Source organism: Thalassobacillus devorans (genome assembly GCF_011761345.1).
Lineage (GTDB): Bacteria > Bacillota > Bacilli > Bacillales > Halobacillaceae > Thalassobacillus > Thalassobacillus devorans.
Genome location: NZ_JAASRY010000003.1, coordinates 346,028 through 403,698, shown reverse-complemented (window position 1 = coordinate 403,698; position 57,671 = coordinate 346,028). Strand labels below are relative to the sequence as shown.

The following is a 57,671-nucleotide window of genomic DNA, read 5'->3' as shown; positions in this document are numbered from 1 at the left end:
AAAGATTCTCGTTTCTCAAGAGATGGTTTTCTGTCCATTCGCGCAAAACCAGTTTCTGCGAATTCTTCTAATGTGCCCCAGTTATGGGAAATATGTAAAACATCTAAAAATGGGATGATCGGTTCGTAACGCTCATAGGGCAGAGTTAAATTTGAATTGATTTGAGTTTTCACCCCACGGCTATGAGCATATTTTAATAACGGCAAAACATAATTCCTAATCGACTTCCTGGACATCATCGGTTCCCCGCCTGTAATACTAAGGGTACGCAGGTTAGGTATTTCATCCAGACGTTTCAAAATCAGATCCATAGAAAGAGATTCCGGGTCTTTGTATGATAATGTTTCACCTACAGCGCAATGAGCACAGCGCATATTACAAAGTGTAGTTGTGGTAAATTCTATATTTGATAATGTCATTTCTCCGAATTCTTCAACATCCATGTAAGCTTCCCACGGGTCATTTGAAGGAGATATCTCTTTATTATTCAGTTGCGTTTTCACTTCGGCTTGCTCCCTTCCTTCAATTAAGTTGCTAAATCTATCAAAATGGTACTCTCACTATTCTATCACCTCCACACCCTATTATTACAGGGGCTGACCGGTTAGTTATTGGAAGGCTCAACAATAACAAGCTATAATGATGACAGGAGGCGATTTGATGAAAAATTCCAAACTTTCCCGTCAACACGCAATCGACAAAGACCAAAAAGATCAGCTAAAGCGATTCAAACAAGAATTTCACATAAAAGAAGGAACGTTATACATGGATGGAAACTCGCTCGGCCTGTTATCAAAACGAGCGGAAAAAACATTGCTCACTTCTCTGGAGGATTGGAAGGAACATGGGATAGAAGGCTGGACGGAAGGCGAACAGCCTTGGTATTACATGTCTGAAAAACTTGGTGAAATGACAGCTCCTCTTATCGGTGCCAAAAAAGAGGAAGTGATCAATACCGGTTCGATTACAACTAACCTTCATCAGCTGCTGGCAACCTTCTTTAACCCTGACGATAAGAGAAACAAAATACTGGCCGACACCTTGAATTTCCCTTCCGACATATATGCCTTGAAAAGCCAACTGCGCTTACACGGACTGGATCCTGAAATCCATTTAATCCAGGTAACCAGCGAAGACGGCCGCACATTGAATGAGGAGGAAATCATTGAGCAAATGAATGAAGAGACAGCTTTACTCCTCCTCCCATCCGTTTTATATCGAAGCGGTCAGCTGCTTGATATGAAGAAGATCACAGAAGCCGCACATGCACAGGGAATTATCGTCGGGTTCGATCTGGCCCATTCCATTGGCGCTCTGCCACATGAGCTTCACGATTGGGGTGTCGATTTCGCTGTCTGGTGCACCTATAAATATTTGAACAGCGGCCCTGGAGGCGTTGGCGGCTTGTATGTCCATGAAAAGCATTTAGGACAGGCCCCCGGGCTTGCCGGCTGGTTCAGTTCCAGAAAAGATAAGCAGTTCGACATGGATCACACCCTGACTCCGTCAGAAACAGCAGGAGCTTATCAAATCGGGACACCTCACATACTAAGCTCAGCACCCTTGCTGGGATCATTGGAGATTTTCCAAGAAGCAGGCATCGATAACATCCGGAAAAAATCACTCGACCAGACCGCTTTTATGATGCAACTGATCGAGCAGGAGCTTGACGGCTACGACTTCGAAATTGCCAATCCGCGTCAAGCAGAGCGCCGGGGTGGCCATGTCAGCCTCGAACACAAAGAAGCTGCCAGAATCTGCAAAGCACTAAAAGAAAAACAAGTCATCCCGGATTTCCGTGCGCCTAACGTCATCCGCCTTGCACCTATCGCCCTTTATGTCTCCTATGAAGATATTTACGAGATGGTCATGCGGCTAAAAGAGATTATGGATAAGGAAACCTATAAAAAATTTGAAAACATACGAGGAATTATTGCATAAAGGAGGCCTCCACATGAAAATCATTGATATTTCGATGACCCTTGATAAGACTACTCCCCCATGGCCGGGAGATGAGCGTTATAACTACAGCCTGACCTGGTCCATGCAAGAAACGGGGGCCGTCAATGTCGGCAGCATTAAAATGAGCAACCACACCGGCACCCATGTCGATGCCCCTTTTCATTATGCTTCCGCCGGACTGAAAATTGCAGACTTACCTTTGGAGAGGTTTCACGGCATTGCCCTCGTCGTTGATGTATCTGGCAAAAAAACAGTTGAGGCGAAAGATTTGCAGGACACGGATTTAACAGGAATCTCTAAGCTGATTTTGCAAACGAAGAGCTGGCAGGATCGGTCAGAGTTTCCACCGTCTTATACCGTACTCGGCGAAGATTTAGGTTCATTTTTAAAAGCAAATGGCATTGATCTGGTAGGAGTCGATACGCCATCGGTCGACCCGGAAACAAGCAAAGAATTGAAAGCACATCATAGCTTGCATAAAAATGATGTACTGATTCTTGAGGGGCTCGTGCTCGATCACGTAAAGGCAGGGATTTACGAGCTCAACGCTTTTCCTTTAAAAATGACAGAAGCTGACGGCAGTCCAGTACGTGCGGTGTTGAAACAGATTTAATGTTAAAACAACCCCAGCATCATTGGATGCTGGGGTTTCTAAGTCATAACTTTTGATAGCGTGCCATCTCATTCGCAACCTTAGGTGCCAGCCAGACTACTGGAAGTAATAGTAACGAAACAGGTACAGCGGTCACGACAATGAAAGATTGTAATGCACCAACGCCGCCTTCCCCAATGAATAACAAGATAGCTGCTACTGTTCCCATGACTACAGACCAGAAAATCCGAAGCCATCTTTGCGGGTTCCCCTCTCCTGTAACTGCCATAGAAATGGTATAGGACATCGAATCATTTGTAGTAACTACAAATAATATAGTCAGCAGCAAGAAAAGTGGAGAAATAATTTCACTTAGTGGAAACTGCTCCGTAATTGCGAACATGGCAGCTCGTTTCCCCGCTTCATTCAATGCTTGAGATACAGAGCCTGCTGTTTCCATTTCGAAGAAAATACCCGAACCGCCAAGCACTGTAAACCAAAAGGCTGAAATCACTGGTGCCATAATTGAAATTGCAAGGATAATCTCCCTTATCGTCCGGCCTCGAGAAATACGACTGACTAGAATCGCCATCATCGGACCATAACCGATAAACCATCCCCAAAAGAACACCGTCCACAACGATAGCCATTCTTCATCGGCACGGAAAGTACTCATCGGAATGAATTCTTGCACGTAAAATCCGAAAGAAGAGATAAAGTAATCAATAATAAAACCACCGGGACCAAATAACAGTACAAATAACATTAAAGCAACTGCCATCCGGACATTGAAGCTGCTTAACCATTGAATACCCCTGTATAAACCAGTGACTGCTGATATTGTGGATATAGTTACCACAGCAATAATAATGGAAAGCTGTGTCCCGAAAGTATCCGGGATACCAAAAATCGTGTTTAGTCCATAACTTGCCTGCGCTCCCAGGAAGCCGATTGGTCCAATCGTTCCTGCGGCAACAGAAATAACTGAAAAGGCATCAATAACCGTACCAAACCAACTGTCCCTGAGTTTTTCACCGAAAATAGGGTACAACAGTGTTCGCGGCTTCAACGGCATCCCCTTGTGATAGTGGCCATACATCATTACGACAGCACTGATGGTACCTAATATCGCCCAGGCAAGAAATCCCCAGTGCATAAAACTTTGTGCTAATGCTGCGTTAATTGCTTCTGTAGTTCCGGCTTCTATTCCTTCATGAACGGGAGGAACAGTAAGAAAATGATACATCGGTTCTGCAGCTGCCCAAAATACGCCACCGCCTGCAAGCAAGGTGGCCATTATGATCGATAACCATTTCCACAAACCAATTTCCGGCTTATCCAAGCCTCCCATCTTAACCTTTCCCCTTTTAGAAAAGGCAAGCCAAAGGCCGACGAAGAAGGTAGCCAACATCAACACCTGCCAAAAGGCTCCAAAATAATTCGAAGAAAGAACAAGCCCTTCTGTTACCAGTTCAGAAACCATAGGTAAATCTATAAATGCGAGTAAAATAAATAGAAGCAGAGCCCCTCCACTTATAAGTAAAACCGGCCAGTCTATCCGACCGTATTTCTTTTTTTCCATAATAATCTCCTTTGTATTTGAAATAAAGCACAATGACGAACTATACCACTTGTAATCTATGTTGTAAAACGAAAAAAACCTCATCCGTAATAGGATGAGGCATTCTAAGATATTTTAAACTCAGTCACCATCAATACCCTGGTCTTCTCCAGGGTTTAAACGTTTCTGACATTCTGTGCAAAGTTTCACTTTTTCTTCCCGTTTACTGGTCAGCAGCTTTCCGCAGTTGCTGCATTTACCAAATTCATTCGGATTAGCCTGAAAACCCATTAAATGCTTATCCGGACCAGTCATATTCAAACAACTCCTTATACAACGGATTATATCTTTGCTTTACCCGCCTCAAATAAATCGAAACTTTCTGGTAATAGAAGATGATCATCTCTTAAAAATAAGGGAAGATTATATTAAAATGAAATCAGTTCGCACCAGGAGGACGTTTTATGTTCAAGCAATTGATTAAACGACATAAGTTATTATCACTTCTCACTGTTTCTATAGCGTTAGGAGTTTCTATATTTTTTATAAAATCCCCTTATACGAGTTCCCAGGACAATTCTTCTATCACTCCTACTTTGTTTATCCATGGGTATAAAGGTGGTCCTGGATCGTTTAACACGATGATTGACCGTCTGGAAGATAACCAGCTGGGAGAGAAAGAAATGACCGTGCGTGTCTCTTCTAAGGGAAAAATTATGATGCGAGGGCGATTCTCAGCTGAACAGCATCCATTTATTCAAGTGATCTTTCATGACAATCGTGCATCACTTACTAATCAGACACTTTGGCTGCAGGAAATCATGCATAAACTTAAAGTGGATTACGGGATACAGCAAGTAAATCTTGTCGGCCATTCTATGGGTGGCTTGGCTGCTGCGAATTTCATGGCTCAAAAAGACAGTTCCCTTCCCACTGTTGAAAAACTAATTGTGATGGGAAGCCCGTTTAAAGGAATAGATAAGGAAGAGTATTTTGACATCAATACCGGAGAAGCTCTTACAGATTTACGACCAGACGCACAATTACTGTCAAGGCTGTCGGGGAATAAAGACTCATTTCCTAGCCACCTCAAAGTGCTGGCAATCGCTGGCGCTATCGATGCAAAATATACGAATGAGAATGCAGATACTATAGTAAAACAAAAAAATTACGATGGAGGAGACGGGCTCGTCAGCATATCCAGTGCCCTTGGCATCAAAGAGGTTGTACCAGCGAACAACTACCATGAGGTAATCGTACGAGATGTCGAAGCTACCCATTCCGGTTTACATGAACATCCATCTGTCGACAAGGAAGTTGCTACATTTCTCTGGAAAAAATAAATCCTCCCGCCAGGGGGGTTTTATTTTTAAGAGGGTTAAATTTTAAAAAACATTAAGGCTTTCGCCATACTTGGCGACAAGCCAGGATTTTCACTTCGCCTCTATGATAAAGCTTGCGAATTCCTCCCCATCAACGGTTACTTCCATCAGCCATAGCCCGGCTTTATCTAAACCGAATTTCGCACCGCTTGAAGCATCGGCACTAACTTCTGAGAAATTATTACCGCTGATCCTCCGTTCATAAAGCGTAACCGATTCATCTGCTTCCTCATGAGTAGCTGTCAAGGTATAGTTTTTTCCTATCAATTCATCTGATTCGCCCCAGAAATAGACGGAATAATGACGTCCTTGAGGACCAGCAGGAAATGCAGGTTCATTTTCATTTCCGTTCTCTTTGACGATGGCAAATTTCCCTTCTTTTCCATAAAAAGTCCGGTCATCGACTTGGAATGTCTCATCCTGGCTCCATACTTCCTGCGGTTCTTCTGCTTCACTTGTACATGCAATTAATAATAGAAGTATTAGTATTGCGCTGACTGCTGCTCTTTTCATGGCGATTCCACCCCTTCACTTTCATCATCCATTACTAAGAATATTCGAGACATGCTAGAAATAACCTTCTACTTTTTCCATTAAAGCTCCCAATAACTGAAGACTCAGTTTCAAGATATATTTGTTTCGGTTATGGAAGTAACGGTATGGAGGTCCGGGAATTCACTCGCATTCCATGGGCATGCGCTGAGACATATTCTTAATGGAAAAGGAGGGAATGATTAAATCATCATCAAAAATGTAAGCATCAGAACCTTCTCTCATCGCGAGGGGAGGGTCTTTCAGTCGATAAAGACTGTTAGAAGAGTGGAAATGTATCGGAGCGGTCTTTAGAACATGAAAAGAGACCACTAAACAGTATGGAGAAGTGGCTAACGGTCATTAGAAAGGGTATAAAGACCGCTGCGCAGTGGATGTGCAGCCGGGACGGTCTTTATCAGGCAGCTTAAGACCATGGGACAACGAATGAACTAAGCGGACGGTCTTAATAAAGCGGAGTTGAAAGTCCTCAACGAACTCCCGTGGAAAGCTACTCGTTCCCCCACGCCCCGTTATTCCAACTAATATCTCGAAACTGAGTCTTCCACAATTCGGCCCTTTTATTGAATAAGCCTCTTTTGGCAAACAACAACGTTTTGTAGAAAAAAAGCAAATGCCGGATGTCTGATGCATCCGGCATTTGCTCTTTCGAAACTAATCGAATTTTATAGCCCAGCTGCCATTTCGCATGACCGCTTCTGTTGTTCCGTCTTCTAACACACCATCGATATCCAATTCCCCAGACCCCATCATGAAGTCGACATGGGAGAGGCTGTCATTGACACCGTGCTTGTCCAGTTCTTCTTCGTTCATATCGGAACCACCCTTCAGGCTATTTGGATATGCTTTGCCTAACGCCAAATGACAGGAAGCATTTTCATCATAAAGGGTATTATAAAAAATCAGCCCGGATTGAGAAATCGGTGATTCATTCGGTACAAGTGCCAGCTCGCCAAGACGGGTCGAACCTTCGTCCGTCTCCAAAAGATGCTTCAGCGTAGCTTCTCCTTGACCTGCTTTATAATCGACAACTTTTCCATCCTTAAAGATCAATGTAAAATCATCAATCAGGTTTCCTCCATAGTTCAATGGCTTCGTACTGGAAACCTGGCCGTTGACACCATATTTATGCGGTACAGTAAACACTTCTTCTGTTGGCATATTCGCATTGAACGGGATACCTTCTTTTTCAGTCTTAGAAGCTCCGCCCTTCCATATATGTCCTTCTGGAAGTTCCACTTCCAAGTCTGTTCCTGGTGCGTTATAAACGAGCTTTCTATATTTTTTACGATTCAAAAATTCGCGCGCCTGCGCCAGTATCCTGTTATGTTCCTCCCATGCAGTCACGGGATCATCTTGATCGACCCTTACAATAGTAAAGATTTGTTCCCACAAGCTGGCCACTGCTTCTTCTTCATTGGCATCCGGGAAGATTTTCTGTGCCCAGGTGGTGATCGGGATCGAAACGATGGACCACTGAATACGGTCATTCATTGTATAATTGCGGAAGTTCTTCATTGCTTGTGCCCCTGCTTTATTCGCTGCGGAAATCTTATCTCCATCTATCCCCTGCAGCAAGTCAGGATCCGTGGACCGGATGGATAAAATAGCGGCTCCACCTTCAGCAAAGTAGTCATACATGTCCACTTTCCATTGGGGAACCTCTGAAAGTGTTTCTTTGGACTCGTGTTCGTATTTGGTACGAGTGATGGCATCATCTGACCAATTAATATGAACCGTTTTTGCGCCCATTTCATAAGCTTTCTTCACGACGATACGGGTAAAGTCCGCACCTTCAATGGTCGAGTTGATCATCAGCAATTGGTTTTCCTGCAGGTTAACACCTGTTTTCAATGCTAATTCGGCATATTTTTCTAACATTTTTTGTTCTGGCATATGTAACTCCCTCTCTCAATTTTCGTAACCTCACTAATTTCTATTATTCCATAATTTGTCTTAATAAACAAAAATATCCCACAGCATTAACTGTGGGAATTTTTTACATTCAGCCGTTTTCTAATTCTTCGACAAGCAGTGACAACTCCTCCCATCGTTCCATCGCCTGTTCTAATTCCGTTTCCAGGCTTTCCTGTTCACTGTACATCTCCTGCACTTTGCCAAGATCGCTGCCTGCTTCAGCAATGGATGTCTGCAAACCTTCAATTCTCCCCTCCAGGTCGGCGATTTTATCTTCGATGCCTTCCCATTCTTTTTGTTCATGGTAAGAAAGTTTCCTTTTCTTGCGTGCTGGTTTCTGTGCAGCCTTTTCTTTTTCAGTCTGCTCTTTTCTTTCCATACTCCGTAGACGGTCGGCTTCTCTTTTTTCTTCAAGGAACTCGCTATAGTTCCCATGAAACTTTTTAATCTGTCCCCTGCCTTCAAAAGCGATCAGTCGATCCGCTATCCGATCAAGAAAGTAGCGATCGTGGGAAACCGTTACTACAGCCCCAGGAAAGTGATCCAGGTAATCTTCTAAAATACTTAATGTCTTTGTATCCAAGTCATTGGTAGGCTCATCCAAAAACAATACGTTCGGTTCCTGCATCAGTACACGCAGCAGGTATAATCGGCGGCGCTCTCCCCCCGATAGCTTTCTGATATAGGTCCACTGCTGAGATCTTGGAAATAAAAACCGTTCCAGCATTTGTTCTGCCGTTATTTCCTGTCCATCCGCAGTAGTAATCACTTCGGCTACCTGTTTGATATATTCGACTACTTTCAAGTTCCCATCGATTTCCTCGTGATCCTGGGTGTAGTAGCCGATTTTCACTGTTTCCCCTACATCTATTTCACCTGTATCCGGTTCAATCCGCTGCGACATGATGTTGAGTAATGTCGTCTTACCGCTTCCATTCGGACCGATAATACCCAACCGTTCTTCAGGTACAACCAAATAACTGAAATCCTCAATCAACGTTTCCCCTGCCAAACGTTTACTGACATTTTCCAGCTCGATGACTTTCTTGCCAAGGCGGTTCGAGCCGATAGCTATATCCATTTGCTCTTCTGTCTGGAGACCAGACTGGTTCTGCAAGGTTTCTACCCGTTGCTTGCGGGCCTTTTGCTTAGTTGTACGTGCTTTCGCTCCACGCTTCAACCACGCCAATTCCCGCCTAAGCGTATTTTGTCTCTTTTCCTCGGAAATCCGTTCCTGCTCGTCACGCTCGGCTTTCTTTTCTAAATAGGTTTCATAGTTTCCCTCATAAATATAGAGTCTGCCCCTATCCAATTCATAAATCAGATTGGTTACTCTGTTTAAGAAATAACGGTCATGTGTGACGACTATCAAAGATCCCCGGTACTGGGAAAGATGCTCTTCCAGCCACTCGATTGTTTCATTATCTAAATGGTTGGTAGGCTCATCCAAAATCAACAGGTCGGCAGGCTGAATCAATGCCCTTGCGATAGCGACCCGTTTTTTTTGGCCGCCTGACAGCGCGCTGATCTTTTTGTCAAACGTATCAATGCCCAGTTTCGTCAGGATTGTTTTAGCAGTGGTGTTCGCTTCCCAGGCATCATTTTCATCCATTTGCTGCTGATTCTTCAGTAACTGTGCCTGGTACCTGGTATTTTCGGGATCCCTTTCAAGATGCTGCAGGGATTGTTCGTATGCCCGCATCGTTTTCATGATTTCGGAATCACCGTAATAAATTTGCTCTAATACAGTCAAATCCGGATCCAGTTTTGGTTCCTGATGCAGATATTCAATCCGAAAATCCTTCGCATGCTTCATATCACCTGCTTCTTTTGAATCCAGTCCGGCAAGCACTTTCAACAATGTCGACTTCCCTGTCCCATTGACACCAATCAAGCCAATCCGCTGGTTTTGAGAAATTGTAAATGAAATATGGTCAAACAGGGTTTTATCCCCATAGGTTTTTGTCAAATTCTCTACTTGCAAAAGACTCATGTCTATCACCCTACCTTTTAAACTTCCCCTATTATAACATTCTCGCTCTTTTCATTAACACTTGTGACTAAACTGAAAAATATTATCAATTAGACTTGACTTGAGAATCGTTTTCAGTAATATTAAAGATGAGATTGAAAATCATTATCACCTAATCAATACAAAAAATTACATACGAGGTGAAAGGAATGAAGAAAAGCAAGTTGTTTTTATTAGGTTTTGTATTTATTTTTTCCATCTTGGCATTAGCTGCCTGCGGCGGCAGTTCCGAGGAAGAAGGGTCAGATAATTCTTCAGAGAGCGAAGAAAATACTTCTGAAGGAACGGAAGAGAATGCTGAAGCCGGTGGCGAACTAAACCTTTATACAGGTCGTCACTATGAAACAGATCAACAGCTGTATGATAAGTTCACAGAAGAAACAGGCATCAAAGTAAACGTCATTGAAGGTAAAGATGATGAGTTGATCGCACGCCTGGAGCGGGAAGGCAAAGCATCAGAAGCTGATCTTTTCATCACAGCTGATGCCGGTCGTCTGCACCGTGCTAAAGATAAAGACCTCCTTCAAGAGGTGGAAAGCGATGCACTTAATGAGAATATTCCAGAAAAGTTCCGTGATGAAGACAGCCAATGGTTTGGCCTGACCAAACGTGCTCGTGTTATTGTGTATAACAAAGAAACAGTCAACGAGGACGATATCAAGAATTATGAAGACCTTACAAAAGAAGAGTGGAATGACAAAGTCCTGATTCGCTCTTCTGACAACATTTACAACCAGTCATTATTAGCATCTATGATCGCTACAGAAGGAGAAGAAGCTGCCAAAGAATGGGCACAGGGAATTGTTGATAATATGGCACGTGACCCTAAAGGCGGCGATCGCGATCAGGCAAAAGCTATTGCTGCCGGCGAAGGTGATGTCGCTGTCATGAATACGTATTACCTGGGTCAGATGTTGAACTCTGAAGATGAAGAAGAAGTAAAAGTAGCAGAGGATTTAGGAGTCATTTTCCCTAATCAGGATACTACCGGCACTCATGTCAACATTAGTGGTGTTGCTATGACTGCAAGCAGCAAGAATAAAGAGAATGCCGTGAAGTTCATGGAATTCCTTTCCCAGGAAAAAGCTCAGAAAGATTTTGCTGAAGCGAACTATGAGTATCCAGTAAACCCTGATGTAGAACCTGCTGAACTACTTCAGTCATGGGGCGAATTTGAAGAGCAAGACATCAATTTGACAGAACTTGGTGAAAACAATGGAAAAGCTATCAAAATTATGAATGAAGTTGGTTGGAAATAATTTGACCATTTTATGACGCATGGGCCGTACCAAACAAGGTACGGCCTTACGTATATGTACATTTTCATTGAGAACTGTTATCATTAAAAGTGAAAATGATACATAAACCAATGTATAAAAGTTAATTATGGGTGTTGGTTTATGTTCCAAAGTCTTAATGTCGTCGCTTAGAAGGAAGTGTCCCAGTTGAAGTTTTACCGAAAGCTCCCAGGTTATATGAATATATGGACAGTATTGAGCATGGTCATCGTCCTTCTAATTTTGATGCCCAACCTTAAGATTCTGATCAACTTTTTCACACAAACAACTGATAATTGGGAGCATATCAAAGAACACATCTTACCATTACTTTTAAAAAATACTTCTATCATCATCGTGGCTACTGGAGTTTTAACGATTCTGATCGGAACCAGCCTGGCATGGCTGATTTCTGCATATGATTTTCCGTTGAAGGTTTTTTTCAAATGGGGACTAATCCTGCCTTTGGCGATCCCTCCCTATATTGCAGCTTATACGTATAATGGAATTTTAAATTATACTGGTGTCATTCAGACGACATTACGCAATGACTATGGTATCCGAGTGGATCAAAAATACTTCGACATCATGAATATTCCTGGTTCCATTTTCATTTTCACTTTATTTTTATTTCCCTATGTCTACACGATTACCCGGGCCTTTTTAGCAAATCAATCTTCTTCCCTGATTGAAAACGCAAGGCTACTTGGCAGGAATGCTTTTGAGATTTTCTTTCGGGTGGTCCTCCCGATTTCCCGCGGGGCCATCATTGGTGGAGCAAGCTTGGTGCTCCTCGAAGTGTTGAATGACTATGGGGTCGTCAAATACTTCGGCGTCCCGACTTTCAGCACAGCGATTTTTCAAACATGGTTCAGCATGGGGGACTTGAATGCAGCTATTAAACTCTCAGCTACCCTGATGTTTATTGTTTTTACTATATTAATCTTTGAAAAAGTGTTACGAGGCCGGAAAAAATACAGTTATACGACAGCGAAAGTGAAGCCGCTTACACCTATGAAACTCACCGGGTGGAAAGCCTGGACAGTGTTTGGCTATAGTCTTCTTATATTCAGCCTGGGCTTTTTTATTCCTTTCATCCAGCTCCTGGATTGGATGTTCCTGACTTTTGAGAAAATAGCCAGTCCTGTGTTCACTCAATTAATCATGAATTCATTATTAGTCGCCTTTACCGGTGCTTTCATGATTGTCATCTTTGCTGTCATCATTGCTAACTTTACCAGGATGCATAAAAGCTGGCTTTCTAAGTCGGCATCACGAATCACCATCCTCGGTTACTCGATTCCCGGTGCTGTCATAGCCGTCGGTATCAGTTCTGTATTCATTGATATCGACAACCTTTTGTTCACGTTTTACGAATCTTTCGGGATGGAAGCCAGCCTATTTTTAAGCACGAGCCTGTTTATGCTAATATCAGCTTATATTATCCGTTTTTTGGCAGTAGGCTATAACTCTATTGAATCGGGTTTTGACAAAGTAGGCAATAAATTCACAGAAGCTTCCCGAATGCTGGGAATGGGCATGACGAAAACGTTTTTCAAAGTGGATGTCCGCCTCATCAAAGGGGCGATATTCAGCGGATTCATCCTGGCATTCATCGATATTCTTAAAGAGCTGCCGCTCACCTTAATTTTAAGGCCGTTCAATTTTGACACGTTATCAACAAAAGCATTCCAATATGCCAGCGATGAGCAAATCCATGAAGCATCCTTGGCATCGATCATTATTATTGTCATCAGTGGTATTGCGATTTATCTTTTCCATCAAGTACTCGAAAAGGAGCCGAAGTGATATGTACATTCAAATCAAAGACTTATGCTTCTCTTATACAAACCAAGGGGATAAAACTATTGATAACTTCTGCCTTGAGATTGAACAAGGAGAAATCATCTCTATTCTTGGGGAAAGTGGAAGCGGGAAGAGTACCGTATTACGTCTTCTGAGCGGGTTGGAGACACCCACAAAAGGTACCATTTCCATCGGCGGAAAAATCGTAACCGATGACCGTACCTTTATTCTTCCGGAAAAGCGCGGAATTGGAATGGTATTCCAGGACTATGCGCTATTTCCACATATGACGGTTGCAGAAAATATCCAGTTCGGTCTCAAAGGGTATTCCCGCAGTGAAAAGAAAAAGCGTATCGATGAAGTACTTGAGCTTGTCAATATGGAAAATTTTAAGAAGCGCTATCCACATGAATTGAGCGGCGGCCAGCAGCAGCGGATTGCTCTTGCGCGGGCACTCGCTCCAGAGCCTTCCCTATTATTATTGGATGAACCTTTCAGTAACCTGGATGCTGACTTGCAAATCAAGATCCGGGAAGAATTGAAGCAAATCATCAAAAAAACAGGCATTACTTCTATTTTTGTGACACATGACCGGGAGGACTCCCGTGCAATTGCTGACCGGATTATTACGATGCGCGATGGTTCGGCACACGAATGGGAATCATTATGCACCGTAAGAAATACTTCCAATACGTACGATTACGAAATGGAAATCATGTCGTAAAGCCTAGCCCGTTAATAAACGAAAAAAGCCAGATGCAGCTAACGCGGCATCTGGCTTTTTCACTATATCCCTATTTCCAAGGAAAATCTGTTCCGAATTCTTTTGCCAGTTGTTTTGATTCTTTACTGCGTTCCTTCCTTTGTTCATGCCGTGCCGGTGCCCCGGAATGCAGCAATTTTTCTTCATCGGATTCCGGCTTCACAGGAGGGACAGGTGTTGGCCGGTTATTCTCATCTACCGCAACCATCGAGACAAAAGCGGTCGTACATACTTTTCGCTCTCCTGTCAGCAGGTTTTCCGTAATAGCTTTGACAAATACCTCCATCGAAGTCTTATGCGTCCAAGTCACATAGCTGACGAGACATATGGTATCCCCTTCAAAAACCGGTGCCAAAAAGTCGATGGAATCAATCGACGCAGTAACGACAGGTTTTCGGCAGTGGCGGGTGGCAGAAATAGCCGCCACGTCATCAATGTATGCCATTAATTTGCCTCCGAATAACGTTCCATGGCTATTCGTATCTGGTGGCAGGACATGAGAATTCTTTACTGTCAATGAATCAATGCATGCTTTAGTTTCCATATCTGATCTCTCCTTCATTGCTCGTTACGGTTGGACCGTTGTTTCGGCAATATTATTCTAAAAGTTGCACCTGTTGATCCTTCATTGTTACGTGCAATAATTTTCCCGCCACTCCGCTCGATAATCGCTCTCGAAATGGCTAATCCTAAACCAGTTTCTCCTTCTTTTCCTTTGATGAAGCGTTCAAAAAGCTGAGGAAGGATTTCCTCAGGGATGCCAGTACCATCATCCTGGACTTCAATAATAATTTCATCTGCAGATTGCGTGGTTACAATAGTTACGGAAGAAGTAGCATGTCGAATAGCGTTTGCAATGATATTAATGAACGCCTGCATCACTTTTTCCGGGTCAATAGATAAATAATAAGAGTCCTTTTGATTGTGGACGAGCTCTACCCCTTTTTCCCTGGCGAGCGGAAAAAGACCTTCCGTCGCCTGTTCCACTAACTCATGAACATCGACTTCTTCCGGGTGATACACGTTCTCGTCACTATCTAGTTTTGCCAATAAAATCATTTCATTAACAATTTTCTTCAATCTTTCTGTTTCTTTTATCATAACGTTTAATCCTTTATCCGCTGCCTCCCCTTCAAACACCCCGTCCCGAATACCTTCTGCGTAGCCCTGTATGGACATTAACGGTGTCTTCAATTCATGGGAAGCATTTTGAAAAAACTGTTTTTGAGTGCGGATATAATTTTCTAATTCAGCTGCCATGGTCCGGATACTTTGCTCCACTTCTTCGATTTCCCCACTCGCTTTCACTGGCTGCAGCTCCTGAAATTTACGGTGTTCTATTTTTTTCAGTTCTTTCTTCAACCGGATCAGCGGTGTCACCAGACGCCGGTTAAGCATATGACTGATAGCTATCGCGAGCAGAAGCCCAATGAACAATACATAAATCATCCGCCAGGCGAACATCGTCTGCACCGCCTGTAAATCTTTAAGCGGAGTGGCCAAAACTAAAATGACGCCATCCGCCTGCGGTGTAAAAGCAATATCATAAACGACAAAGTCCTGCCCCTGACTTTCCCAAAGATCCTCTTCATGTAGTTGTTCATCGTATTGGCTGGCCCAAAGAGTGGCAGTTTCAAACGGCAAACTGGAAAACAAAATTTCCCTTTGTCCACGGTCGAACATCAATACCCTCAAATCACTATCTCGAAGCAGCTGTGATAACTGATTCACCTTCACCGGACTGTCTTCTTCGTTCAATAAATCGATCAAAAGTTCTCCTTTATCTTCCAGTTGACGTTTTTCATCTTCAATCAACATATTGAGAATCAATGAATATAAAATAATCGCAGTTATCGACATAACGATGATGATCAGAACAGCGAATGCAGTATTCAATTGATGCAAAAGCTTCATGATTCGATTCCATCTTTTCTAAGACGGTAGCCGTAGCCCCATACGGTTTCCAGTGGAAAGTCGGCTAGCTTTTTTCTTAGCCGTTTCACCAGGTCATCCACAGCACGGTCACTGCCAAAGTAATCTTCTCCCCAGATTTGCACCAGCAGTTCTTCTCTGGAAAAAGCACGGTTCGGATGCTGAGCGAGCAACTTTAACATATCGAACTCCTTAGCAGTCACTTCTACTTCTGCCCCTCCCCAAACAGCCCGTCGTTCTGCCATGTACAAGGACAATTCTCCGACTTCAAGTGTCTCATTGGCCGCTGTGGCAGTATTCGTATTCATTGCTTCCCATCTGGTCAACTGCCGTTTAACCCTCGCGACAAGCTCTCGAGGACTGAATGGCTTTGTCAGATAATCATCGCCCCCCAGTTCCAAGCCTAAAATCCTGTCCACTTCCTCATCTTTAGCTGAAATGATGATAATAGGAACCTGGGAATCCTTACGTACTTGTTTACAGAATTCATAGCCGTCCATTCCGGGCAGCATGATATCAAGAACCCATAAATCCGGAGGAGCCTGCTGGAACAATTCCCAGGCCGCTTCTGCAGATTCCATCTCGGCTACGTGATAACCTTCTTTCTCTAAATAAGCTTTGACAATATCGCGAATGTTCGGATCGTCTTCCACAATACCAATGGTTTGTTTCATGGAAAAGCCTCCTTCTCCATCTAAGTCTGCTTTTATTCTCCCACAATTCCATAATTGATGTTCCATTTCCTTTTTATTTTACACATTTATTCCACATTTTCTCCAATCTCGTGCCATAACTCAAGCGTAGACTAAGAATTGTTCAGTAAACAGATAAACTATTTTCAAAGGAGATCTGCCTATATGGATACAGAACAACAAAGGCAAAGGCGCGCCAAAAAACGTGCTTATTTTGCTTATGTCGTTTTTGGAGCAATAGCAGCTATATTCCTTGTGACTACTGTATTTCAATGGAAAGGAATCTCTATTCAAATCAATACGGAGGAACCGACAGCACAAGCCGATGAACTGCAGATCGGCGAAGATAAAGAGCCGGTTACTCAGGCGGTTGAAAAAGCCGGAGGCGCAGTCGTCGGTATCTCAAACATTAAACAAAGCAACCCTGTATCTCAAAATTCCGGTACAGGCTCAGGGGTCATCTATAAAAAAGAACAAGGTAACGCCTATATCGTCACTAATCATCACGTAGTTGAAAATGCGGAACAACTGGAAGTGATATTGAATGACGGTACGAAAATCAAAGCAGAATTAGAAGGAAGTGACCCGTTGACTGACCTTGCCGTTTTGAAAATAGATGATAAGCATGTCAAACAGGTTGCCAAGTTAGGTGACGCAAAAGACGTAGAAGTAGGGCAGACAGCCATCGCCATTGGTAACCCGCTTGGAATGGAATTCGCTGGTTCAGCCACGAAAGGTATTGTCAGTGGATTGAACCGTAACATTCCGGTAGATATGAATAAAGATGGTCAGGCCGACTGGCAGACAGAAGTAATCCAAACGGATGCAGCCATCAACCCTGGGAACAGCGGCGGTGCACTGATCAACCTTCAAGGTGATGTCATTGGAATCAACACGATGAAAATCGCTCAGAACGAAGTGGAAGGTTTAGGTTTTTCTATCCCGATGGATGTAGCCAAACCAGTCATTAAAGACTTGGAAAACAATGGTGAAGTGAAACGACCTTATATGGGCGTATCCTTACAGGACATCAAACAAATACCTGCTAATATCCTGACCGAGCAATTGAACCTCCCAGCAGATATTCAGCATGGTGTTATTGTAGGAGGCATCGAGCCAGGGTCACCAGCGGATAAAGCCGGACTTAAAAAGAGCGATGTTATTACAGAGATTGAGGGTAATAAAATAGAGTCACTGGTCAATTTACGTCAATTCCTATATAAAGAGACAGAGGAAGGCAAGGAAGTAGAATTGACGTTCTACCGGAATGGCGAGAAGATCAAATCTGATTTACAGTTGTCTTCCCAATAGAACAGTATGAAACAACCTCCCCACAAACGATATAAAAAAGAACCTGTACCTTTTCCAGCAGCAAAAGGCACAGGTTCTTTTTGTATTTTCCTAAACACTAAAGTCGAAGACTTGATTTCGAGGTATTTATTGGGCGTTTAGGGGCGTTGGGGAAGGATTCGCTTTCCTGCGGGGGACCTGGCAAGCTTCCTCGGGCTATGCCCTGCGGGATCTCGCCTAGAACCCTTCTCCCGCGGGAGTCTCACCCTTCCCCCACGCCCCTTGCCATAAAAGATACTCGAAATCGTGTATGGGAAATCCATTTCTACTTTGTGAAGAAAATACTGTTACTATGCTAAATTGCTCGTATTTTCTATTCCAAAAACATGCTATTTGAAGAAGTTTCGAGACGCTAACAAACGTATGGTGGCGGGGAAAACGGTGAGACTCCTGTGGGATGCACATGAGCGGTGAGATCCCGCAAGGCGAAGCCTGAGGAAGCTCACCACATGCCCACGGAAAGCGATCCGTTTTCCCAGCCACCATAATTGCTATCTAAAGTCTCGAAACTAGGTCTTCAGCAAAAGGGAGCTTAGTTGTAAATTAATCAAAGGATTGGTGATAATAATCTTGCGATGGCTTCTTTGAAACGTATCCATTTTGACCTGCTCTTATAAAGACGTAGAGTCAATTGGGTGGAATCTACGATATCGTCCAGGAAAGAATCAGATAACTCCTTGGCGACATCCGGGTGGTAAAGGAATGCATTCACTTCAAAATTGAGACGAAAACTGCGAACATCAATATTTGCTGTACCAACAGAAGCAATCTTACCATCTACCACAATCGACTTGGCATGCAGGAAACCCTTTTGATAAATATAGATTTTCGCGCCGGCTTCCAGCAAATCCCCGACATTAGAATAAGTCGCCCAATAAACAAAAGGATGATCCGGCATTTTTGGAATCATGACTCTGACATCGACTCCGGACAGCGTGGCAATCCGTACAGCATCCAACAGGCTGTCATCAGGAATGAAATAAGGAGTTTGAATGTAAATAGATTCCTTTGCCGAAAGGATCATTTTGATATAACCATGCTTGATTTGTTCCCATTCCGAATCAGGCCCGCTGGAAACAATTTGCATGGCGACATCCCCTTTTTCCTCGGCTTGATAATAGCGGTCCTCATACCCGATATCCCTACTGGAAGCGTGATTCCAGTCAAGGATGAATCGCGTCTGCATATTATGCACAGCACCGCCTTCAACACGCAAATGGGTATCCCGCCAATAACCAAACCTCTGATTGTAACCGAGGTATTCATCACCGACATTAAAACCGCCAATATAACCGATTTTCCCATCAATGATTGCAAGCTTACGATGGTTCCGATAATTGATTTTCATATTCAACTTAGGAATTAGAGCAGGAAAAAATGCTTCCATTTCCCCGCCTGCTTTTTTTATCCGTTTGATGTATTTCCTGCTCAATGTCCTTGAGCCCATATCATCATATAATACTCTTACTTTGACGCCTTCCTCTATCTTCTTAATAAGTAATTCTGATAGCCTTTGGCCAAGCTGATCATCCCGCCATATATAATAAAGCAAATGGACATGATCGGTTGCACTTTCTATGTCTTCCAATAGGGCATGAAATTTCTCTTGCCCATCGGTGAATATTTCCACCTTATTATCTTTGGTTAATAAGGCATCATTATTTTTGAGGTGCAAATAAAAGAGGTCTTCAAACTCTTCTAATTCGGGATGGTCCAGTTTTAATGTATCCTCTTCAATGGAACGAAGCTGGTCCTGAACGGCTGTCAAAAGCCCTAAACGATTCTTTTTATCCCAAGTAAATATCTCTTTTTTGCTCAACCTTCTGCCAAAAATCAAATAAAGCAAGAATCCACCGACAGGAATGAAGAGCAGTACCATCAGCCATGCCCATGTAGCACTGGCATCCCGTCTTTCCAAGAAGATGATGGCGAAGGCAAGGAATACGTTGATAATAATAACAATTGTAAATAAATAAGGGCCTACTTCAAAAATTGGCATTCACCTTCACCCTTTCTTCCTAACTGCCTGAATAAAATATAGCATATTTCCGTGCTGTACAGTAAAATCAAAGGAAGAGATATTACCCTCTAATGGTATATCTCTTCCCTTATCCTATTCTTATGAATGCGTTTTGCTTCAAGATTTTAATAAGATGCCCTCTCTCTGCAATGCTTCTAATGCTTCATCCAATGCTTCCTCGCTGTCTGCAGCGATCGTATGAAGATGAATGCCATCGGTAAGCTCTGAAAGAAAAGAGGCTTCGGTCTCCTTGATATTTTCCAGGAACTTTTGGACATCACGACGATTCCAAATCAATACAGATGCTGTCAAATCGCCATATACAGGATGTTCAACTGTTACATCTTTTATAAAAACGCCATGATCCACTAAAATCGTCAGTTCCTTCTCTGTCTCCTGCGGGGTGTGTTTGACGGCTATTGTCCGTTCAATAGGAGGACTATCGGCCTTATCCGTCATATAAATATACCCTTGGCTTGTTGCTACAATCGGTTCACCCTTTGCTTTCAACAAGGATATATCACCGACGATTACCTGGCGGGATACCTTCACTTTATCGGCTAATTCACGGCCGGTTATGGGATCTTCCCTGTTCTTCAACATGAACAGAACCTCTTCCCGCCGCTCGGAAGCTGTTGATTTCCTTTGCTCCTTCGCCATGCCTATCTTCCTTTCCTGTCGGTATATTATGTTCTCATTTTACCATAAACATACGACAGCATAGGAATGACAACTCTCACGCTTTGGCTGCCCGGTGAATATGAAGGGTAAGATACCCAACTTCAGCAGAAGGAAAGTGAATATAGTATTCATCGGATAGGTAAGCCGCTATATCTACCGCGCACTGGTATGCTGTTTGATATTTATTTTGAATCATCACTAACATGTCTTTATCAACAACCTGACGTTCTTCCCGCCGTCCTATCGCCCGGTTCAAGTGAGTGACTAAATGCTGATAGGCCACATTCTCCCTGGACAGGTAACTCTTGTAAGCTCGTTCAATGATAGCAATTAAATCTCGAATAATAGCAGCTTTTTTTACAGATTGGTCATTGTTACAATCAGAGGCTCTCCCTCCATGGATAAAAACAGCTATATGGCCAGCTTCCTTTTCTGGAAGCTCCCGATTAAAGCGCTCTTTAATGAGTCTGACTGCTCGAAGCCCCACCTGATACTCCTTAGCATAAAGAATATCTATCTCTTCAATTAAACCATTCTGGATGGTCACATGTTTTGGGGGATCGGCTAATAAAAATGTCAGATGATCAGCCAGCTCCATGTGCAATGATTCACTTAAATCAGTTTGAAGAAAGTCTTCGGCATGCGTAATGATATCTTCCGTCAACCGAATTACTTCTTCTGATACCAGTTGAAAAAATTCTTCATACCGGCTGACATCGCCATCCATACTAATTACTGTTTCAATCGCTCCCGAGCTAAGGTAATCTCCCCTTTTCTTTTCATGAGCTATGTCCTGCCCCAGAACCATATTATTCTGTTGGTTATCTGCGGCAATAACAATATTCTCATTGAGTATACGTTCAATCCTCACTCCGTCATCTCCCTCTCCAGATAGCCTGCTACTTCAGCTGAATCATAATAATTTCGGTTTCTCCGCGAATAGCATTATCCATCGTATGCTGTTCCATATTTGCAGCGACATCATTATAGTTTGTAATAATAATTGGCGTTATCGTACTTTTTGCTTTTTCCTTTACAAGATTCATATCAAACGTAATTAATTTATCACCGGTTTTCACTTTATCCCCTGCTTTCACATGGCCCTCGAATCCCTCTCCTTCCATACTCACTGTTTCTAATCCAATATGAACAAGGACTTCAACACCGGATTTCGTTTTGATCCCTACCGCATGGTTCGTATGGAACAACTGGACGATTTCTCCATCTACCGGACTAACGACTTCTCCATTGACTGGTTCAATCGCTACTCCTTCTCCCATCATTCGTTCGGCAAAAACAGGATCAGGTACTTCATTCAGATCGACTACTTTTCCTTCTAATGGAGCATAAATTTTTAATTCACCAGTACTCTTTTTAAATAAATTTTTTAACATAACTTTCACCCTTTCCTAAATTAAATAGTTAGACGCTGAATTACAAAATCGCGGTCTTAGCCTGGAAATAAACATAACAACTGCTTATTTATATTTCTTCTATATACCCTTAACTACGATTAATCATTCATCAATAATTTGATCTAAATAATTTAATAATTATGTCCTCCTCAATTTGTAAACTAATGGTACAAACAAGTGATTGGTGTTGTAGGCGAATTGGGCTATGGAAAAAGTGTCATGGTTGGTGCTGATTATTCTATCGATCAACTTTATGGGGAAAGGGGTTAAGGATGCCCTGAATCCAAAATAATTTCGTTAATATAAAAAGCAGGAACCGTTCGGCCGGCTCCTGCTTTTCACTTTGTTGAATCATAGTAGTTTTAATGATGGGAGAACGATTACCTCTCCTTCTGTAAAACACTAATTTTTTATCCCTTCTTTTGCAGCTGGCAATTTGCTTAGCGCCTTCTCCAAATCATCCCAGATATCTTCCCATGCTTCTAAGCCGACAGACAGCCGGATCATTTGATCAGTAATCCCCATTTTTAACCTTTCTGCTTCTGGTACGACCGCATGTGTCATCGTTGCCGGATGCTGGATCAGGCTTTCTGCATCGCCAAGACTGACCGCTATTTGAATGAACGATAAATTATTCAATAACTGCTGGGCATCTTCCTTGGTTCCTTCGATTTCAAACGCAATGATGCCTCCGCCCTGCTTCATTTGTTTTTCTTTAATCGAATAATCCGGGTGCTGAACATCATCTGGATAATAGACACGTTTGATATCAGTGTGCTTTTCCATTTCTTTAAATATTTTAGCAGCGTTATAGGAATGGCGGTCCATTCTCACCGGGAGCGTCTTTAAACCTCTGAGCAGGAGCCAGGCATCAAATGGCGATATAACCCCGCCAATATCTTTTTGCGTCGTCATTGCCACCTCACTTAAAAACTCCTTTTTCGCGACGACAAGTCCGGCGATGACATCTCCATGCCCACAGATGTATTTCGTCGCACTGTGGATGACGATATCACATCCCAGCTCGAGCGGACGCTGCAGATACGGAGTCGAGAACGTATTATCGACAACGACTGGTATGTCATATTCTTTTGCTACACGCGCAATCATTTCTAAATCCAAAAGACGCATCGTCGGGTTGATTGGCGTTTCAATGTAGATGCAGCTGGTATTAGGCTGAATCAGCTCACGTACCTCTTCTTCTGTTTCCATCTGACTGAAATCACTCGTGATATTGTATTTTTCATTCATCATACGCAGTAATCCGAATGTGCACCCGTACAATCCTTGGGAGCAAAGGATATGGTCACCTGTTTTCGTCAGCGCTACAAGTACCGCAGAGACGGCAGCCATCCCGGAACCAAATGCAAGTCCCATATCCCCTCCTTCCAGCTCCGCTATTTTTTCTTCCAAAGCACGTACTGTCGGATTTCCTAACCGCGAATATATATAGCCTTCCTCTTCACCTGCAAACCGTCTTTCCCCTTGTTCCGCAGAGTCGAAAGTGAATGTAGACGTTTGGAAAATCGGTGTGGATAGACTTCCTAAATGTTGTTTCGAGTCATACCCCGCATGAATGACGGAGGTTTCAAAACGTTTGGATTTGTTCATTCTAACTTCTCCCCTTTTTCAAAAATCTCCCTCTTTCCTTATGATATGTGAAAACCCCTTATTTTGAAAGCGTTTTCAAGTAAGTATTTGTTTTCTATCGTTCCTTTTCACATGAAAAATAAACAGTTGGTAAACCTAAATAGAAATGAAATCATTAGGAGGATTTCTTATGAAAGAAATGAGAAAATGGGAACAACCTGAACCAATATGGCGGAAAGATATAAAAATAAAGCAGTTCGCCTCTCTTAAAGAGAATACGACTGCTGAGACAGTGATCGTAGGCGGTGGAATTACCGGTATCACTACCGCTTACCTGCTGGCTAAAGAAGGGCAGGACGTCGTTCTTCTTGAGGCTGATGAGCTGCTGAATGGGACGACCGGACATACGACCGCTAAGGTTACCGCCCAGCATGGCCTGATTTATCATGAGCTGTTGCAGCACTTTGGTAAAGAAGGTGCCCAGGCTTATTTCAAAGCTAATGATGATGCTCTTCGTTTCATCCGGGGTACGGTGGAACAAAACCAGATTGATTGCAACCTCCATAACGAAGATGCCTGTATTTATTCGACAACAGACCAATACACAAGAAAACTAGAAAACGAATATAATGCTTATCAAAAACTCGGAATTCCTTGTGAATATACCAATGACGTTCCTTATGATACAGATGTCCAAAAAGCTCTTTATATGAAAGATCAATCGCACTTCCACCCCTTAAAGTACTTGAGCTTTTTGCTGGATGAATTCATAAAGCTTGGCGGCCGTGTGTATGAACAAACAGTAGCTGTCGATGTCGAAAATGATCCGGAATTACGGGTCGTTACTAAGAATGGTAACCGTATCTCTTGTGATCATATCGTTTCCTGTTCTCACTTCCCTTTTTATGACGGGACTGGTTTTTATTTTGCACGTATGTATGCAGAACGTTCTTATGTGGTAGCCATCGAGCCTGAACAGGAATTTGCAGGCGGGATGTATTTATCGGTCGACCAGCCTGTACGCTCCGTCCGCAAGGCACATTATAAGGGGAAAAATGTATTATTAATTGGCGGAGAAAGCCATCGTACCGGCGAGGGAGTCGATACGGACTTCCATTACCGTGCGCTTGAAGAGTTTGCAGCCGAGACCTTTGGAATTAAAGAAAAACTGTTCCAATGGTCAGCACAAGACCTTTATACCTTAGATAAAGTGCCATACATTGGCCAAATCACCCGGAACAAAGAAAATATTTATATAGCTACTGGTTATAAAAAATGGGGAATGACTTCAGGAACCGCTGCAGCATTGATGTTGCGGGATCAGTTAACGGGTAAGAAAAATCCTTATGCACATTTATTCAGTCCATCCCGTTTCCAGGCTGACCCAAGTTTGAAGAAATTCTTTTCGAATAACCTCACCGTAGCCAGTCATCTTCTCGAAGGTAAAGCAGAGCGTGTAGGCTTTAGCCATGAAGCACTGAAAAAAGGGGAAGGCGGAGTAATACAATATAACGACCAGCGTGCAGGTGCCTATAAGGATGAAGATGGCCAGGTCTACCTAGTCGATACCAAATGTACCCATATGGGATGTGAAGTGGAATGGAATAGCGGCGAGCATAGCTGGGACTGCCCATGTCACGGTTCCCGCTTCTCCATCGAAGGAGAAGTAATGGAAGGTCCTGCTAAACAACCATTGAAGCGCATAGCCATGGAAAAAGATGATCAGGCAAACGAGCATCCGGAAAAAGACATGCCAGAGCCAGTGTAAGAGCAGCAAGCCAGAACCCTGTGTTGAAACAGGGTTCTGGCTTTTGTTTTGTGGACGTATTAGAGACAAAACACACGTAAAATAGACAATGCCTGACTTAAGAGAGACAGAATCGAAATTATGAGTGACAAATTTGAAGAAAAGAGAGATGTTAGGAAGTATTTGAGAGACACTATGGTGAATTTATGAGAATTTTTTCAAGTATATGAGCATCCTCTTACCCGGTACTCATCCCATAAAAACCCTATTGCTTTACCATGATAAATTACCTTATAGTGGAAAGATAATGAGAAGCTTGCAAAGGGGATAGGAAGAATTGGATAATAATAAATTAGGAGTTATCTATACAGGCGGGGCTTACGTGTTGTGGGGATTCCTTCCGATATACTGGAAGCTGGTGCAAGAGGTGTCCCCTATTGCGATTCTCGGCCATCGTATTGTCTGGTCTTTCGTATTTATGATCGGGGTTATCTTGATATTAAGAAAATGGAAAGTTTTTCAATCAGAAATTAAAAGAACATGGAAAAACAAAAAAAGCGCTCTCGGTATCACATTCGCTTCCATTGCCATCAGCATCAATTGGCTGACATACATATGGGCTGTAAACAACGATCATGTGGTGGAAGCCAGTCTGGGGTATTATATCAACCCTCTGGTGAGTATTTTACTTGGTATGATTTTTTTCAAGGAAACTTTCAACCGGCCGCAATGGCTGGCATTTATACTGGCAGCTGCCGGTGTAGCTTATATGACCTTCAACTTTGGTTCTGTGCCATGGCTCGCATTGATGCTGGCGTTCAGTTTCGGGATTTATGGTCTTTTGAAAAAGACAGTCGATCTAAATGCCATGTTCGGTTTGACAATTGAAACATTGATCATGACACCGATTGCTGCCATCTACTTGCTGAGCCTGCCGCAAGAAAATTGGGCGAACATCGAATGGCTGTCCGTCACATCGTTATTATTATTCGGAGCCGGTGTGGCCACAGCCATTCCACTGCTGTTATTTGCTGCCGGGGCAAAACGGATTCCGTTATCCATGGTTGGCTTTTTGCAATATATTGCCCCTACCATCATGCTGGTCATTGGTGTATTTCTATACAAGGAGCCATTTACACACGTTCATCTGGTGTCATTTTTATTCATCTGGTCGGGTTTATTAATTTATACGTATGCCAGAGTGAAACGACTGCGGCGATATGACCAGGCCGCCTAGGCCCACTGGTTAAAGGCAACACTTCACTTATGGTATGATGAAGATAAGAACCGAGGAAAGGTGGAATAAGAATGGGTCTATTAGATGGATTGATGGGGAACGCCTCTGAGGTTGATTTGAAAGATGTAGAAAAACAACTAGAAAAAGTCATTACTTCAAACGAACGGATTGAAAAGGCATATAGAATCCTTCGTGATATGATGATTTTCACTGATAAACGAATGATCATGGTAGATAAACAGGGGATGACCGGTAAGAAAATCGAGTTTCACTCTGTACCTTATAAGTCGATCACCCACTTCAGCGTGGAAACCGCCGGAACGTTTGATTTGGATGCTGAACTGAAAATCTGGCTTTCTGGTGCATCAGAACCGATCTATAAGCAGTTCCGCAAAGATAAAAGTATTTATGATATCCAGCGGGCGATTGCTGAATATGTCACCCAGTAAAAAGCACAGGATGGCTCCTGTGCTTTTTCTATGGCTGCTCGGACTCGACAACTTCATCTAAGATGGGATAAGCCTTCTCTACCCCTTTTTCAGCTACAAGACATGCGACACCGAGCGGGGTGTGCCAGAAGGAATCAGGAATCTGCGGTGTTTTTAAACCAGCTGGCTTGAACAATGCCCGGTACACCCGCTGGACATGCTCCTGGGTCAACTGCCTGTCCTCTACCCGTTCTCCCCGGGCAATCAAGAAAATATATCGCATCGATTGGAACAGATTATCTCCAGGCATGAATGTGTACTCCTTAAATAACTTCAATTGCTTTTCGACATCCTCTTTCAATCCATTCCTGGCCTGTAAATCATCCAGATGAGCGAGTAAATGACTGTACACTTGTTGAAATACACGCCGTTTTTCTTCCTGCATGACTTGATCTGTATAGATCTCCTGTAATTTTTCGTAAGCTCCTGCCTTTGTCCACAAAGTTGACCTTCCTCCCCTTCGCTATGTTACTGCCTATCTTCATTTTAACATTATTTCCAGCTAAAAGAAGGACCACCCTCCAAGTGATCCTTCCATTTATTCTTAATATCGTTCCGTGGTTTCCAACAAGATATTAAAGTAAAGCTTATACCCCTTTCATCAGGCTTTCTGCTTCTTGTTTAACCGCCTTCCATAATAAAGGACTGTCTTTTGTATGATGTTCCAGCAGCTCCGGTAAATGCGGAGTTAATTTGTTCCATACAATAGGATTGGCGGCTATTGTATTAATAAATGTCCTTTCTTTTTCTGACCATGGACGAACAGATTGTATGTAATCAAGTGTCAATTGATAGGCGGGCATTAACTGCATGTCCCGCTGCTGCTGGAATCGCTCCATCGATTGTTTCCAGTCTGCTCCCTTACTGTATTGGTCAATCGCTTCCGCAAGCAGAAAAGATTGCAGGAAAGCATCATTTATACCAAGACCAGTGCTCGGATCCTTGCTATGTGCCGCATCCCCGATCAATGCCCAGCCTTTTCCATAGGGCGTCCGAAAAAAGTTCTCCACTCCGGCACCGCCTGTTATTCTTCCTTGAAGCTTCGCTTGCTTCAACCTTATATCCATGCGGTAAAACTGGCTATAATAATGTTCAAACATTGGTTGAGGGTTTCTAGTAAAATCTTTGAATTCTTCCGGGTGAATTTCTAACCCGAGACAATCCCTCCCTGGCTCCATCGGAAACAAAAAGCCAATCCTGCCATCCTGGAGAAAAATTTCGGTGGCAGGCTCCTCCAATGGATGTACACCTTCATAATATCCATAAAACACCGGTCTAAGGGCAGGTAAATCGTTATACTTTTCCGCTTGAACCCATTCGGCTACTCGGGAACGCATTCCATCTGCTCCCACGACAAGCTCCCCGTAAATTTTACTCCGTTCGCCATTGTTATGTACAACATCTACTCCAAAAACCCGGTCTGAGTCCCAGACTAGTCCGTCCACTCGTGTTTTTTCCAACACTTCTATCTGAGGGTATTCAAGCGCGTGCTTAAGTAATGTATAGTCTAAAAAATCCCGTCTCGGAGCCATGGTATATGACTGGCGGGGTCCTTCCATCAAGCTGTCTCCAATATAAGTCCGCATTCTTGTGATTTTTCTCAGTCCACCTTTTTCAATCTCCTCCAGCACACCTAATTGTTTTAAATAATTCAGGTGTGAAAGGTGGTGTGTAGACAGCGTATCACTCGGAAATGCTGCTTTATCAATCAGCAGCACCTTTTTACCTTGCCGGCCTAATAAAATTCCGAGGCTTGCTCCGGCCGCTCTTGCCCCCACAATAATGACATCATAATCTGCTCGCTTCATGTAATCCCGCCTTTACCGATTTTCTCTTACTTAAGGTTAGCCGATTACACGAAACCCGCCAAGGAAAAATCCTGATTATAAGAGATAATTAACCAAACCGCCCCAGAAAAGAAATATACATAAATAAAGCCCAGAGCCAAATAGAGACTCTGAGCTTGTTTACATGTATGAAGTAACTTGATTGTTAAAAGGTTCTTTCTTCAATTACTTCTTTATTTTCATCCTGGATCGATACTTTGCTTGGTTTATTTTCTTTTGCCAGCTCTTCCGCTTTTTCAATGGCTACTGATTTTTCATCATATAAATCTGTCGGAGCTATATCCTCAATTTTTACAAACCAGCCTGTTACATCTTTGTTAGGTTCTACGCTATATTTTTTCATGTCATCCACTCCTCTATCTTTTGTTCTTGATACTCCTGTTCCCACTAACCTATGTAACAAAACATCGCCCGCTCTATAAAACGCCATTCAGCCTTTCTTGGTCGAAAAACGTTCTAAATTTAATTTTACGAGATTGTTATTGTTAATTTTCTAAAAGGAACTATTCAATTAAAGGGCCGAATAGTCGAAGACTTGATTTCGAGATATCTACGGTTCTTTACCATAAAAGTGTCAGGGGCGGCTGGGAGAAAAGAACCTCTGTTTAGATGAAACTATCTTCTACAATCAATGGTTACAAGCACGTTTTTAAAAGTAACTCTCCTTTTGGTTGAAGGCCTGCATATGGAGGTTTCCGTTTCTCTCATAAAAGTAAGGAGGTCCGGGAAATTGCGAGACTCCTCGAAAATGCTACGCATTTTCTTCGTGCGGTGTCTATTCAAGAAGCTTATTCAAAGTCCAATGGGAGGATAGTACATGGTGAGATCCCGCAGGGCGTTAAGCCCAAGGAAGCTCACCGTACGCCCATGGAAAGCGAGTGATTTCCCGGACCTTCTTGCACTCAACACCGTAACGGAAGCAGTTTCTCTCGAAACTGAGTCTTCAATTAAAGGGAGCTTTAATATTAAATCAGCACTAAGATAACAGATAACCTTTCCTAAAAATAAAAAATTGTTTGACTTTAAATTTGTAATCATCTAGAATACGTAGCAAGCATAAATATTGCATTAACCAATCGAATCTCTTATCGAGAGCGGCGGAGGGACTAGGCCCGACGATGCCCGGCAACCATCAAGCATTGCTTGAAAAGGTGCTAATTCCTACAGATCTGTGGATCTGAAAGATAAGAGGAGGACCGTATATACGCCCTCTTCTTAGGAAGAGGGCTTTTTGTTTTCCCTTCAAAAATCTTTCCCCACTTATTCTGCGTGGAATCCCTTGCTACCTAAATCGATCTTTTACAATTTTTAAGGAGGAATATTAATGACTCTACCATTCAATCAATACAACCCGGAAACATTATTATTGCACGGAGGACAGGAAGCCGATCCTTCGACCGGATCCCGTGCTGTTCCAATCTATCAAACTACTTCCTATGTATTCCGGGATACGGAGCACGCTAAAAACCTGTTTGGTCTTGCTGAGCCAGGAAACATTTATTCCCGGATAATGAACCCGACTGTCGATGCTTTCGAGCAACGAATTGCTTTGCTGGAAGATGGTGCTGCTGCAGTAGCTACTTCTTCCGGAATGGCTGCCATTACGTTAGCTATTCTGAATATCGCTTCTGCCGGTGATGAAATTGTTGCGTCCACCAACTTGTATGGTGGGACGTATAATTTATTCACTCATACTTTGCCGCGTTATGGTATTACAGTTAATTTCGTAGACAGTACTGACCCGGAAAATATCAAAGAAGCTATTACGCCAAATACGAAAGCTGTTTTTTCTGAAATCATTGGAAACCCAAGTTTGAATGTGCTGGATATTGAAGCAGTGGCAGATGTCGCTCACGAAAATGGCATTCCACTCATTATCGACAACACATTTGCTACTCCATATATTTGCAAACCAATAACTTGGGGAGCAGATATCGTCGTTCACTCGGCTACTAAATGGATTGGAGGTCATGGCACCACCATCGGCGGCGTAGTAGTAGACAGTGGCCGGTTCAATTGGACAAACGGGAAGTTCCCAGGCTTCACGGAACCTGATGAAAGTTACAACGGACTTCGTTATGCCTATGATGTCGGTCCATTGGCTTTCGCCATCAAATTGCGTGTCCAGCTGCTTAGAGATATCGGTGCTTGCCTAAGCCCACAAAACGCATTCCTATTATTACAAGGTCTGGAAACTCTCCACCTTCGCATCAAGCAGCACACACAAAACGCGCGTGAAGTAGCACAACATCTAGTGGAACATGATGGAGTCGAATGGGTGAACTATCCTGGTCTGGAAAGCCACCCAACCCATCACCTGGCCAAAAAGTACTTGAACCATGGTGCAGGTTCTATTGTCGTATTTGGTATCAAGGGCGGACGAGAAGCCGGCCGGAAAGTAATTGATAACATTAACTTGTGGTCACATGTTGCCAATGTCGGCGATGCCAAGTCATTGATCATCCACCCTGCTTCTACGACACACCAGCAGCTAAGCGCCCAGGACCTTGAGAAAACAGGTGTAACCGAAGAATTGATACGTTTATCCATCGGTCTGGAATCTACCATCGACCTGCTTGCTGAACTGGATCAGGCAATTGAATTAGCAACAGGAGCGGAAACGCCTGCTCCCAAGAATGCAGAAGATACTGTCCAATCTGTTCTCGGTTCCTCGCTGGACCGCGAAAATGGAGATTTGAGAAGACGTGTGATTGTCACGACAGGAGAACTTTCTGAGACAGGTAAATCAGAAATCAAGAAATTGGAACGTCTAGGCTTCCAAGTGAAAGATATATCAGAAAAAGATGAGCTGCTCGATACTAAAGTCGATATTATTTACAGTGAGTCTGCCACTGAAATTAGAAATAACCGTGAGGAAGTTACTCAACTGGCTCCTGCATTGGTTTGGGTGAAAGAGAATGAAGACGTCACTTTAGAAGAAGGACCAGAAACGATTACCGGGGAGAGTTTATACGAACGTGCCGTCACATTACGACAAGCGACGGATCACTCCGATGTAGCCCTTACGCTATAAGGCACTTATCAAACGTTCGTATTTTCAAAAACAGCCGGGGAATCAGCACCCCGGCTGCTGATATTAAGGAGGATAACTATGCAAAAAATCAAAGCCGCACTGCTGGGATATGGCACTGTCGGCCAGGGAATACAGGAAGTGATTCATCAGTATCAAGAGCGGTTCCGCCTCCTCCTGGGTAAGGAAGTAGAAATTGCTGCTGTTCTTGTCCAAAACCCTGCAAAACAAAGAGATTTGCCGGAAAACGTTCTTGTTACAACTGATTTTGAAGAAATCATAACTCTTCCTGATTTGAATGTGGTACTCGAAGCGATTGTTGGTGAGGAACCAGCGCTCACCTATTTAAGAAGATCGCTGAATAAGGGCATCCATGTCATTACAGCGAATAAAATGATGTTTGCGAGGCATGCCAGAGAATTGCTTGAAACAGCCCGGGAAAACAAGGTGCATATCGGATTTGAGGCAACTACTGCAGGCGGGACACCAATCATCCGCACAATCGATCAGCTGCTTCAGGTGAATCGAGTCGAAAAAGTAGAAGCAATCCTTAATGGCACTAGCAACTACATTTTGACAGCAATGAATGACCGTTTTATCGACTTTGATACTGCTTTAACGGAAGCCCAGGAAAAAGGTTATGCCGAGGCTGACCCTACTCATGATATTGATGGCACAGATGCTTTCAATAAATTAATGATTCTCAGCCAGCTGATTTACGGTGAGCAGCCCGACTGGCTGAACGTAAGAAAAACGGGGATCAATAGTCTGACAGAGGCGGATATTCAGCATGCAAAACAAGAAAATAAGAAGTATAAGCATATTGGGGTCATTAAAAAAGAGGGCAATACCATTATAGCGGAAGTATCCCCGGTATTACTCTCTTCTACCCACCCGTTACATCATATCGACGGTGTCGATAATGCACTTGCCATCACCAGTGATATCGTAGGCACGATTACGCTGACTGGACCAGGCGCAGGAAAGCTGCCAACAGCCAGCGCCATGGTAGAAGATTTAGTACAAATTTTTCAGAAGGAGCATGCGGAATTCTACGAAAAAATCTCTGAAAAACACGCCGCAGTATAACAAAGAGCAGCAAGCTTCAGGCTTGCTGCTCTTTGTTATGGGCGCCATGATGACAAAGTTGGTTGTCCTGTTATTTCAGGTTGTTTTTCCTGCAACAGCTGACTTACCGTTACCAGCTGAAACCCTTCCTCGGTCAGACGCTTGATCAGTGGTTCAATCACTTCTAGCATATTAGGAGAGACCTCCTGCAAAGAAATAATTGCTCCGTCTTCCGCGTGCTTCATCACTTCGTTAATAATCGCCTTTTCTTCTGATAACCGCCAAATTTCTATGTCATGACTACTCTCGATCACAGGAAGTTCAGTAATTTTTTGGATTTCCCGATTTCCACGATTATAAGGAGCCTTAATAACACTTGGCTGGTGTCCGGTCAATTCCTCTACTTTATCAGCAGTCCTCTGGAGCTGTTCTTCGATAGCAGCGTCACTCAGTCGGCCCCATTGACGATGATTCCATGAATGGTTACCAATTTCATGTCCTGCAGAAGCAGCTTGGCTGATCAGTTCGGGATAATAAGTGAGCCTTTTTCCTAATACAAAAAACGTAGCTTTTGCTTCATAGTTATCTAGTACTTCCAAAATTCGTTCTGTAATGGAATGATGGGGTCCATCATCAAAGGTTAAAGCAATCTGCTTCTTTTGTTCATTCATCAGCACCTGGTCGGTCGCCACAGGGGCACCTTCCGCTTTAACATTCAGCTTTTTAACTGGAACCTCTGTACGATACTTTTTCAATGCGGACAAATACTTATCCTTCATCAGGCCTTCGAGTTTATTTAATGGTACGGTCACTTCAACTGGTTCATCCGAGTTTTCCTCAGCTGAAATTGGATAATAAAAATTCATGCCATTATTGTCAAGTGAAAATAAATCAAAATTAGCTTCATCGGGTGAAGTGGTTTGTTTTACCCATGCTTCATCAAAGGTAGATCCCAGGTTTTCATGGGCAAGCAGCTGATCAGACACATATTCTGACAGCTTATCTACATAATCACTATCACTTTTAAATAATCTATCCAGTTTCAAGCGCTTCCCATTACCCACATCAAAATTAAGGACCGATATACCAAGCGTTGGTTGCTCGCCCCCTAAATCAACCACCTCAGCAAATGAAATGCTGACAATCTCTTCTGAGGTATGAAGAATATCATAATCAATGTTGAGTTCGTGCGGCGTATCGCCCTTTTTCTCTTGAATCAACTGGTAACTGTCCTGCTTGAATTTAGCAATGCTCTTTTTTACGTAATCCATGATCACTTGATTCAACTGATCGCTGGAAGTCTGAGGATAGTGGACGGCTAACCGGTAGTCATCATATTCTTCAATGATTGACTCTATCGATATATTCAGTTTTATTTCTTTTTCCTTATCGGAGGATTTGGCTTGTTTTTCCCCTGTACTTGCCTGTGAAAAAGAGCAGGCAGTCATTAAAACAAGCATGATTAAAAATACTGTCATTTGTTTCATAGTCAAGTTACCCTTCTATTCGTTAATAGTGAGCAACCTTATTGTAACATGTTTGTAATATTAATCGACATATTTTTTGAAATCCACTAGAAAAGTTCCCTATTCTATCATAAATTCGTTCGAACATCCCATAATTCTGGAAAAAATCGGTGGTCTAGGACTTTTTTCAAATAACCTACTCCCGATGAACCGCCAGTACCGGTTTTATGGCCTATAATCCGCTCCACGGTTTTCATGTGACGGAATCGCCATTGCTGGAGCCAATCTTCGATATCCACCAGCTTTTCAGCCAGTTGATATAGATCCCAGTATTTTTCTACATTTTCATATACGTTTGTCCAGGCAGCTTCCACCGTCTCGTCTCCGTGATAGGTTTCTGTAAAATCACGATTGACTAATGCAGGATTAATGTCCAGACCAGCTTTGGAAAGCGCTTCTATTGCTGCGTCATATATGCTTGGCGCTTCATATGCCTCCTGTAATTTTCCGTGGAGCTCTGGATTCTTTTCATAAATCTTCAATACGTGGGGAGTTTTATATCCGAGAGCAAATTCAATCATCCTGTATTGATAGGACTGAAATCCAGAAGCCTGGCCCAGCTGATCACGAAATTGAATATACTCTGCAGGTGTCAAGGTTGACAATACGTCCCAGGCGTGGATAATCTGGGTCTGGATTTTCGAAACTCTGGCAAGCATTTTAAAAGCCGACTGCAGGTCCCCTCCTCGTATAGATTCAATGGAAGCCCGCAATTCATGAAGAATCAATTTCATCCAAAGCTCACTGACTTGGTGAATAACGATGAACAACATTTCATCGTGGTGGTCAGATAAACGATTCTGGGCGTCTAGCAGCTGATCAAGATCGAGGTACTCTCCATAAGTCATCTTTTCCCGAAAATCCGTATGTACCTTTTCCTTTGCCTTTGAATCCTCATACTTCACTTTAAACACTCCTCCCTTTTCCCTGTTTATTATAGTTTACCATGTTAGCCTCGCCACTTTCGTTGTTATTATTTCTAACGTATAAAAAGCTCATCAGCAGCGGCTGATGAGCTCGTTCAGTTGGAGAGCACTTCCACCGGGTAATTGAAAAAAATACCGTTTTCGATCACTCCAGGGATAGCATTCAAATCGTCCTCTGTTGTCAACCCGATATGATTGAACCTGACCTCTAATATGATATTCCCCGCTTCCGTAATAACAGGCCCATCCTTGTGTTTAGCCATCCGCAGACCAACTGCTGTGACATCCATTTCCTGAAGCTTTGTTTCGACAAGATTAATGGCACGTGGATCAACCTCGACCGGAACCGGAAAATTATGGCCGAGACGGTCGACGAACTTACTCTCGTCAACCAGGATAAAAGTTTTTGGGGAGCTTGCCATAACTAACTTTTCAGCAAACATGGCGCCTCCGCGCCCTTTTATCAAATTAAATTCGGAATCTACTTCATCAGCACCATCAAACCCCCAGTCCGGCCGCGCTTCCGTTAATGTCGTGGTCGGAATTCCCAAGCGCGCACAGCTTAAAGCCACTTCAATCGATGTAGGAATTGCTGTAATCGATAAATTTTCTTTTTTAACTTTATCGGCAATTGCCTGGATAGCCAGAAAGGAGGTTGAACCAGACCCCACTCCAATGACTTGTCCATCTTTTATATGTGTTGCTACTTGCTCAGCCACTATTTCCTTTTGCTGTCGATTAGAGATATCAGCGGACCATTTCAAATTACCTGCCAATTGATTTTTCCATTCCATGGGAGTCACTCCTTCCTGTTATGCTATTACCAGTATTCCCAAGTTATTAAATAAGCAAGCGTACAATTGTATCTATAAGAAGCATTGCCTTACAATAATTTAGTGGATAAGCTAATACTGGGAGGGTTAGAAAATGGGTACTTATTTATTAAAAGGAATTGGGCAAATGCTATTGATTGTCTTTGGTGGGATATTTCTTTGGAACCTCATCCGATATGGCAATCTTTATTTTGTGGAATTAGGAATGGCGATCGTTGGATTACTCCTTTATGTATGGGGACGAAAAAGGGCTGTTAAGAAGAAAGGGAACCAGCCTCAGTGACATAGTTCCCTTCCTTGTTAAGTTAATTCAAGCGGACGGAGCTTCGATTCTATTTCTTCTCTTTCAGGCTCTAAAAATGGCGGTAAAGAAAGGTTTTCCCCTAACGCTTCGAGCGGTTCATCAACATCAAAGCCTGGCATATCAGTGGATAGCTCAAATAAGATGCCATTTGGTTCCCTGAAATAAAGTGCTTTGAAATAATGTCGATCGACTTTTCCTGAGTTAGGTACACGTGCCTGTCTGATACGTTCTGCCCAGGCATCGTACTCACCTTCATTCGGGACGCGAAAGGCTACATGGTGGACCCCGCCGCGGCCAAGCCGTTCTTTTGGCAGCTCAGGACGGGTTTCAATATGCACCTCTGCTCCGGCTCCACCCTCTCCGGTTGCATAAACTTCGATATCGGGAAGATTTTCACTGACAAGAGATGGATAGGAGCCGATATGAGTAAATCCCATCAGGCTGGTGATTACCTCTGCCGTCGGCTTTAATTCAGCTACTGTCAACGTGACAGGACCGAGACCTACAATGGCAAATTGCGCCGGTATCTCTTCCGTTTCCCAAGGTTCTCCAGCTGCAACCCCGGTTTCGCCGTTGTCGGCAACTAATATTATTTTTGTTCCTTCTGTGTCTTCTAAAGCCAGTGTATCTCTCCCTGCTCGCTTTATAATCTCCCCATGCTTGATACGCTTCTCTTCCAATCGCTTTTTCCAAAAATGCAAGGCAGCCGTGTCTTTAACTCTAAGTGACGTGGAGGAAATACTGGAAACCCCTTGATGAGTCCTCCCCAACATCGGAATATCAAAAAACGTCACCTCTGTCCCTGGGCTCCCTTTCGCATCGCCATAAAATAGATGATAGGACTGGGTGTTATCCTGGTTGACGGACTTTTTGACGAGGCGCATCCCTAATAGTTTTGTATAAAAACGGTAGTTCTCTTCTGCCTTACCGGTCAACAGCGAAACATGATGCAGACCTAATAATTCCATTGCAGTTCCTCCTGTAAATATCTCGAATTTGAGATAATTTTATCTCAGATTTGAGATAATGTCAATCAATTGAAATGCTTCAGAATTAGTTTTAACCCAGCTCGGTGATTCTACTACGAGACCCTTAGCACGAAAGGCATATAAGACATGCAGAGTTTATTGTCTTTTGACATTTTTGGACAAACTTACTCCAAATGCCGCTTTATTACATTGGCCAGGTCTTTATCCAACTTATTAAGTCCTTCCCGCCAGATTTTTGTTCGCTAACAGTTCTAATACTGCTTATCATGACCATTACTTCAGGGTACTAGCATTTTATAGTCAGTATACCATCTATAAAGACCGCTAGCCCTGCATTCTCATCGTTTAATGTACATTAAAGGTGTCCCGGGAAAATAAAGCTTCTTTAAGGACTCCAATTTTCTGTTTAACTTTTAAAGTAATTAAAATGCACCCCTTTAAAATCGCACGTTGTTACCACAGATTTTTTCAACGTCTATTTTAAGGAGTGCATACTATTCTAGTAAGGAATATTATTTTTCAGGTAATTCATGCTTATCTCCAGGCTCTCAAGCGGCGAACGCCGGCTCTCGTCCTGTTCAATAATCCACCACTTCACGCCTGCTTCTTCCCCTGCCGCAAGCACTGCTTCTATATCCACGCCTCCAGTTCCGAGCTCCGCAAAGAACTGTTCTTCATCATTCGTCATATCCTTCAAATGAACAAGCGGCGACCGTCCCTGATAACGTTTCAGCCAATCCACCGGATTCTCTCCTGCTTTTTTCAGCCAGTAGATATCTAGCTCTGTATGTAACTCCTCAGGATTCGTTTCATCAAAAATCGTTTCCAGTGCCATTTTGCCGTCGGATAAATGATCGAGCTCAAAATCATGGTTATGGTAGCAAAGTGTAATGCCTTTTTCCCGACATCTCTTTCCTGCTTGCTGTAAAAATAATATTAGAGACTGGTAATCGTCTTCGTTTCGTTGCTCGGGCAGCAGGAACGGAACTACAAGGTATTGGCTGCCCAAAATTTTTTGCTCCTCTATGACTTTAGGTAAGTTTTCCTGTAACTCTTCCAGCGGTACATGCGAAGATACGGCCTGAAGGCCCAGTTCATCTAGAAGGCTTTTCACTTCCTTTACGGTTAAATCCCCATACCCTGCAAACTCCACTCCGTCAAAACCTAGTTCCTCTACCCTTTTTAGGGTGCCGGAAAAATCTCGCTCACTTTCATTCCTTAAGGTATACATTTGAACGGCTACTGGTATATGCTTCATACTCTCTCCCCTTCTCCGGATTTATTTGACGAGGTCATGCTTGAAGGCGTAAATGACAGCTTGCGTTCGATCATGAACCTCCAGCTTACCAAGAATATTGCTGACGTGGACTTTGACCGTCTTAAGAGCGATATACAAATCATCCGCGATCTCCTGATTCGTTTTCCCTTCCGCTATTTTAAGCAGAATTTCCATTTCCCGACCTGTCAATTGTTCATGTGGCGAGTCCTCTACTCGATTCCGCATCCGGCTCATGATTTTTCCCGTCACTTCCGGTTCCAGAATCGATTGTCCTTCGTAGGTGGCGCGTATTGCTGAAGCAATCTCTTCAGCTTTTGATGTTTTCAGTAAATAACTGGTCGCTCCCGCTTCAAGCGCCGGGTATACCTTTTCATCATCAATGAAGCTGGTGACAATGATTATTTTAGCTGCCGGCCAGCCAGCGATAATTTTCCTGGTAGCTTCTATGCCATCCATTTCTTTCATGACCAGATCCATCAGTATAACATCAGGCTTTAGACGTAAAGCCAACTCCACCGCTTCACCACCATCATCCGCTTCAGCCACCACATCAATGTCTGCCTGGGCAGATAAATAAGCGGATACCCCGATGCGAACCATTTCATGATCATCCGCAAACAATACTTTAATCATTGCCCTCACCTTCCTTTAACGCAGGAACTTTTACTTCCAGCCTGGTTCCTTGTCCTTCAATACTGACTATTTTAAACGTACCTCCCACTTCATACGCTCGTTCTTGCATATTTTGCAAACCATAGGAACTCGACTTTGCCTGTTCGACATCAAAACCGGCCCCATCGTCCACAACACGCATAATGATCAGTTCATCGCGCTCGATCAACAAAACATGCAGTTTATCTGCTTTCGCGTGCCTTAACGTATTCGAGATGGATTCCTGCAATATGCGGAATAGTTGATCTTCCACGCCTTTATCCATTTTTATATCTTCAATATTCCATTCAATTGTCATCGGCACTTTTTGCGTGAGTTCTGCCAGGAGTTCTTCCACCCCTTCGCGAATCGACTTCCCTTTTAATGCTACAGGTCTTAAATGAAGCAGCAGGGCGCGCATTTCAAGCTGGGATTGATGAATCATTTTTTCAACCATAGCCAGCTGCTTCTTAATAGCGATGTTGCCCGGATTGTCTCCTTCGTTTATCGCTGACATCATCATCGATGCAGCAAACAGCTGCTGGCTGACAGAATCATGCAATTCACGCGCCAGCCGGTTACGCTCCTGGATGACTACTTCCTGAAGACTTTTCTCTCGTTCATTGGTTCTTTCTGTCGCCAGTCGTTGTGAAAGTTCAACCTGTTTATTTATTTTTTCTTCCAGTTGAGAGATATGCTTTTCAATATCTGTGATTTCCTGAATCGTTTCATTTTCAAATTTGGATCGCTTCTGTCCTTTCACCAGTTCATTCAGCTGCCTGTCAATACCATGCAGCTTTCTACGCCAAAACCACCCATAGACAACACCGATGATCATCCCAATAATAAGAGGGGCACTCACAATGACCATTAAGTAAGGAAAATCAAACACTTCTACTTCCCATAGCCCCTCCCATTCTTTCAAAGGAAAAGCTAAAAAAGTAGTCCCTGCTATGATGATTGTTATCAATATACTAAACAGTACTGCCGACAAGATTTGGCGCATAACCATATTCATATGCGCTTCACCTCAATATTACCGGAGAACAGGCTAGTGATGATTTTCACTTGTGGCTGTTTCGATCCATACCCTTCTGTCCGGTAAGCAAGCTGCTGGTTGATCAGATTTGTATAAGGGTTATCAAAAACAGCGGCACGCCCAAATACAGCACTGTGCGAAATGCTTACTTCCACTTCATATGGAACATAGATTTCAATATTCCCTATCAGATGCCGAATAGAAATAACAGCGGTATCGTCAACCGGAAGAACGGTATTGCTTAAGTCAATGATTCGATCACCAAAACCCCCGTGAATATTAATATCTTTCCATTGATATGCCATATCGTCCGTTTGCTGGTTACCAAAAAACTTCTGCTGAAAAAGAGGCTCCACTTTAAAAAGAGGTTCCCGGGCATCAGGCGACCATTCTGGCTTCAGGTGTACCGCTTCCTTTTTGGAGCGGGAATAATGAACCAAAAATAATATAAGCCCTGCTACAATCAGGAATCGTACTGCCATCATATTAAGAATTGTGAAGGTTAGACTGACCGCTCCCACCCAAAATACAACTTTGGCCCATAAGCGAGCGTATTTTTTCCAGCCAATGTACATCAGTAACCCCGAAAAGAGGACAGAAAAGATCAGTCCCCCATTGAAAAAAGCGACTTCAAGCACAAAAAGGAGGACACCGATGATGATGATCCAGTTTAAAGTATCGGTATTCAATCGTTGCAGCATCAGTGACACCCTCCTCTTTGTTGATTATGTATAAAAAGACGCAATGCCTGCGCCTTTTTAGGATATCATGTTTTTAATGATTCGCTGTAGTCTTTTCTTGTTCCTGCATTTGCTTTTCCAGATGAGCAATTTTGCTGTCGAATGTATTTCGATAATAAGCACTGTTCACTTTATATTCCAGGTTGTCGATGTAATGCTCCATCTCCTGAAAGCGATTATAGGAGCTTTCTGACGTGTGTTCGATTACGTGGTTCATTTTATGGTGAGCTCGCGCGACATTTTCCCGTCCCATCAATTCCATCCTTTTCAGGTGCATATCCTTTAACCGGTGTTTCATATCTTCATATTTCTGTTCCAATTCTTCTAATTGCTGAATAGCTTCCTGACGGGAGTCTTTCATACGTTCTGCACGCTCATGGTATTCCTGGTATTCCTTCATCGCGAATTCATACATACCCTCTTCTCCTGCCTGTTTTGCGATGTCTGCCTGCTTTTGCCGCTTATCAGCCATGTCCTGTGCTTTCATTTGTTCCCGGGCAAACTCTTCTTTCAACTTATGCTGACGTTCCACTAATACTCTCACTTTCTCCGTTTCCTGTTCACTTTGGCGTAAATATTGATTCAGTACAGCCATTGGGTTTTTTTGTTCTTTCTGATCTAATAATTCATGAAAGTCAGCTGAAATAGTATCTTTGATACGTGTAAATAAATTAGCCATCACTATTCTCTCCTTTAATTAATAATTTTTCATTTCTGCCCATTGCTTTTCAAAATTAGTGAATGGATCGTCTTGCTTAGCGCTGAAACTTACATCTTCCTCCAGCTTGTCTTCTTGCCATTTTTTATAAATGACATACAAGACATAAGCAGCAGCAAGACCAATGACCGCGTACCCATTCGCAACCGCTATACTCAGGATAAGCAGACCGGCTATGACCCATCCGATTTTACCTGCTGTAGAATCGCTCTTGATAAATTGCTTGAATACGACATACAACAGCCACACGCTCACCCCAAGCAAAACCATAGGTCCAAGATTAGCCAATAACACGAACAGAGCGATCAAACCAATAATAAATAACATAAACTTCTTCATTTTTCCTGCCTCCTTTCCGTTATCTTGATTTCATTCTACTTTTAAAAAACAGCTTTCATAATGAGCCTGAGCTATATTTCTGCCTAAGACCTGAGGCGTATATTTTTTTGAAAAACATTTCTTATAACACTGGTCATATAAATCACATATGTGTTAATATACATATTATCGTATATTTATTCTAAAAGCCCCTTATCCACTTACTTTATTATCGTGGTCACTGTATAAGTACGGTATAAATATGTAAGCAAAAGAAGAGAGGAGAATGGATGAATGATTCAGGAACAGACCGTTGACAAGCCAGTGAAAACCATGGCAGGAAGAAGCTTTTTGACACTGAAAGATTACTTAGAAGACGAAATTCATCACCTAATTAATCTTGCGGAAGATTTAAAGGCTAAAAAGAAAGCTGGAGTTCCCCATCGCTACTTGGAGGGGCAAAATGTTGCGATGTTATTCGAAAAACCTTCCACTCGTACACGCTGCGCATTTACAGTGGCTTGTAATGACCTGGGCGCTCGTGCAGAATACCTGGGGAAGAATGATATTCAACTCGGAAAAAAGGAATCAGTCCGTGATACAGCAAAAGTCCTTGGAAGTATGTTTGATGGTATCGAATTTAGAGGGTTCAGCCATCAGACCGTTGAAGAGCTGGCGGAACATGCAGGAGTACCCGTCTGGAACGGCCTGACGGATCTGTACCACCCAACCCAGGTGCTGGCAGATTTTCTGACTGTGAAAGAACAACTTGGTTCTTTGAAGGGTATCACTTTCGTATATGTGGGAGATGGCAGGAATAACGTGGCCAACAGCCTGTTAATTGGTGGTGCAAAAGTTGGGATGGACGTGCGAATTTGTGCACCTGAAGCCCTTTTCCCAGATACATCAATTGTCCATTATGCCGAACAGACCGCAAAGGAAACAGGAGGGAAAGTGACTGTTTCAGCCAATATTGACGAAGCTGTTGCAGGAGCAGATGTCCTCTATACCGACGTATGGGTTTCTATGGGGGAAGAAGATCAATTCGAAGAACGAATCAAGCTCCTCCACCCCTACCAGGTCAACCAAACGATGCTGGAAAAAACCAATAACAAAGAAGTCATCTTTCTTCACTGTCTGCCGGCTTTTCATGACTTAGAAACAGAAGTGGGCAAAGAAATCTATGAAAAATTCGGGTTATCCGAAATGGAAGTTACGGATGAAGTTTTTCGCAGTAAACATTCCTTTGTTTTCGACCAGGCAGAAAACCGCCTGCACACCATAAAAGCATTGATGGCAGCAACCAATCAAAAAGCCTAAGCTTAGATTTCATTACTTAATGAAACTGTATTTTGACTTAACCAGGAGATATTCCTCTAACTTAATTCCCTGTAACACCAAAAAAGCGGATTACCTCTCGTAGAAGGTAACCCGCTTTTTACTATTCGATGACCTGCAGTTCTTTCGGAAACTTTGTTAAGGTTTCATAGCCTTCGTCGGTAACTAATACATCATCTTCGATTCGGACTCCGCCAATAGCCGGATCATAGATGCCAGGCTCAATGGTGTAGACCATTCCTTCCTTCAGCTGACCATCATTCAAATGGCTCATGGAAGGAAACTCATGAACATTAATGCCCATTCCATGACCGATTCGGTGCGGGAACTTATCTCCATACCCGGCTGCTTCAATGATATCCCGCGCGGTTTGATCCAAGTCGCCGATTCTCGTTCCTGGCTTGCTGATTTCCAACGAAGCTTTCTGAGCTTTTAGAACGGTGTCATAGATTTCTCTTTGCTGATCGCTGGCAGATTGATAGATAAACGTACGGGTTATATCAGAAGCGTAGCCTTCCAGCACTACTCCTAAATCAAATAATACAAAATCGCCTTTCTCAAGCCTGCGGTCTCCAGGGGCTCCGTGGGGATGCCCGGACTTCTCCCCGAATAAAACCATGGTAGAAAAAGACATCTCCCTGACACCTTTTTTCTTCAGTTCATATTCGATTTTAGCAAGCACTTCCATTTCTGTAATTCCTATCTGTAATGATTCTGTTCCAACTTTGACGCCATAGTCTGCCAATGCCGCTGCACGGCGGATGATTTCCACTTCCGAAGCATCCTTAATGACCCGCATGTTATTCAGTATTCCTGCTATATCCCTCACCTTTGCTTCTGGAAACTGCTGAAGCAGCAATTCGCTTCTGCCGTAGGAAAGGACATCTTTTTCTATCCCTACTATTTTAATTTCGTCAGAAGCTTTTTCTTTAACCGATTCACCAAGCATAGCCCACGGGTCCTCATGATCTGCGTAACTAATCACCTCGTATTTCCAGCCGGCATCACGAAGCTGACCACTCTCCATGCCTGGAACGACAGCTATTGGATCTTCTTCCGGGAAAACCATCAGACCGATTAAACGTTCATGAGGATCTGTATGAAAGCCGCTTAAATAAAAGAAGTTCTCTTTGGCATTGATAAAAGCAGCATCTAACCCTTCACTTTTCAGTTGTTTCGCCACTTCTTCCAGACGGTGTTCCATTCTACCACTCCTTATGTAAATATCTTCTTCTATCATAGCTCACACATCTAATTTATAAAAACTTTTCTTCACCTATAGGAGCTGTTATACGCCTTATTCAACAATAGGCCCGAAAAGTCGAAGACTTGATTTCGAGATGATAGTAAGAGTTTTGGGGCGTTGGGAAACAACTCGCTTTCCGTGGGCGAGTGATGAGCCTCCTCGAGCTGACGCTCTGCGGGGTCTCATCTAACCCGCGTATCCCACAGGACTATGAATTATCGTCCTGAATTAACCCCCGCACGAAGGAAATGCGTAGCATTTTCGAGGAGTCTCGTCGTTCCCCCACTCCCCTTGCCATAAGAAGTTCTCGAAATCACACTTGTGGAACCTACGATTATAGAAAGAAGATGTTTTTGCCTATACATCCTTTGTAAATGCATTTAGATGAAGGTTTGAGCTGTACACTCTTTATGAAGGGTCCGTTTACTTTAACAATGGCTGGATGGGCAGGGAAACGGGGAGACTCCCGCGGGAGAAGGAGCTAGGCGAGATCCCGCAGGGCTTTAGCCCGAGGAAGCTTGCCAGGTCCCCCGCAGGAAAGCGAGTCGTTTCCCTGCCCATCCCTTTCCACTTATGGTAACGGACTTAACTATCTCGAAACTGAGTCTTCAGTAAAAGGGAGCTTATATGTAATATCAACTCGGGTATTTAGCAGAGCCAGCTATAAAAAAAGCCGACCATATGACAGGTCAGCTGTGGAGATTACAAGAAAGTTTTCATGCTTAATCCTATCTCCTTGAAATCATTCATTACTTTCATAAGAGAAGAATCTGCAAGTTCCTCCTGATCGATACTTTCACTATTCAGGTCATCCATTCCCTGCTGGAATTCCTGTTTTATATTTTCACCTAATGATAACAGCTTTTCTTTAGCAGTGTTCAGATAAGTTTCAATGTCCGTTTCTTTTACTTTTTCAGAAGCTGTTTCAAAAAGACTTTCCAATTGGGGTAATATATTAGTCTCCTCTAAATTTTGCTTCGACTTTTCATACGCACCGATAAAAAACTGTTCTACTTCATTCCAACCCTGTTCCCCATTTTCACTGCCATCCGCTGCCTGAACACCTTCTGCTGGTGTGTAGGCAGTTATAAGTAACACAGCGATAATTACCGCTAGGATATTTTTCAATTTCATTCCTCCTTGGTGTTTATTGCTGAGGGACATGGAATTCTATAATGTGACCATCGGGATCACAACAGAATATTTGCGCAAAGCCACTAGTGCTGTCCGGCTTTTCCTTTATATCTACTCCACTGGCTTTTAAGTGATCGCTTGTTTCCTGGTAATCTTGCACTCGAAATGCGACATGATTTCCTCTTGTATCAATATGACGATCAGGATTGTACATGAAGCCGGGGTCTTCAATCAGGTGAAGCTGCTGTTGAGCTCCGATACGGTACCAGGCTCCAGCAAATGAAAAATCCGGTCTGTTTTCTTCCTCCAGCCCGAGTATATCCCCATAAAATTGTTTCGCTTTCTTCAAATCTTTCGTCTTTAGACTAATATGATGAATCATGGTTATATTCATACTCTCTCTCCTTTTTATTTTACAATACATCTGAACTGCTAAAAAATAAAACGTTTCTGGGAAAATTGACATTCTTGTGATAGATATTTTCTTCCTTGATTGCTTCCGATATAATTAGGTAGTCACTACGTTCATGTTACTATTTACATAATACAGGAGGTTGAATGATGGATCGTACGCGTTTTCTAATTCGTGTTTCTGCTATATATGCCGTTATCGGTGCTTTTATCGGTTCGCATATGGCGGGAGCAGGCGGCTATGAATTCAGAGCTGTCCATGCCCATATTCTTGTGGTAGGCTGGTTATCACTGTTTGCTTTTGCTATCTATTATAAAGTTTTCCCTATTCCGAGAAAATCTGCCCTGGCAGCTTTCCAAGTCTGGACTGCATTTGTCGGTTCAATTGGTCTGACTGCAGGAATGTGGCTCTATTATGTCAAACCTGTAGAAGGAATGGATACTTTTAACTTGATATTCTTCATTGTCGGCGGATCGGTTCTAATGATTTCTTTCATTGTATTCGCCATTATGACTTTCATCCAGGGAGAGTATATTTCAGAAGATAACTAATTGCGAGGCGAAATGAAGGGCTATACTCGAATCGCCTTCTATGGGGGCCAGAATTAATATAAAAGGCTTCACAGAAGATATAGCCGCTATCATGCTGCCTACCCTGCCCGGTCCATCGATTATGATTGAACCGGGCATTTTCTACATCTAAGGGTATCTCGCTGATATATTACGGAAGGTTCATCCGGACCAGGCGGTCGTCATCTTCTGAAGGAGTCCCACGTCCATCAGTATTATTCGTAATAAAAAACAACGCTTCGTTTTCGATAATAACATCACGAATCCGCCCATAATCATCGGTCACAATCTCAGGTTCTAACGTATTCAAGTCCATTACTCGCAAAGCCTGCCCCCGCAAGCTGGCTACAAATAGCTTACTTTCATTAATAGCGATACCGGAGGGAGCCCATGTATCAGTCCCGGTATGGAAGACAGGTTTCACCATGCCCTCCCGCTCTTCGTCACCTCGAATTTCCGGCCAGCCGTAATTATTGCCCGCTTCAATTTTGTTTATTTCATCATGGGCATCGGAACCATGCTCAGAGGCATACATTTCATTCTCTTCTGTCCAGGCAAGACCCTGTGGGTTTCTGTGACCTAACGTATAGACGTAAGAATTACCAAAAGGATTATCATCCGGCATGCTGCCATCCAGACTCATGCGGAGGATTTTACCATCCAGGCTGTCCTCTTGCTGAGCTGTCTGTTGACTTCCCGCATCTCCTGTCGTTACGTACAGTTTTTGATCAGGGCCAATCTTAATTCTTCCCCCATTATGGATCCTGCTTCCAGGTATACCTTCCAATAATACGTCCACTTCTTGCCATCCATCTCTTTCTAAACGTATGACTATTACACGATTTTTTATTTCTCCACCCTCTTGATAAGTATGGTAAACAAAAGCTTCTCGTGACTCCTCAAAGTCCGGACGGAGTTCAAAGCCAAGCAATCCCCCTTCTCCTTGCTGATGTACTGCTTCCTTCGTATTCACACTCTCTCTTATCAGTCCTTCACGTTCCGTCCAGGTCACTATATTTCCCTCTCTTTCTGTTATATAGAAAGTGTCACCTGAAACCTCGATATCCCAGGGAGAGCGTAGTTCGGCTGCCAGTATCTCCATATCGCTTCCCTGCGCAGTTTTGGAATTTGGTTCTGTCTCTCCTGGGTTTTCTCCGTTTTCATTGCAAGCGACAGTCAGCATCATGAGTAAAAGTAATAGCGCATATTTATACATGGCACCCACCTTTCTCTTAGTCTGATTATTTTAAAGGAGATATGGTCCTATAAACACTGCAATTAGAAGAATGTGAACCGTCACAAAATAAGTGAACTTCAGTACAACTCCCCAATCCCTCTTTCCTGCTTCCGCCCTCATTAAAAAGAAGGATAGTAAACCAAACATAACCAGCAATGCAAAGGAACTGCCCGGAAAATCCAAAAATACCGGCAGACGATTCATTAGGCGTTCTGTAAACAGTAAGTCATACCATATCCCTGCCGATACAATATATATTGCAAAAGCACCATACAATACCCAGCTCTTCTCATCTTCTATTGCTTTATGAAAACCTATTATTATGATAAACAAATATAAAAATGGCCCAATATACCACATCAATGTGACAAATATCGTGAGCGGGGCGTAGGAAGACATAGCGAGCGTCTTGCCTAGCGCTTTTAATAAATCATCCCTGCTCCAGCCTGCTGCCTTATCATCAAAATCATATTTACTAGAGGCGACTTTAATTTCCTTGTAATCACCTGTTCCATCCATCCAAAGAACAGTATCTTCGTCGACCCGCGTTGGCTTTTGTGAGCGTTCCGACGTATTGCTGATACGAGTAACTTCTGATTGACTTTCATTAATAGTCATCTCATAAATATTGAAAGCTGGACCATCATTATATGTAGTTTGTGTAGCCCCATGGGCGGCAAACAGGATAGTTGCACCTTTGTCGGTCAATGATAGCTCTAAGTCGCTCCATTCGTTCAACTGGCCAGAGCCAAAAGGATCTTCTGCTTGAATTTTGTTTAACGACAGCTCCCTATCTTTCAGCTCATGTAAAGCGAAGTAATAATGATGCTTTGAGCTGCCTTGTCTCAGATGAGTTGCCAGTACTATCCCTAGTTTATCATCTTCCACATCATAAGCGATCTCCCGGATCGTCTCCCCTGGTGTCACAGAAAAGGTATAGGCAGCCTCCTCCCGCATATAGCCTTCTTCAGATAATCGATAAATCTCCAATTTGTACTCGTTATTTTCAGCTCTATGTATTAGTGTATAAACTTCTCCCTCGTTCTCCTTTACCATAACTTTATTGAAGCCTTTATCCAGCTTTAAAACCTCTTTGGTTTCCAGCGTCTCTCGATTTATCTGTATGAGCTGCTCATCTTTTAAAATGAACAAATGTGATTCTGTGGGGGAAAATTTATCAGCCCGCGTAAACAGCTCGCCCTCTCCCCCTTGATGCAGGCTATTTGCTTTAGAATAAAACATTTCTTCCCCATCGTTAAAAACCCGGGAAAATTCCTGATGGTCAATTGGATAACGATTGTCTGACTGGTGTGCCCAAGAGTGATCATACCTGTTTTCTATTAAAAACCCATCAGAAAAATAACTGATCATATAGCCATTACTTTCCGGATGAATAAAAGGCTCTGTTTTGGCTGATGTTTTACCCAGCTGCCAATCCCGGCTTATATTTTCATCCGGAGCTTCTGTTACCTTAAGTAAATTTTCAGCAAACAATACGGCAACGCCGATTAATAAAAGAATCAACGGTAATAGCCAATAACTTCTCTCCCTATACCACATGCAAGCTCCCCCTTGTTTCTATCTATTACGGCTGGGGCGGGAAAAAGGTTTCATTAGAAAAAACCGGCTTGTCGCCATGTCTTTATAGCGGAAGCCTTAATACTTTCATATACTTAAATCCGTTTACTTCGTAAAACTATCCCGAATTATAAAAAAGAATAAGAAGGGGAAACATCCCCTCCTTATAGTAAATTACTGTTCTTTTCTCAATCTGCGGATATCTAATTTAGTTAAAATCGATACGATTAAGGCGATGACAAAAAATCCGGCAAAATAAATCAGGCTGCTTTCATAACTTCCCGTGGCGTCTTTCATCCAGGCTGAAAAAGAAGGTCCAACTAACCCTGCTGCTGCCCATGCAGTCAGCAAATAACCATGGATTGCCCCCAGCTCTTTCGTTCCAAATAAATCTCCGATGAATGCTGGCAAAGTAGAAAAACCGCCACCGTAACACGTATAGATAACGGCCAGGAATATAACGAAAAGTGCCGTAACGGTTGTCCAAGGCAATAAGATGAACAAGGCAATTTGCAGAATGAAAAAGATCAAATAAGTATTTCCTCTTCCAATGTAATCAGATAAGCTTGCCCACCCGATTCGACCAGCGCCATTGAAAATCCCCATTACCCCAACTAATGTAGCTGCGGCTGCCGTGCTCATTCCCACGCTTTCCACCGCCAAAGGTTTGGCCGCTGATATGACAGCGATTCCACATGTTACATTAATGAAAAGCATGAGCCAAAGATAATAAAACCTTTTCGTTTTCAATGATTTCGTAGCACTCATATAAGCAAGGTCTTTGTTATTATCTTCACCTGTATCTCCTTCGAATCCTTCTGGCTTCCAGCCTTCTGGCGGTCTCTCTATATATAACGAAGACAGAATCATAACAGCAAAATAGCTTGCACCTAAAATATAGAAAGTCATCGCAATGCCGACACTGTTGATTAGAATGTCCATGACCGGACTGGCAATAGCGGCTGCAAAACCGAATCCCATGATTGCCATTCCGGTAGCCAGTCCCCGTCGATCAGGGAACCATTTCACCAGCGTTGAAACGGGTGCTATATAACCGACCCCTAATCCGATGCCTCCTAACGCGCCATAAAAGAAATATAGAAGCCAAAGTGATTCCATCTGGACGGCAAATCCGGAGCCAAATACCCCAATTCCAAAGAATATTGCCGCAGTAATACCAGCTGCCCGAGGACCATATTTTTCTACAAACCAACCCAGAAAAGCTGCGGATAAGCCTAAGAATAATATAGCCAGACTAAAAGTGAATTGAACTTGACTGGAAGTCCAGCCAAATTGATCACTCAATGGCGTCGTGAAGTTGCTCCATGCATAGACAGAACCAATGGAAATATGGATGCCTACGGCACATAAAGCAATTAACCAGCGGTTTTTCACTTTCCCATTTGACATATTAACCCTCCATCACTATTAATTGGTAAACACACTAATATAGACATTTCCTTTCTCGCTGTAACTAAAACTTAAAATATTCATAAAATGTTCATATTTCATACCTGCTTAGTTATTTCTCCATATTCTTTCCGCTATACAAAAAAACAATGCAGCCTCTCTTTAGAGAAAGCATGCATCGTTTTTCGCAAAAACTTACAAAACATGATTATTTCCGGGGAAATAATCATGTTTTCGATCCATTTCCCACCTGGTAATGAGACCACTCAGGCGGGAAAAGACTTAAGTACTTATTGGTAAGAAAGCGATCATCTACTAAAAGTATCGCCCCATGGTCTTTTTCTGAGCGTATCAATCTCCCACCAGCTTGCAGCACTTTATTCATCCCCGGGTAAACATAAGCATAGTCATACCCAGGTTTACCTTTTTCATTAAAATAGTCCTTAATTAAATTCCGTTCCATACTTGTTGGAGACAACCCTATCCCTACGACGGCAACACCGTTCAAACGGTCACCCCTTAAATCGACCCCTTCAGAAAAAACGCCGCCCAAAACTGCAAAACCTACCAGCTTCTGTTTATCCCCTTCCTGGAAGCTGCCGAGAAAGTCATCCCGTTCCTGCTCTGTCATACCTTGACTCTGGATAATTGAGCGGTACTTTTTACCTTGCCTGTTCCGTTTCAACCATTCGGCATAGACAAGTTCCATATAATGATAGGAAGGAAAGAAAAATAAATGATTTCCCTTCACGTTATCCACCATAGTATATAAGTTTTCTGCCAGCTGTACGCTTGTTCTTTCGCGATCTTTATACCTCGTCGATAGAGGCTGTACCGTTATATCCACTTGCTCATAATCATACGGGGATGCCAGCTGGAGAATGTAATCTTCTTTTTTCCCTCCAAGCATATCTTTATAATAAGCAAATGGTGACAATGTTGCCGAAAAAAACACAGAAGCACGATAGTTCTTGGTTACCTCTCTCAGCAAATAGGAAGGATCGACACAAAACAAGCGAAGAAGCAGATCGTTTTTTTCTATCGTCCCATAGATGACGTAATGATCATCTACCAGCTGCATAACTTTCAAGAAATTCTGTGCTGCAAAATATGTTTCTAATAACAAATCATTTTCATGCCGTTCCGGTTCTTCCCGCAACTCTAATTCCGCTTTGGTTATGAAATGTTCAACAGCTTCTTCTATCATTCCTGGAACTTCTTCTAAAATAAAGGACTCTTTGCCCTTATGCTCCTTTAACAAATAATCAAAAGCAGCACTTACGTATTCAATGGCTTCAGCCAGTTCCCCTCCATGATAAAGCTCCTGAAGATCATAGAATGGACCTCCTGACAACTCGGCGGAATACATTTCCCGTGACCTTTCTACAAGGTTATGGGACTCATCGACAAGCAGTGCAGTTTCTTTTCTGTCCTCCTGAGCCATTCGTTTTAAAGAAACCCTGGGATCAAAAATGTAATTATAGTCACCAATCACTACATCTACGATATAGGCAAGATCCAGGGAGAATTCAAATGGACACACCCGGTGCTTTCTTGCATATGCTTCGATTACGTTTCGTGTCATCCGGGTTTCATTGCGAAGAATATCTACCATCGCTTCGTTCACCCGATCATAGTAGCCATCTGCGAACTCACAGTATTCAGGCTGGCAAATAGTTTCTTCCTGAAAGCAAATCTTGTCTTTTGCTGTTAATGTAACCGAACGAAGCCGCAGGCCCTTCTCTTCCATTAGAGCCAAAGCTTCTTCCGCAGTCATCCGGGTAATAGTTTTCGCCGTCAAATAAAAAAGCCGTTCGGTATCGGAATCTCCCATAGCTTTGATGGCAGGGAACAATGTCGACACAGTTTTTCCAATGCCAGTCGGGGCCTGGCCAAATAAATTACGCTCTTCTTTAAGTGTTTTATAAACAGCACCTGCGAGCTTCCGTTGTCCTGGCCGGTAAGATGGAAAGGGAAAATCCAAATCAGGGATGCTCTTTGTTTTCTCCTCTCTAATATGAACTAAAATCCTCGCATAAGATGTATAGGCTGCAATTGTTTCTTCCATAAAAGCGGATAGTTCGTCAAAACGGCAGGTTTGAATAAACCGTTTCTTTTCTTTCGTTGTTTTTTGAACATAAGTCACCTGTACATGAATTTCATCCAATTCGTGATCCAGGGCATAAATATAGGCATACCCTTTTGCCTGTGCCCAGTAGACAGGGAAACTTTCTTCCGTTAATTCATCCAAAGGCATGGAGGTTGACTTGATTTCGTCGACCACTACCCCTTTATCCGTTTTTAACAACCCATCACAACGGCCATGCACTATAATTTTCATATCGCCGCAATGAAACTCTGTCTTTAAAAATACCTCTTTTTCATCTTCCCCTTTATACTCCCGCTGTACATGTTGATGAATCAGCGTTCCTTCCATTAAAGAGCTGCTTGAACGGAAGCGGTTATCAATATTTCCGCCACGATAGACATATTCAACCAACGATCGGACAGAAATCTTCATTTCATTCATTATTTTCACCTTCATTTATAGGAAATCCTTTAGTCACGGACATGTTCTTTAGAAATTTATCGAATCAATTATAATAAACGTTTGTCTGCTAGAATATTACTATTAGTAAGAATCAAAATAATTTCCACAACCCGTTGATTCAGCATATAATAGAAATAATAAAACACATAATACAGGTGTGATACTGTGAAAAATAAATGGTTCGTAACCGTAATTGTGGCCATCATCTTATTGACAGGCCTTTTTATTATAATTACTACACAAGAACAGCCTGGTAATAATAATGATACGCCCCCGGAAACACAAGAGCAAGCAGACAAAAATAATGATACTACTGAAGAAGATAGTGCGGAAACAGAATCCCCCGAAGAGGACCATAGCATTGGGGAGGATCTGAAAGAATCCTTTACCAATGTGATAGAAAACGCTGTCGGATTATTTATTAAAAAAGATTTAAAAATTGTAGCACTTGGAGACTCATTGACCCAAGGGGTCGGTGATGATTCTGATAACGGTGGGTATGTTGGTATCCTGGAAGATAATTTGGAAAATGAAGAGCTTAATCCCAACTTAATGATTGAGAATTATGGAAAACGGGGAAACCGTACCGATCAACTCATTGAACGTATGAAAACAGAAGAAATATCAAGTTCCCTGGAGGATACCGATATCGTTTTGATTACGATTGGTGCTAACGATGTCATGAAAGTAATCAAAGACAACTTCCAGGACCTTGATTACCAGGACTTTGTTGAGCAGCATGAGCAATACGAACAAAATCTGAATCAGATATTCCAAATGATCCTTGAGAAAAATCCGGATGCGAGCATTTACCACCTTGGCCTCTTCAACCCTTTCGCCGGCTATTTCAACAATATCCCGGAAATGGGAGACATTATGAGTGACTGGAACCAAATAGGGATTAAAGTTTCCGAAGAATATGAGGAGGTTACTTTCATACCGATCGAAGATTTGTTTGTAAACCCGGAAGAAACCTTGCTTTGGGAAGATCATTTTCACCCAAATACAAAAGGCTATAAACTTATTGCCGAACGCGTGTTAGAATATATAAGACCGGACATTGAACGAAATGAATAATCCGGTATAAAAAAATTATCATCTATCAGGTGGAATGCTATGAAAGCCTTAGACTTTAAAAATAAATGGAAAGTATTATTTTTGGCCTTAGCCGCATTGAATATCGGCATTGTTTTTTGGATTCTGGCTATGATTTTCTTACCGACTTCCTACACCCTCGTCAATGTAGAAAACCAGGAGCAGAGCGATGAAGCGGAATTTACGATTGTTTCGACAAAGGAAAATTTGGAGCAGCTTGTCAATGAATTTTTAAATGAACTCCCGAGTGATGAAGATATGAATTTTTCCGTTTCACTCGAGCGCAATGTTGAATTGAAAGGCAACATCAAAGCCTTCGATCAGAAGATACCTTTGACTGTGAGCTTTGAACCGATCGTTCAAGAAAATGGCGATGTCATTCTCCAGCAGGAAGGCATATCGCTTGGGAAGCTTCCTTTGCCTAATAAAAAAGTATTAGAGTATGTCGATAAGAGTTTTGACCTGCCGGAATGGGTCATCGTCAACCCAAATGAAGAAAATATCTACGTAGCGGTCACCGATATGAAGCCAGCAAGTAACTTCGATCTTAGAGTAGATCGCTTCAACCTTAAAACGAACCAATTGGCTTTTAAAATTCGTGTTCCGAACCAGAGTTTCCGGTTTGCTCACGACTTCGCCCAGAAAAACTTTTAACATGAAACCCCCGTCAGCTTTTCTGACGGGGGTTTCATGTTTATTCATATAGTTCAGATGGGATTTGTTTTAAAAACGGACTCATTTCACCTCGATAACAAATGTCCAATTCATGCATCGCCCTTGTACAAGCGGTATAAAACAGCTTTCGTTCATTTTCACGATAGTAGGTGGCTGCCGATGCATCTGGAATAATGACGGAATCAAATTCTATCCCTTTCGCTAAGTAAACCGGAAGGACCATCAGCCCCTTCTCAAAGGTCTGAGACTCTTTATAAATATAGCGAGGAGAAAATTCATCTTGCAGGCTTGATACAATGTGCTGACATTCCTCTTTTGTTCGACCAAGAATTGCGATCGTCTCCTGCCCTTCTTGCTGCCTCTCACGGATAGTTGTTTTTATTTGGTCAAACTGACTGGGCTCACTATCAGCTAAGTGGATGCGCGGCAGCGTGCCGTCACGATTGAATGCCTCAATTTCATGACCACCCGGAACAATCCTGCTTGTAAATTCTACAATTGGCTTTGTGGAGCGATAACTGCGCATCAATTTCATTCGTTCTACATGCTCATATCCTCCAGCAGCTTCTAATATGGTCGGTGATTCTCCTACATTAGCCAATATAGCCTGATTGTAATCGCCTAATAATGTGAAATGCGCATTGGGGAACAATTGCCTGATGAACTCAAACTGAAAGGGAGAATAATCCTGCGCTTCGTCAATGAACACATATTGAATAACCGGATTGATCTTCCTGCCCTCGATTTGATCCTGCAAGTATAAATAAGGAGTAATATCTTCCGCATAAAGTATGTTGGATTGTAAAGCAGCGATAGACTTCTCGCCTATCTGTTTCCAATTATCCGGATAAGAAAAAGGCAAATCGTGCTCATATAGTCCTTGATAGATTTTTCGTAAATGAATGAATTTCAGCTTTTTTATTTTCTTTCTTAACGGACGCAGGCTTCGCTCTACCACCACCCTCGTAAGGAGCTCCTCTTCTCTTTGATAGTCATCAAATGTCTCTTCGTTGAATTGCTGGTTCTTTTGCAGCGACTTGTAGGCGTCCAGGTAATCTTTTTTGTCCATGAAAGCAGCTTCTTCTACCGGCCAATCTTTATCGATTTCCCGCTTTTCCAGTTCCTTTACTTTTTCCAACAGCCACTCCATAACCTGTTCTATTTTGTTCGGTATCGACATAGCGGCATCCAGCTGGTAAAAATAGTTATTAATTTCATTTGCAGCTACTATCCGCTCCCCGCGGAACTTTATATTACGAAAATGCATTCCTTTTTTAGCGAGTTCTTTAACATATTCGTCGATCAAGTGCTTGAATTCCAAGCCAGCCTTGAAATGAATACCATCGATTCTGGCGTCTGCGCCATCTTCCCGGGAAGTTAACAGATACTCCAACTGTTCGAATGGCGTTTCTAATTTATATTCATCATCCAGGCGCTGTGCCGCATATTCCTGAAATGTATTCTGTCTCATGTTCTCTTCTCCTAATTCAGGAAGAACAGATGAAACATAACTGATGAACATTTGATTGGGAGAAAATAATAAAACTTGATCGGCACGGATTGTTTTCCGGTAGCGGTATAGCAAATAAGCAATCCGCTGCATCGCAGCAGACGTTTTTCCACTTCCCGCAACACCTTGCACGACAAGCATTTTATCCTTTTCATATCGTATGATCCGGTTCTGTTCTTTCTGGATGGTAGCAACAATACTTTTCATCTGTGATGAGGCATTCCCTCCAAGAACCTGCTGCAGCAATGTATCTCCAATAGTGATGCCGGTATCAAACAGTCCGGTTATCTTACCCTTCCGAATCAGGAATTGGCGCTTTAAGTCCATTTCACCTTTTATCTTGCCTTCTGGTGTTTCATATTCAGCCGCTCCTGGGGAATAGTCGTAATACATACTTGATATAGGGGCTCGCCAGTCATAGATAAGGAAGTCATCTTCTTTCTTATCCATCAAAGAACCAATTCCAATATATACCGTTTCTTTTTTGCCCCCATCTTCCGTAAAATCAATTCGGGCAAAATAGGGGGAATCTTCCAGGCGATTATAGAGTTTGATTGACTTATAAAATTGACCATGGCTTCGTTCACGTTCAGACAACAGTTCTGCCTGCTGTTTTATACTGGCATACGTTTCAATCACTTCGTCTGGCTC

General features: G+C 42.7%; 53 protein-coding genes and 1 riboswitch (2 of these 54 running past the window's edge). Of the genes, 18 read left to right on the top strand and 35 right to left on the bottom strand.

Going from position 1 to position 57,671, the window contains the following annotated elements; translation table 11 throughout:
- A protein-coding gene (gene yfkAB, locus FHS45_RS12920; RefSeq protein WP_062442702.1) for a radical SAM/CxCxxxxC motif protein YfkAB crosses the window boundary here: on the bottom strand, positions 1 to 503 show its beginning. Its footprint begins 622 nt before the window's first position; 503 of the gene's 1,125 nt are visible here — the first part of the coding sequence; it begins with the start codon at positions 501 to 503; its stop codon lies beyond the left edge, outside the window.
- 157 nt (positions 504 to 660) lie between these two features.
- Here yfkAB and kynU point away from each other — a divergent pair, with 157 nt between their 5' ends.
- Together kynU and kynB are read left to right on the top strand one after the other, a co-directional pair.
- Positions 661 to 1,941, top strand: coding sequence for a kynureninase (gene kynU / locus FHS45_RS12915; protein WP_062442706.1), 1,281 nt, complete (start codon positions 661 to 663; stop codon positions 1,939 to 1,941).
- Between the two features lie 13 nt (positions 1,942 to 1,954).
- Positions 1,955 to 2,575: an arylformamidase gene (gene kynB / locus FHS45_RS12910; RefSeq protein ID WP_062442709.1), complete on the top strand. Its 621-nt coding sequence runs from the start codon at positions 1,955 to 1,957 to the stop codon at positions 2,573 to 2,575.
- 43 nt (positions 2,576 to 2,618) lie between these two features.
- On the opposite strand, the gene FHS45_RS12905 is transcribed toward kynB, so the two are convergent.
- On the bottom strand, positions 2,619 to 4,136 hold the full coding sequence (locus FHS45_RS12905; protein ID WP_062442712.1) for a BCCT family transporter: 1,518 nt from the start codon (positions 4,134 to 4,136) through the stop codon (positions 2,619 to 2,621).
- 120 nt (positions 4,137 to 4,256) lie between these two features.
- Positions 4,257 to 4,430, bottom strand: coding sequence for a hypothetical protein (locus tag FHS45_RS12900; RefSeq protein ID WP_166761415.1), 174 nt, complete (start codon positions 4,428 to 4,430; stop codon positions 4,257 to 4,259).
- A 149-nt stretch (positions 4,431 to 4,579) separates the two neighbouring features.
- Here FHS45_RS12900 and FHS45_RS12895 point away from each other — a divergent pair, with 149 nt between their 5' ends.
- A complete protein-coding gene (locus tag FHS45_RS12895) occupies positions 4,580 to 5,458 on the top strand; it encodes an alpha/beta fold hydrolase (protein ID WP_062442714.1) in 879 nt (292 codons plus the stop codon).
- Positions 5,459 to 5,548: 90 nt separating this feature from the next.
- Here the strand turns inward: FHS45_RS12895 and FHS45_RS12890 are convergent, their stop codons facing one another.
- The 3 genes from FHS45_RS12890 to FHS45_RS12880 form a co-directional block, all read right to left on the bottom strand.
- Complete coding sequence (locus FHS45_RS12890) at positions 5,549 to 6,010, bottom strand: hypothetical protein (protein WP_062442717.1); 462 nt, start codon at positions 6,008 to 6,010, stop codon at positions 5,549 to 5,551.
- Between the two features lie 693 nt (positions 6,011 to 6,703).
- Positions 6,704 to 7,945, bottom strand: a complete 1,242-nt coding sequence (locus FHS45_RS12885) for an aminopeptidase (protein WP_062442720.1) — start codon at positions 7,943 to 7,945, stop codon at positions 6,704 to 6,706.
- A gap of 109 nt (positions 7,946 to 8,054) precedes the next feature.
- Positions 8,055 to 9,959 carry an ABC transporter ATP-binding protein gene (locus FHS45_RS12880; protein ID WP_062442723.1) on the bottom strand — a complete coding sequence of 635 codons (1,905 nt, stop codon included), beginning with the start codon at positions 9,957 to 9,959 and terminating at the stop codon, positions 8,055 to 8,057.
- 188 nt (positions 9,960 to 10,147) lie between these two features.
- Between FHS45_RS12880 and FHS45_RS12875 the strand changes: the two genes are divergently transcribed.
- The 3 genes from FHS45_RS12875 (at position 10,148) to FHS45_RS12865 (ending at position 13,805) form a co-directional block, all read left to right on the top strand.
- Complete coding sequence (locus FHS45_RS12875; protein ID WP_062442726.1) at positions 10,148 to 11,257, top strand: Fe(3+) ABC transporter substrate-binding protein; 1,110 nt, start codon at positions 10,148 to 10,150, stop codon at positions 11,255 to 11,257.
- Positions 11,258 to 11,473: 216 nt separating this feature from the next.
- Positions 11,474 to 13,084, top strand: coding sequence for an ABC transporter permease (locus FHS45_RS12870; RefSeq protein WP_148350192.1), 1,611 nt, complete (start codon positions 11,474 to 11,476; stop codon positions 13,082 to 13,084).
- A gap of 1 nt (position 13,085) precedes the next feature.
- The gene (locus FHS45_RS12865; RefSeq protein WP_062442731.1) at positions 13,086 to 13,805 is read left to right on the top strand and encodes an ABC transporter ATP-binding protein; all 720 of its coding nucleotides are present in this window, start codon (positions 13,086 to 13,088) and stop codon (positions 13,803 to 13,805) included.
- Positions 13,806 to 13,875: 70 nt separating this feature from the next.
- On the opposite strand, the gene FHS45_RS12860 is transcribed toward FHS45_RS12865, so the two are convergent.
- The 3 genes from FHS45_RS12860 to FHS45_RS12850 are packed head-to-tail and all read right to left on the bottom strand — an operon-like array spanning position 13,876 to position 16,450.
- Entirely contained in the window at positions 13,876 to 14,388 is a 513-nt protein-coding gene (locus FHS45_RS12860; RefSeq protein WP_062442734.1) for an acyl-CoA thioesterase, read from the bottom strand.
- 14 nt (positions 14,389 to 14,402) lie between these two features.
- Positions 14,403 to 15,758, bottom strand: a complete 1,356-nt coding sequence (locus FHS45_RS12855) for a sensor histidine kinase (protein WP_062442737.1) — start codon at positions 15,756 to 15,758, stop codon at positions 14,403 to 14,405.
- A complete protein-coding gene (locus tag FHS45_RS12850) occupies positions 15,755 to 16,450 on the bottom strand; it encodes a response regulator transcription factor (protein WP_062442741.1) in 696 nt (231 codons plus the stop codon). The genes FHS45_RS12855 and FHS45_RS12850 overlap by 4 nt, the downstream gene beginning before the upstream one ends.
- 183 nt (positions 16,451 to 16,633) lie before the next feature.
- On the opposite strand from FHS45_RS12850, the gene FHS45_RS12845 reads away from it, so the two are divergent.
- Positions 16,634 to 17,779: a S1C family serine protease gene (locus tag FHS45_RS12845; protein WP_062442745.1), complete on the top strand. Its 1,146-nt coding sequence runs from the start codon at positions 16,634 to 16,636 to the stop codon at positions 17,777 to 17,779.
- 586 nt (positions 17,780 to 18,365) lie between these two features.
- On the opposite strand, the gene cls is transcribed toward FHS45_RS12845, so the two are convergent.
- From cls to megL, 5 genes are all read right to left on the bottom strand, one after another.
- Positions 18,366 to 19,817 (bottom strand): cardiolipin synthase, encoded by a 1,452-nt coding sequence (cls, locus tag FHS45_RS12840; protein WP_062442748.1) that lies wholly within the window; start codon positions 19,815 to 19,817, stop codon positions 18,366 to 18,368.
- Between the two features lie 138 nt (positions 19,818 to 19,955).
- The gene (locus FHS45_RS12835) at positions 19,956 to 20,498 is read right to left on the bottom strand and encodes a transcription repressor NadR (RefSeq protein ID WP_062442751.1); all 543 of its coding nucleotides are present in this window, start codon (positions 20,496 to 20,498) and stop codon (positions 19,956 to 19,958) included.
- 76 nt (positions 20,499 to 20,574) lie between these two features.
- The gene (locus tag FHS45_RS12830) at positions 20,575 to 21,390 is read right to left on the bottom strand and encodes a PRD domain-containing protein (protein ID WP_062442754.1); all 816 of its coding nucleotides are present in this window, start codon (positions 21,388 to 21,390) and stop codon (positions 20,575 to 20,577) included.
- Between the two features lie 28 nt (positions 21,391 to 21,418).
- Positions 21,419 to 21,913 carry a PTS sugar transporter subunit IIA gene (locus FHS45_RS12825; RefSeq protein WP_062442758.1) on the bottom strand — a complete coding sequence of 165 codons (495 nt, stop codon included), beginning with the start codon at positions 21,911 to 21,913 and terminating at the stop codon, positions 21,419 to 21,421.
- A 423-nt stretch (positions 21,914 to 22,336) separates the two neighbouring features.
- Entirely contained in the window at positions 22,337 to 23,545 is a 1,209-nt protein-coding gene (megL, locus tag FHS45_RS12820; RefSeq protein ID WP_062442761.1) for a methionine gamma-lyase, read from the bottom strand.
- A gap of 169 nt (positions 23,546 to 23,714) precedes the next feature.
- Here megL and FHS45_RS12815 point away from each other — a divergent pair, with 169 nt between their 5' ends.
- From FHS45_RS12815 to FHS45_RS12805, 3 genes are all read left to right on the top strand, one after another.
- Complete coding sequence (locus tag FHS45_RS12815) at positions 23,715 to 25,292, top strand: FAD-dependent oxidoreductase (protein ID WP_062442764.1); 1,578 nt, start codon at positions 23,715 to 23,717, stop codon at positions 25,290 to 25,292.
- A 316-nt stretch (positions 25,293 to 25,608) separates the two neighbouring features.
- A complete protein-coding gene (gene rarD / locus FHS45_RS12810) occupies positions 25,609 to 26,508 on the top strand; it encodes an EamA family transporter RarD (protein ID WP_062442767.1) in 900 nt (299 codons plus the stop codon).
- Between the two features lie 71 nt (positions 26,509 to 26,579).
- Positions 26,580 to 26,957 (top strand): PH domain-containing protein, encoded by a 378-nt coding sequence (locus FHS45_RS12805; protein ID WP_062442770.1) that lies wholly within the window; start codon positions 26,580 to 26,582, stop codon positions 26,955 to 26,957.
- Positions 26,958 to 26,985: 28 nt separating this feature from the next.
- On the opposite strand, the gene FHS45_RS12800 is transcribed toward FHS45_RS12805, so the two are convergent.
- From FHS45_RS12800 to FHS45_RS12790, 3 genes are all read right to left on the bottom strand, one after another.
- Positions 26,986 to 27,438, bottom strand: a complete 453-nt coding sequence (locus FHS45_RS12800) for a hypothetical protein (RefSeq protein ID WP_229717913.1) — start codon at positions 27,436 to 27,438, stop codon at positions 26,986 to 26,988.
- 145 nt (positions 27,439 to 27,583) lie between these two features.
- On the bottom strand, positions 27,584 to 28,804 hold the full coding sequence (locus FHS45_RS12795) for an NAD(P)/FAD-dependent oxidoreductase (RefSeq protein WP_062442773.1): 1,221 nt from the start codon (positions 28,802 to 28,804) through the stop codon (positions 27,584 to 27,586).
- Positions 28,805 to 28,988: 184 nt separating this feature from the next.
- Complete coding sequence (locus tag FHS45_RS12790) at positions 28,989 to 29,186, bottom strand: DUF2188 domain-containing protein (RefSeq protein WP_062442776.1); 198 nt, start codon at positions 29,184 to 29,186, stop codon at positions 28,989 to 28,991.
- A gap of 474 nt (positions 29,187 to 29,660) precedes the next feature.
- Here FHS45_RS12790 and FHS45_RS12785 point away from each other — a divergent pair, with 474 nt between their 5' ends.
- The 3 genes from FHS45_RS12785 (at position 29,661) to FHS45_RS12775 (ending at position 32,963) form a co-directional block, all read left to right on the top strand.
- Positions 29,661 to 29,828 carry a hypothetical protein gene (locus tag FHS45_RS12785; RefSeq protein WP_157620152.1) on the top strand — a complete coding sequence of 56 codons (168 nt, stop codon included), beginning with the start codon at positions 29,661 to 29,663 and terminating at the stop codon, positions 29,826 to 29,828.
- A 97-nt stretch (positions 29,829 to 29,925) separates the two neighbouring features.
- Positions 29,926 to 30,034: riboswitch (SAM riboswitch) on the top strand.
- Between the two features lie 133 nt (positions 30,035 to 30,167).
- Positions 30,168 to 31,877, top strand: coding sequence for an O-acetylhomoserine aminocarboxypropyltransferase/cysteine synthase family protein (locus FHS45_RS12780; protein ID WP_062442779.1), 1,710 nt, complete (start codon positions 30,168 to 30,170; stop codon positions 31,875 to 31,877).
- A gap of 78 nt (positions 31,878 to 31,955) precedes the next feature.
- A complete protein-coding gene (locus FHS45_RS12775) occupies positions 31,956 to 32,963 on the top strand; it encodes a homoserine dehydrogenase (protein ID WP_062442783.1) in 1,008 nt (335 codons plus the stop codon).
- A 35-nt stretch (positions 32,964 to 32,998) separates the two neighbouring features.
- Here the strand turns inward: FHS45_RS12775 and FHS45_RS12770 are convergent, their stop codons facing one another.
- The 3 genes from FHS45_RS12770 to rpiA all read right to left on the bottom strand — a co-directional run bounded on the left by FHS45_RS12770 (position 32,999) and on the right by rpiA (position 36,188).
- Positions 32,999 to 34,420, bottom strand: a complete 1,422-nt coding sequence (locus FHS45_RS12770) for a polysaccharide deacetylase family protein (RefSeq protein ID WP_166761414.1) — start codon at positions 34,418 to 34,420, stop codon at positions 32,999 to 33,001.
- A 116-nt stretch (positions 34,421 to 34,536) separates the two neighbouring features.
- Positions 34,537 to 35,373, bottom strand: coding sequence for a tryptophan 2,3-dioxygenase (gene kynA / locus FHS45_RS12765; protein ID WP_148350050.1), 837 nt, complete (start codon positions 35,371 to 35,373; stop codon positions 34,537 to 34,539).
- A 116-nt stretch (positions 35,374 to 35,489) separates the two neighbouring features.
- A complete protein-coding gene (gene rpiA, locus FHS45_RS12760; RefSeq protein ID WP_062442792.1) occupies positions 35,490 to 36,188 on the bottom strand; it encodes a ribose 5-phosphate isomerase A in 699 nt (232 codons plus the stop codon).
- Between the two features lie 133 nt (positions 36,189 to 36,321).
- Here rpiA and FHS45_RS12755 point away from each other — a divergent pair, with 133 nt between their 5' ends.
- The gene (locus FHS45_RS12755; protein WP_062442795.1) at positions 36,322 to 36,510 is read left to right on the top strand and encodes a hypothetical protein; all 189 of its coding nucleotides are present in this window, start codon (positions 36,322 to 36,324) and stop codon (positions 36,508 to 36,510) included.
- A gap of 17 nt (positions 36,511 to 36,527) precedes the next feature.
- Here FHS45_RS12755 and FHS45_RS12750 read toward each other — a convergent pair whose 3' ends face one another.
- The 7 genes from FHS45_RS12750 to FHS45_RS12720 form a co-directional block, all read right to left on the bottom strand.
- The gene (locus FHS45_RS12750; RefSeq protein WP_062442798.1) at positions 36,528 to 37,499 is read right to left on the bottom strand and encodes a ring-cleaving dioxygenase; all 972 of its coding nucleotides are present in this window, start codon (positions 37,497 to 37,499) and stop codon (positions 36,528 to 36,530) included.
- 520 nt (positions 37,500 to 38,019) lie between these two features.
- Positions 38,020 to 38,778 (bottom strand): sugar phosphate isomerase/epimerase family protein, encoded by a 759-nt coding sequence (locus tag FHS45_RS12745; protein WP_062442801.1) that lies wholly within the window; start codon positions 38,776 to 38,778, stop codon positions 38,020 to 38,022.
- Between the two features lie 21 nt (positions 38,779 to 38,799).
- Positions 38,800 to 39,432, bottom strand: coding sequence for a response regulator transcription factor (locus FHS45_RS12740; RefSeq protein WP_062442804.1), 633 nt, complete (start codon positions 39,430 to 39,432; stop codon positions 38,800 to 38,802).
- Positions 39,425 to 40,468: a sensor histidine kinase gene (locus FHS45_RS12735; RefSeq protein WP_062442807.1), complete on the bottom strand. Its 1,044-nt coding sequence runs from the start codon at positions 40,466 to 40,468 to the stop codon at positions 39,425 to 39,427. Before FHS45_RS12735 ends, FHS45_RS12740 begins: the two co-directional genes overlap by 8 nt.
- Positions 40,465 to 41,190 carry a cell wall-active antibiotics response protein LiaF gene (liaF, locus tag FHS45_RS12730; protein WP_062442810.1) on the bottom strand — a complete coding sequence of 242 codons (726 nt, stop codon included), beginning with the start codon at positions 41,188 to 41,190 and terminating at the stop codon, positions 40,465 to 40,467. The genes FHS45_RS12735 and liaF overlap by 4 nt, the downstream gene beginning before the upstream one ends.
- Positions 41,191 to 41,263: 73 nt before the next feature.
- A complete protein-coding gene (locus FHS45_RS12725) occupies positions 41,264 to 41,908 on the bottom strand; it encodes a PspA/IM30 family protein (RefSeq protein WP_062442812.1) in 645 nt (214 codons plus the stop codon).
- An 18-nt stretch (positions 41,909 to 41,926) separates the two neighbouring features.
- A complete protein-coding gene (locus FHS45_RS12720; protein WP_062442815.1) occupies positions 41,927 to 42,286 on the bottom strand; it encodes a lmo0954 family membrane protein in 360 nt (119 codons plus the stop codon).
- A gap of 273 nt (positions 42,287 to 42,559) precedes the next feature.
- On the opposite strand from FHS45_RS12720, the gene argF reads away from it, so the two are divergent.
- Positions 42,560 to 43,585, top strand: coding sequence for an ornithine carbamoyltransferase (argF, locus tag FHS45_RS12715; RefSeq protein WP_062442817.1), 1,026 nt, complete (start codon positions 42,560 to 42,562; stop codon positions 43,583 to 43,585).
- A gap of 121 nt (positions 43,586 to 43,706) precedes the next feature.
- On the opposite strand, the gene FHS45_RS12710 is transcribed toward argF, so the two are convergent.
- From FHS45_RS12710 to FHS45_RS12700, 3 genes are all read right to left on the bottom strand, one after another.
- Positions 43,707 to 44,807 (bottom strand): M24 family metallopeptidase, encoded by a 1,101-nt coding sequence (locus FHS45_RS12710; protein WP_062442820.1) that lies wholly within the window; start codon positions 44,805 to 44,807, stop codon positions 43,707 to 43,709.
- A gap of 744 nt (positions 44,808 to 45,551) precedes the next feature.
- On the bottom strand, positions 45,552 to 45,977 hold the full coding sequence (locus FHS45_RS12705) for a hypothetical protein (protein ID WP_062442824.1): 426 nt from the start codon (positions 45,975 to 45,977) through the stop codon (positions 45,552 to 45,554).
- A 19-nt stretch (positions 45,978 to 45,996) separates the two neighbouring features.
- Positions 45,997 to 46,377, bottom strand: coding sequence for a VOC family protein (locus tag FHS45_RS12700; RefSeq protein WP_062442827.1), 381 nt, complete (start codon positions 46,375 to 46,377; stop codon positions 45,997 to 45,999).
- Between the two features lie 167 nt (positions 46,378 to 46,544).
- Here FHS45_RS12700 and FHS45_RS12695 point away from each other — a divergent pair, with 167 nt between their 5' ends.
- Entirely contained in the window at positions 46,545 to 46,946 is a 402-nt protein-coding gene (locus FHS45_RS12695; RefSeq protein WP_062442829.1) for a hypothetical protein, read from the top strand.
- 169 nt (positions 46,947 to 47,115) lie between these two features.
- On the opposite strand, the gene FHS45_RS12690 is transcribed toward FHS45_RS12695, so the two are convergent.
- From FHS45_RS12690 to FHS45_RS12675, 4 genes are all read right to left on the bottom strand, one after another.
- Entirely contained in the window at positions 47,116 to 48,180 is a 1,065-nt protein-coding gene (locus FHS45_RS12690) for a PQQ-dependent sugar dehydrogenase (RefSeq protein WP_062442830.1), read from the bottom strand.
- 30 nt (positions 48,181 to 48,210) lie between these two features.
- Positions 48,211 to 49,761, bottom strand: coding sequence for a hypothetical protein (locus FHS45_RS12685; protein ID WP_062442831.1), 1,551 nt, complete (start codon positions 49,759 to 49,761; stop codon positions 48,211 to 48,213).
- 192 nt (positions 49,762 to 49,953) lie between these two features.
- On the bottom strand, positions 49,954 to 51,189 hold the full coding sequence (locus tag FHS45_RS12680) for an L-lactate MFS transporter (RefSeq protein ID WP_082411957.1): 1,236 nt from the start codon (positions 51,187 to 51,189) through the stop codon (positions 49,954 to 49,956).
- Between the two features lie 226 nt (positions 51,190 to 51,415).
- Complete coding sequence (locus tag FHS45_RS12675; RefSeq protein WP_229717911.1) at positions 51,416 to 53,734, bottom strand: ATP-dependent DNA helicase; 2,319 nt, start codon at positions 53,732 to 53,734, stop codon at positions 51,416 to 51,418.
- 171 nt (positions 53,735 to 53,905) lie between these two features.
- On the opposite strand from FHS45_RS12675, the gene FHS45_RS12670 reads away from it, so the two are divergent.
- A complete protein-coding gene (locus FHS45_RS12670; RefSeq protein ID WP_148350052.1) occupies positions 53,906 to 54,817 on the top strand; it encodes an SGNH/GDSL hydrolase family protein in 912 nt (303 codons plus the stop codon).
- Between the two features lie 39 nt (positions 54,818 to 54,856).
- The gene (locus FHS45_RS12665; RefSeq protein ID WP_062442832.1) at positions 54,857 to 55,489 is read left to right on the top strand and encodes a YpmS family protein; all 633 of its coding nucleotides are present in this window, start codon (positions 54,857 to 54,859) and stop codon (positions 55,487 to 55,489) included.
- Positions 55,490 to 55,529: 40 nt separating this feature from the next.
- Here the strand turns inward: FHS45_RS12665 and helD are convergent, their stop codons facing one another.
- Positions 55,530 to 57,671: the 3' portion of an RNA polymerase recycling motor HelD gene (gene helD, locus FHS45_RS12660; RefSeq protein ID WP_062442833.1), read on the bottom strand. It continues 168 nt past the right edge of the window; the window shows 2,142 of its 2,310 coding nt (coding positions 169–2,310); its start codon lies beyond the right edge, outside the window; the stop codon is at positions 55,530 to 55,532.

Bases quoted from the DNA above. Each gene is read 5' to 3' on its own strand.
- kynU (WP_062442706.1), top strand. From the start codon at position 661: ATGAAAAATTCCAAACTTTCCCGTCAACACGCAATCGACAAAGACCAA.
- kynB (WP_062442709.1), top strand. From the start codon at position 1,955: ATGAAAATCATTGATATTTCGATGACCCTTGATAAGACTACTCCCCCA.
- FHS45_RS12905 (WP_062442712.1), bottom strand. From the start codon at position 4,136: ATGGAAAAAAAGAAATACGGTCGGATAGACTGGCCGGTTTTACTTATA.
- FHS45_RS12900 (WP_166761415.1), bottom strand. From the start codon at position 4,430: ATGACTGGTCCGGATAAGCATTTAATGGGTTTTCAGGCTAATCCGAAT.
- FHS45_RS12895 (WP_062442714.1), top strand. From the start codon at position 4,580: ATGTTCAAGCAATTGATTAAACGACATAAGTTATTATCACTTCTCACT.
- FHS45_RS12890 (WP_062442717.1), bottom strand. From the start codon at position 6,010: ATGAAAAGAGCAGCAGTCAGCGCAATACTAATACTTCTATTATTAATT.
- FHS45_RS12885 (WP_062442720.1), bottom strand. From the start codon at position 7,945: ATGCCAGAACAAAAAATGTTAGAAAAATATGCCGAATTAGCATTGAAA.
- FHS45_RS12880 (WP_062442723.1), bottom strand. From the start codon at position 9,959: ATGAGTCTTTTGCAAGTAGAGAATTTGACAAAAACCTATGGGGATAAA.
- FHS45_RS12875 (WP_062442726.1), top strand. From the start codon at position 10,148: ATGAAGAAAAGCAAGTTGTTTTTATTAGGTTTTGTATTTATTTTTTCC.
- FHS45_RS12870 (WP_148350192.1), top strand. From the start codon at position 11,474: ATGAATATATGGACAGTATTGAGCATGGTCATCGTCCTTCTAATTTTG.
- FHS45_RS12865 (WP_062442731.1), top strand. From the start codon at position 13,086: ATGTACATTCAAATCAAAGACTTATGCTTCTCTTATACAAACCAAGGG.
- FHS45_RS12860 (WP_062442734.1), bottom strand. From the start codon at position 14,388: ATGGAAACTAAAGCATGCATTGATTCATTGACAGTAAAGAATTCTCAT.
- FHS45_RS12855 (WP_062442737.1), bottom strand. From the start codon at position 15,758: ATGAAGCTTTTGCATCAATTGAATACTGCATTCGCTGTTCTGATCATC.
- FHS45_RS12850 (WP_062442741.1), bottom strand. From the start codon at position 16,450: ATGAAACAAACCATTGGTATTGTGGAAGACGATCCGAACATTCGCGAT.
- FHS45_RS12845 (WP_062442745.1), top strand. From the start codon at position 16,634: ATGGATACAGAACAACAAAGGCAAAGGCGCGCCAAAAAACGTGCTTAT.
- cls (WP_062442748.1), bottom strand. From the start codon at position 19,817: ATGCCAATTTTTGAAGTAGGCCCTTATTTATTTACAATTGTTATTATT.
- FHS45_RS12835 (WP_062442751.1), bottom strand. From the start codon at position 20,498: ATGGCGAAGGAGCAAAGGAAATCAACAGCTTCCGAGCGGCGGGAAGAG.
- FHS45_RS12825 (WP_062442758.1), bottom strand. From the start codon at position 21,913: ATGTTAAAAAATTTATTTAAAAAGAGTACTGGTGAATTAAAAATTTAT.
- megL (WP_062442761.1), bottom strand. From the start codon at position 23,545: ATGAACAAATCCAAACGTTTTGAAACCTCCGTCATTCATGCGGGGTAT.
- FHS45_RS12815 (WP_062442764.1), top strand. From the start codon at position 23,715: ATGAAAGAAATGAGAAAATGGGAACAACCTGAACCAATATGGCGGAAA.
- FHS45_RS12805 (WP_062442770.1), top strand. From the start codon at position 26,580: ATGGGTCTATTAGATGGATTGATGGGGAACGCCTCTGAGGTTGATTTG.
- FHS45_RS12795 (WP_062442773.1), bottom strand. From the start codon at position 28,804: ATGAAGCGAGCAGATTATGATGTCATTATTGTGGGGGCAAGAGCGGCC.
- FHS45_RS12790 (WP_062442776.1), bottom strand. From the start codon at position 29,186: ATGAAAAAATATAGCGTAGAACCTAACAAAGATGTAACAGGCTGGTTT.
- FHS45_RS12785 (WP_157620152.1), top strand. From the start codon at position 29,661: ATGGTGAGATCCCGCAGGGCGTTAAGCCCAAGGAAGCTCACCGTACGC.
- FHS45_RS12780 (WP_062442779.1), top strand. From the start codon at position 30,168: ATGACTCTACCATTCAATCAATACAACCCGGAAACATTATTATTGCAC.
- FHS45_RS12775 (WP_062442783.1), top strand. From the start codon at position 31,956: ATGCAAAAAATCAAAGCCGCACTGCTGGGATATGGCACTGTCGGCCAG.
- FHS45_RS12770 (WP_166761414.1), bottom strand. From the start codon at position 34,420: ATGACAGTATTTTTAATCATGCTTGTTTTAATGACTGCCTGCTCTTTT.
- rpiA (WP_062442792.1), bottom strand. From the start codon at position 36,188: ATGGAATGGAAAAATCAATTGGCAGGTAATTTGAAATGGTCCGCTGAT.
- FHS45_RS12755 (WP_062442795.1), top strand. From the start codon at position 36,322: ATGGGTACTTATTTATTAAAAGGAATTGGGCAAATGCTATTGATTGTC.
- FHS45_RS12750 (WP_062442798.1), bottom strand. From the start codon at position 37,499: ATGGAATTATTAGGTCTGCATCATGTTTCGCTGTTGACCGGTAAGGCA.
- FHS45_RS12745 (WP_062442801.1), bottom strand. From the start codon at position 38,778: ATGAAGCATATACCAGTAGCCGTTCAAATGTATACCTTAAGGAATGAA.
- FHS45_RS12740 (WP_062442804.1), bottom strand. From the start codon at position 39,432: ATGATTAAAGTATTGTTTGCGGATGATCATGAAATGGTTCGCATCGGG.
- FHS45_RS12735 (WP_062442807.1), bottom strand. From the start codon at position 40,468: ATGAATATGGTTATGCGCCAAATCTTGTCGGCAGTACTGTTTAGTATA.
- liaF (WP_062442810.1), bottom strand. From the start codon at position 41,190: ATGCTGCAACGATTGAATACCGATACTTTAAACTGGATCATCATCATC.
- FHS45_RS12725 (WP_062442812.1), bottom strand. From the start codon at position 41,908: ATGGCTAATTTATTTACACGTATCAAAGATACTATTTCAGCTGACTTT.
- FHS45_RS12720 (WP_062442815.1), bottom strand. From the start codon at position 42,286: ATGAAGAAGTTTATGTTATTTATTATTGGTTTGATCGCTCTGTTCGTG.
- argF (WP_062442817.1), top strand. From the start codon at position 42,560: ATGATTCAGGAACAGACCGTTGACAAGCCAGTGAAAACCATGGCAGGA.
- FHS45_RS12710 (WP_062442820.1), bottom strand. From the start codon at position 44,807: ATGGAACACCGTCTGGAAGAAGTGGCGAAACAACTGAAAAGTGAAGGG.
- FHS45_RS12700 (WP_062442827.1), bottom strand. From the start codon at position 46,377: ATGAATATAACCATGATTCATCATATTAGTCTAAAGACGAAAGATTTG.
- FHS45_RS12695 (WP_062442829.1), top strand. From the start codon at position 46,545: ATGGATCGTACGCGTTTTCTAATTCGTGTTTCTGCTATATATGCCGTT.
- FHS45_RS12690 (WP_062442830.1), bottom strand. From the start codon at position 48,180: ATGTATAAATATGCGCTATTACTTTTACTCATGATGCTGACTGTCGCT.
- FHS45_RS12685 (WP_062442831.1), bottom strand. From the start codon at position 49,761: ATGTGGTATAGGGAGAGAAGTTATTGGCTATTACCGTTGATTCTTTTA.
- FHS45_RS12680 (WP_082411957.1), bottom strand. From the start codon at position 51,189: ATGTCAAATGGGAAAGTGAAAAACCGCTGGTTAATTGCTTTATGTGCC.
- FHS45_RS12675 (WP_229717911.1), bottom strand. From the start codon at position 53,734: ATGAAGGTGAAAATAATGAATGAAATGAAGATTTCTGTCCGATCGTTG.
- FHS45_RS12665 (WP_062442832.1), top strand. From the start codon at position 54,857: ATGAAAGCCTTAGACTTTAAAAATAAATGGAAAGTATTATTTTTGGCC.